This is a genomic window from Mycobacterium sp. IS-1590 (genome assembly GCF_001500025.1).
In the GTDB taxonomy this organism is placed as follows: Bacteria; Actinomycetota; Actinomycetes; order Mycobacteriales; family Mycobacteriaceae; genus Mycobacterium.
Map to the genome: position 1 here is coordinate 56,461 of NZ_LQIW01000005.1, position 57,332 is coordinate 113,792.

Below are 57,332 nucleotides of genomic sequence, written 5' to 3' on the forward strand. Positions count from 1 at the left end.
CTGATTCATCCCGAGGAAACCCGAAACGCGCTGCTGTGGGGGCTTCAGCGTGCGGTCTACAGCCGCCAGGCCGCCCCCGAACCGGTTGCCCGCACGGTCATCACGCCCTGACCTCCAGCCCCGTCTTTCCCCACGAGCGTGCGTGTTTGCACACGACACGCGGCAAATATTCAGCGCTACAAGCACTTTCGCGCGCGACGACGGTGCGTATACTGCGCACTTTCCGCGGCGCGTCGTCTGCAAACACGCACGCTCGGCAAGATTGGCCGGCTCACGCCGCTCGCCAGAATTGGGTTAGCTCACGCCGACGCGCGGTAGGCGTCGACGATCGGTTCGAGTTCGTCGGGCGTCGCGCCGTGCATGATCAGCGCGTCCGCGCCGTAGTCGAACTCCTTGCGGATGCGCGCGACGCACTGCTGGGCCGACCCCGTGGCGGACGGCTCCAACCATTCGTCGGGAATCAACGTCGCGATGTGCTCGATCTGTTCGGCAGACGCCTTGTGATCGATACCGCCGGGAATCGATTGTACGACCTTGTCGTCTCGGAAGCGTTGCAGCACAGCCGGATCCCAGCCGTTGGTGTTGACCAGAAGGTCGCCGTAGCCCTGCAGGTAGGTGGCCAGCCGGGCCACCGTCTTCTTCAATCGCAACTCTTCGGGCAGGTGGTCACCGACCGTGGCGAAGCACGACCACACCCGAACGCTCGACGGATCGCGGCCCGCCTTCTCGGCGGCGTCCTTGACCGTCTTGACCGCGCGCTGCAGTGTCTCCGGGGTGAAGTAGGTGTGCAGGACGACGTCGTCGAACGCCCGCCCGCCCAGTGCCAGCGTCTGCGGACCGAACGCCACGATCGCCAGCCGGATGTCCTCGCGGAAGTCCGGATCGAGGAACAGCACCTGATACTTGCCGATCGGTCCGTCGTGGTTGAAGATCATTTCGCCGTTCCACAGCCGCCGCATGACCTGGGCGAAATCCTCCATCTGCGCGGTCGTGACCGGCGGGATCCCGAACGCCCCGTACATCGCCGCGACACCGCGACCGATGCCCAGCGTGAATCGGCCGCCCGAGAGCCGGTGCATCGTCGTCGCCCACGATCCGGTGATCAGTGGGTGTCGCGTGTTGTGATTCGTTGCCGCGGTGGCGATCTGCATGCGTGACGTCACCGCGCAGGCCGCACCCACCAGCGACGACGCCTCCTTGACGTTCCATCGTTCGGAGATGAACGCGGTACCGAACCCGAGCTCCTCGCCTCGGCGGGCCTCGTCCATCAGCGTGGCCGGGCCCTCACCGCCGGCGCCGGCCAACAGGTAGTAGCCCAGTTCGTCGAGCACTGATTCCGTCACGCCCAGACTCCTTGCTTGTAGCCGCAGTTCCACACCTCGACGATCCTGCCGTCGACCACCCGGAAGACTTCCATACTGCCGATCGTGGTCTGCGTCCCGTCCTTCATCTTGATCGGAGACTGGTAGACGATCGCCACATGCTCACCGTCCTCGCCCGCCACCACCAGGTTCAAATCGAAGCGGATGCTCTCCGACACCGCCCACATGTCGACCACCCGGGCCACCGCCTGCTCATGGGTCAAGACGTGTGCCGGCTCCCCCACCTCATGGCGAATCACCCTCTCGCCCAGCAGTTCCTCGGCCAGTGCGAAGTCCGCCTTGTTCCAGGCCACCAGGTTGTACAGCTCCACCACCTCGCGGGCGGACCGGCTCATGAGAACACCTCCAGGGCATCGATGGCATCGATCGCGGCCACCGCGCGGTCGGTGAGCGTCAGGCACAGTCGGCGGGACCGTTCCGGCAGCGCGTCCCACCCGTTGAGGGTGATGACCGGCAACACCATCAGATAGACCGCGGCGAAGCGATAGTGCCGCCAGGCCTCGTCGAATCCGTAGTCCGCTACTCCGTGGGCGGTGAGGTGGCCGATGTACTCACTCAGCAGCGCCTCGTCGTGGCCTTGCCGGACCGCGGTCGGCAGTCCCTGGGTGACCAGATACGAGACGTCGGCCGCGCCCGCGCCCCGCGCGGTGAACTGGAAATCGACCACCTTCATCCGCTCGCCCGAGAAGAAGAGGTTGTCGGCCCGGATATCGCCGTGCAGCAACATGTCCCGCTCGGCGAGCACGGGCAGCGCGGCGACCGCACGCTCGGCGAAGCGTTCGGCGAACGCGGCCACCGCCGGCGCCACGTTCACGGCGGTCTGCGCGCGGTAGACCTCCCACCCCGGGCCGAAGGCCGGTAGCAGCAAATCCCTCGCGATCGTGGTGTCGATGCTCGGAAACTGCTCCAGCACGGCCGGTCCGCCCGACCACGCATGCAGGCCGGCCAGTTGTCCGATGCAGTGTCGGGCCCGGTCCATGCTCAGTCCGGCGAGGTGATCGGCGTTGTCCCACTCCGAGAGATCCTCGAGCAACAGCACGAAATCGACGCCGTCATCGACCATCCGGGCGCAATATACCCGCGGTGTGTCCATCGGTGCCCGCCCGGCGACCTCACGGTAGAAGGACAACTCCCGTCGGTAGCCGCCCAGCAGCTCCATCGCGCCGCGAGCCTCCGACACCGCGGGAAGCTTGGCGATCAGTGTGGACGGCACCGCGGTGCCGGTCAGATGCAGCCGGTACAGCAGCGACGAGAAACCGCTGTCCATCGCGATCTGCTCGGAGCGGACGCTCTCGACCGTCGCGCCGTCCAGCCCTGCGTCGGCTCGAAGCGCCTCGGTCAACCAGGCGGAGTCGATCCCCTCGATACCACCGGGCACCGCGGCGGCAGTACTCGTCGTCATCGAACCCCACTCCCGCTGACCGCCGCGAGGAATCGCTCCGACGCACGCTGCACACCGCCCGCGAAGAGGTGGCCGACGTGGCTGCCCCGGTGCCAGTACATTTCGCCGCCCCACCGCTCGTGCAGTCGCTGGGCCGGTTCGCGACGCGCCATCTGGTCGTGCCACGCCCCGACGATGAGCCGGCGTTCGGGTGGGGCCGTGGGCTCGACGGCCTGATAATCCACGATCGACATCACGCGCTCCACGGGTTCGGACCGCAACAGTTCGACTGTGTCGCGCACCGACGGCCCCCATCGTCCCAGATGCGCGGCGATCATCGCATTGAGCCCGAAGATCGGGGTGTACACCGCGGCGGCGTCGACGTCTTCGAGGTGCGAGACCAGTCCCGCGACCGGGCTGCCCATCGAAACCCCCGAGACCGCAAGGACGCTCGCCTGCGGCCGCAGCCACCGAAGAAGCGCCCGCACCTCCGACACCACCCGGATCATGCCCGCCAGGTTGTTCAGCGGGTCCATGTCGGGATAGGTGGGCCACCGGTCACGCCGGACGCCGCATCCGGGCTGCACCGGCAACGCGATGTTGTACCCGAGCTTCTCCTGCAGTCGTCGGGCCCGCGAGAACACCAGGTCGATCGGCAGGCCCTGGCCGGCGCCGTGCACCCACACCAGCCACGGCCGCGCGTCGTCACCGCTTCGGCACAGATGAACCACCGCCGTCGCCGGGCCCCCGAACCCCTGCAGCGACGGCGGCAGGTGTGGGTCGTGTTCGAAGGTCAGTTGCTCGTATCGGGATCGGCCGAACCGGCGCCGCCGAATCACGCTCGGCCGCAGCTCATCCGGTTCGACGTGTACGCCCGTCATGCCCAGGCCGGCCAGTTCCTCGGCGGCGGCTGCGCAGGATTCGACCGTGCGCTCCAGCCGCGGTGGAGGTGCGCTCAGCGTCATCCCCGTCAACGCCAGTTCGTCGAGCACGACCTCGCCGAGTTGCCGGGCACCGCTGCGGGACAGCGGCTTCCAGTCCCCCGGTGCGGCCACCGCGGTATGTGCTCGCGGCACCACACCCGCGAAGTCGCGCCCGATACGGTACGCGCGTTCGGCCGGCCTCATGCCAGTTTGAACCCGGTGTAGCCGGAATCGGCGACCTCGTCGCACCGACGTCGGTACTCCGGAATGCCCGCCGTGTAGCCCATGTACATCCGCTTCTTGCCCGGCACGTTGCCGCCGTTGTACCAGGAGTTGCAGCTGGGATGGACGAGGACGGTTGGTGCGACGAGCGATGCCGTGTGCTCGATCCACTCGCGTTGCGCCTGCGGCAGCGCTTCGATGGTGCGATACCCATTGGCCCTCACGTACGCGATGCAGTCGCCGATCCACTCGACGTGCTGTTCGAGCGCGGTCACGAAGTTGCTTGCCGGAGCTGGACTTCCGGGCGCCTGGACGATGAACAGATTCGGAAAGCCGGCCACCGCGATCCCAAGGTAGGCGTACGGCCCCTCGGTCGTCCAGAAATCGCCCAGGGACAGGTGGTCGCGCCCGGTCACCGCGATTCGCGTCATCGCACCGGTCATCGCGTCGAAACCGGTGGCATAGATGATCACGTCGAGTTCGTGGTCGCCCTGTTCGGTGCGGATCCCCGTCGGGGTGACCTCCACGATCGGCCCCTCCCGCAGGTCCACGAGCGTCACGTTGTCTCGGTTGAATGTCTCGTAGTAGCCCTGGTCGATGATCGGGCGCTTGCATCCGAACGGGTGCGACGGGGTCAGCGCCGCGGCGGTTTCGGGGTTCTCGACGATGCGAGCCACCGCCTCGCCGTAGAGTTTGGCCGCCATCTGGTTTGCCTCGATGTCGAAGAACACGTCGCCCCAGCTGAGCGCTCCGATGACGCCGCCCTCCTCGACGGCACGCAGTTGCTCCTCGCGCGACGCCGACTTCAGCGGCGGTTTGGTCATCATCTCGAACATCACCGAGAACGCGCTGAGTCGGGCCGCGCCCACCGCGTGTTCTCGCTGGGCCGCGCGGATCTCGGGGTAGTTCGCCTTCAGCTCGTCGAGTTCGCCGTCGTCGAACGGGCGGACCTCCCACGGCAGCGTGTAGGCCGGCGAGCGCTGGAACACGGTGAGATGGCGGGCCTGTTGGGCGACGACCGGGATCAGTTGTACACCGGTCGAACCCGTCCCGATCACGCCGACCCTCTTGCCGGTCAGATCCACGTCGTGCTTCGGCCACCGACTGGTGAACAGCGAGAGCCCGTCGAAGGCGCCCATACCGGGTATCTCCGGTTCCTTCGGGACCGACAGGATCCCCGTCGCCGCGACGACGAACGGTGCCACGAACACGTCCCCGTCTGCCGTCTGCACCTCCCACCCGGAGGCGGCCTCGTCGAACATCATCGCGGTGACCTCGGAATGGAACCGGATGTCGCGACGGAGATCGAGTCGGTCGGCGACGAAGTTCAGGTACGCCTCGATCTCGGGCTGACGGGGCATCGTCTCGGTCCACACCCACTCCTGCTGGATCTCCTCGGAGAAGCTGTAGGAGTATTCGATGCTCTCGATGTCACAGCGCGCACCGGGGTACCGATTGAACAGCCATGTCCCGCCGACGTTCTCGGCCTTCTCCAGGACGACGGTGCGCAACCCCTGCTCGCGGAGGCGATGCAGCGCGTAAAGCCCGGAGAACCCGGCCCCGACGACGATCGCGTCGAAGCGGGTGGAATCGGATGTCGTCACAGGTAGGCCCTCACGTCCAGAAGTGGAGATACTGTAACTATTACAGTATTGCGCCGAACCGTAGGCCGATTTCGATGAACACCGCTGGATCATCGCACGTCCTGAAACCGCTACTGTAAGTTATTCCATTACTACCTGGACATAGGAGGCGGCGCGGGCATGAAAGTACCGTTCACCTGGAAGGTCACTGGATGGTTCATGATCGGATGGTCTGCCGAATTTCCCACCGGTGAGACCCACGCGCTGCGGTACTTCGGCGACGACCTGGTCGCCTACCGCGACGAGGCCGGCGACCTGCACGTGCTCTCGGCGCACTGCCGCCACCTCGGCGCCCACATCGGGCACGGCGGGAAGGTCGTCGGCGACTGCGTGGAATGTCCGTTCCACGGTTGGCGGTGGGGCCCCGACGGCACCAACCGCTACATCCCCTACCAGCCCGACCGACCCAACAAGGCATTGCGGCTGCGCGTCTACCCGGTCCGTGAGCAGTACGGCTGCGTGTTCGCCTGGCATCACCCCGAGGGTGAGCCGCCGCGATGGGAACTGCCGGACCTGTTTCACAAGTTCCCGCAGTTCCCGACCCACGAGGACGCGTATTACCGTCCGTACCCGGAGTTTTCGAGCCGCGCGGAACGCGAGCCGGTGCACCCGCAGATCGTCGCCGAGAACGGCCCCGACAGCGCACACTTCCACTACGTGCACCACGCGACCGTCACCCCGAAGTGCCTCAACTGGGAGATCGTCGACGAGGAGTGGCGGTTTTTGACCGGTTGGCCGGACGCCTCCAGCGACGACCCGGACAAGATGGCGCTCTACATCCACAGCCACCTGTCCGGCCTCGGATTCGCGATCAGCGCCTTCGAGGGCTCGTCGAACCACCGGTTGATCTTCGCGTGCACTCCGGTCGAGGACGGTTTTTCGGACATGTTCTATTCGATCTGGTGGCCGCGGCTGCCCGGTGACACCTCCGACGTCCCGCCCGAAGAGGTGCGCCGCAAGGTCGAGCGCCAGTTCATGGGGACGGTGTGGGATGACCTGAACATCTGGCGCTACCAGGAATACGTCGAAAACCCCGCGCTCTCCCGCACGGACGCGAAACCGTATATGGCGCTGCGGAAGTGGGCTCAGCAGTTTTACGAAGTGCCGGCGTCGGTATGAAGCCGAGCCTCGCCGAGATCGCGGCGCCCGGCCACACCGCCCTCGTCACCCAGGGAATGTCAGGGTGCGGTCGTCGGGCCCGACACCGGGCTCGAGGCACTGGCCGAAGAAGCCCGACGCGAGGCGGCCCCAACATCGCAAGGCTGCTGCCGGTGGCGCGCAACGCGGGTATCCCGACCGATTACTCGGATGCGATCCTCGACAACACGTTGTCGCTGCTGGCGACGATCACCACCACCGACGAGTTGATCGACACATGGAAGTAGCCGCGCAGTGACCGACACCGAGGACGAGATCCGCGAATTCGCCAGGGTCAAGCCGACTCTGGGTTCTCCCGAGATGGGCCGGTTCATCTCGGCGCTGCGCCGGTTGCAGAACATCACGGTTTCCAGCGATCCGGACGCAGCGCTGTGGAACGACTCGGCCGCGCTGCTCGAGGACATGTGCGAACGCCTGGAAGCACACAAGGCTCCCGCGGGCGTCGCCCCGGCCGGCCGGGCACCCAACCTGCCCGGCAACGGCCACCCGCTGATGCCGCCCTGGCAGGTCGTGACGTCGGGACCGGACGAGGTCACGATGCTCGGGCACTTCAGCCGCTTCCACGTCGGGGGCAATGACGCGGTGCACGGCGGCGTGATCCCGCTGTTCTACGACTGGCATTTCGGCATGGTGGTGTCGGCTGCGGGCCGACCCGACAGCCGGACCGCGTACCTGCATGTCGACTACCGGCGGGTGACCCCGATCGAGGTACCGCTCGAGGCTCGGGCATGGATCGATTCGGTCGACGGGCGCAAACTGTTCGTGAGGGCGGAGATGACGGACGGGGACGGCAACGTACTATCCGAGGCCAACGGTCTGATGATCAAACTGCTTGCCCACCAGCCTTGAAAGGCGCGATGTCTGTGACCACACAGTTCACCGTCCCGGCCGCCGCCGACACCGTCGCCGCCGCGATCGGCGACCGAGAGTTCATCGTCCAAGGCGATCGCCGCTACACCTACGCCCAGGTCGTCGAGCGGGCCAACCGCCTGGCCGCGTTCCTGCACAGTCGCGGGCTGGGCTGCCACGTCGAGCGCTCCGAGCTCGCCGGCCACGAGGTGGGCCAGGACCTCTTGGGGATCTACGCCTACAACGGCCCGGAGTACATCGAGGGCATGCTCGGCTCCTGGCGGGCCCGCGTCGCGCCGTTCAACGTCAACTACCGCTACGTCAAGAACGAATTGCAGTACCTGCTCAACGATTCCGGCGCCAGCGCCCTGCTGTACCACGCGACGTTCGCGCCCCGTATCGCCGAGGTGCTGCCGGATCTGCCGAATCTTCGCGTGCTCATCCAGATCGCCGACGAGTCGGGCAACGATCTGCTCGACGGCGCGGTTGACTACGAATCGATCGTCGGCTCGGGCACCCCGGTGCTGCCGCCCATCGAGCCCTCGCCCGACGACCTCTACGTGCTGTATACGGGCGGGACGACGGGCATGCCGAAGGGTGTGCTGTGGCGGCAGCACGACATCTTCATGACCTCGTTCGGCGGCCGCAACATGGCCACCGGTGAGCTCATCACCTCGCTCGACGACATCGCCAAGCGGGTCGCCGAAGGACCCGGCACCAAGATCCTCACCCTGCCGCCGCTCATGCACGGCGCCGCGCAGTGGGCGGCGATGACGGCTCTGACCACGGGACAGACCATCGTGTTCACGGCGAATCCCGGCAGTCTCGACGCCGACGAGGTGGTGGAGACCATCGAGCGGGAGAAAGTCCTTGTGGTGCAGGTCGTCGGCGACGCGGTGGCACGTCCCCTCGCCGATGCGATCGAGCGCAGTTCGGCCGACGTGTCATCGCTGGCCGTGGTGGCCAACGGCGGAGCGCTGCTCACCCCGACCGCCAAACAACGGCTGATCGACGTCAAACCCGGCCTGATCGTCATGGACGGTGTGGGGTCCTCGGAGACCGGTATCCAGATGAACCACATGTCCGCTCCCGGCGCGGTGTCGACCGGCCAGTTCAATGCGGGCCCGGACACCTTCGTCGCGGCCGAGGACCTCACCGCGATTCTCGAGCCCGGCCATGACGGGATCGGGTGGTTGGCGCAGCGCGGTTATGTGCCGCTGGGCTACAAGGGCGATGCGGACAAAACGGCCAAGACCTTCCCGGTGATCGACGGTGTGCGCTACTCGATTCCGGGCGACCGCGCCCGCCATCAGGCCGACGGATCGATCGAACTGCTCGGACGCGATTCGGTGACCATCAACTCCGGCGGCGAGAAGATCTTCGCCGAAGAGGTCGAGACCGCGTTGCTGTCGCATCCCGCGGTGGCGGACGTCGTGGTGGCGGGCCGGCCCAGCGACCGGTGGGGCCAGGAGGTGGTCGCGGTCGTCGCCCTCACCGAGGGCGCCAACGCCGACGCCCAGGAACTCATCGACCATGCCGCGAATTCGATTGCGCGCTACAAACTTCCGAAGGCCGTGGTGTTCCGGCCGGTGATCGAGCGCAGCCCCGCGGGCAAGGCCGACTACCGGTGGGCCCGGGAGCAGGCGACCAGCGCGAACGCCTGAGCCGGCGCCTGGTCCGGTTGCGCGCCAACCGCAGCCCGAGCGCGGTCGTCGGCCAGGAACGCGCTCCGCTGTCGCTCCAACACCGCTGACATCGCGTCCCGCTCGATGCCCTCGGTGGTGCTCACCTGAATTGCCCTCTCGCTCATCGCACCACCATCTCCGCACATGATTGTCTGGCAGACCCGAATTGTTTACTGTCGTGCTTACAGTCGGCCATTCGAATGGGACGCCGACGCCATCGGCCGCGGAGGGAATGGAAGAGATGACCGAAAAGCGCAAAGTTGCCGTGGTCGGGGCGGGGTCGGGTATCGGGGCCGCTGTCGCGACGCATTTCCACGAGCGCGGTGATCACGTACTCGCAGTCGACGTCCGCGACCACCGAACGCCCGCTTCCGAATACAGCTGCTGCGACCTGCGCGATGCGGCAGCCATTCGCGGCCTGCTCGACTCGATCGGGTCGGGCTGGGACATGCTGGCTCACGTCGCCGGTGTCCCGGGCACCGCGCCGGCCGCCGACGTGCTCAAGGTCAACTACCTCGGCATGCGGCTGGTCATCGAGGGCATGCTGCCCCGAATGCGCCGGGGCGGGTCGATAGTCGCGGTCGCCTCCACCGCCGCGCTCGGATGGGATCAGCGCATCGAGACCCTCGGCGGGCTGCTCGACCTCACCGATGCCGACGCCGTCGAGCGTTGGCAGGCCGAGCAGGATCCCGACTATCCGGTGTACAGCACGTCCAAGCAGGCGGTGATCCTGTACGCGAAGCGGCTCGCGGGCCCGGCGTGGACCAAATACGGGGTGCGGGTCAACACCGTCAGCCCCGGCCCTGTCGAGACGCCGATCCTCACCGACTTCGAGCAGACCATGGGCAAGGATGTCCTGGACATGTGCAAGGCGACCGTCGGGCGGCACGCCTCGGTCGACGACATCGTGCCGGTGATCGGGTTCCTCGGGTCCCCGGAGGCGCGTTGGGTCACCGGCCAGGACATTCAGGTCGACGCCGGCTTCATCAATTCGATGCTCGCCGGCGCACCTGTCCAGCTCTGACGGTCGGCATCTATCGTCGCGTAGCCCTATACTGTAAGCTTTACAGTACCCATGCGGGTTACCTGACCGGATCAGACGATGGAGATCAGCCGTGGATAGCCCCGTACAGGATGTCACGGTCGACGAAGCCTTCGACCTGCTGCGCGACCCCTATCCCCTGTTCGCACAGAAGCGGCGGGAAACCAGCGGCGTGTTTCGCGGCAGCGTCATGGACTGGTCTCAGGCACCGGATGCGATGCCGGAAAACCTCTATGCGGCAGTCTCGTTCGATGCCGTCAACCGTGTGTTCCGCGACGGCAAGGTCTTCAACTCACACATCTACGACAACACCATCGGCCTGTTCATCGGCCCGACGATCCTGGCGATGGAGGGCAAGAAGCATTGGGACCACCGCAATCTGGTGTCCTCGGCGTTCAAGTCGAAGTCGTTGGCGCGCTGGGAACCCGAAGTTGTCCGTCCGGTGGTCACCGCGCTGATCGACGAGTTCATCGATGACGGGCGTGCCGACCTGGTTCGCGATTTCACGTTCGAGTTCCCGACCCGCGTCATCTCCAAGCTGCTGGGCCTGCCCGAGGACGACCTGCCGTGGTTTCGCAAGCGGGCCGTCGAACTGATCAGCTATCACGTCCGATACAAACGCGCATTCGAGGCGTCGGCCGCGTTGAAGGACTACTTCATGGCGCAGATCGACAAGCGACGATCCAAGCCGACCCCCGACATCATCGGCGATCTGGTCGCCGCCGAGATCGACGGCGAAAAACTCAGCGACGAGTCCATCTACTCGTTCCTGCGCCTGTTGCTGCCCGCGGGGCTGGAAACCACCTACCGGTCGTCGGGAAACCTGCTGTACCTGTTGCTCAGCCATCCCGAACAGTTCGCCGCGGTACAAGCCGATCGGGACCTCGTCCCGGCCGCAATCGAAGAAGGCCTGCGATTTGAGACGCCGTTGACCACCGTGCAGCGGTACGCGACCGAGGAGACCGAGCTCGAAGGTGTCTGCCTACCCGAGGGTTCGGTGATCGATGTGTGCATCGGATCGGCCAACCGCGACGAAAGCCGTTGGGAGCGCTCCGAGGAATTCGACATCTTTCGCAAGCGGATCCCGCACATCTCCTTCGCGGCAGGTGAGCACACCTGCATGGGTCTGCACCTGGCACGAATGGAGACGCGCGTGGCAGTGGAATGCCTGCTGGACCGGCTGACCAACATCGAACTCGTCACCGACGACAATCCCCACATCGCGGGCCAACCCTTCCGCTCACCCACCGCGCTGCCCGTGACGTTCGATCCGGTCGGCTGACCCGTGGCCAAAGCCGTGGGCGGCCGCACCCGCCGGCGCCGTGACCGCGGCTCGATCAGCGCCGACGAAATACTCGAGGGTGCACTGGAAGTCGCGAAAGAGGTCTCGATCGACAACCTGAGCATGCCGCAACTGGCGCGACATCTCGGCGTCGGCGTCACCAGCATCTACTGGTACTTCCGCCGTAAAGACGATCTTCTCGACGCGATGACCGACCGTGCGCTGGAGCGGTTCGAGTTCACGGTGCCGACCATCGCCGCGTCCAATTGGCGAGAATCGTTGCGCAACCACGCCGTGACGATGCGGCGCAGATTTCGCGCGGACCCGATCCTGTGCGATCTGGTGTTGATCCGGGGACAGTACGGGAACCGTGCGATGCACGGGGCGCTGCAGAAGCTCGCGCAACCGATCGGAGCGCTTGTCGAGGCGGGACTCAGTGCCGAGCAGGCCGCCGAGACGTACGGTGCCATCTCGGTCCACATCCGGGGTTCGGTGGTTCTCGAGCGCCTGCAGGACCGAACCGAAGGCTTCCCCGCCCAGCGCGCCGACGGCGGCCGCTACATCGGGTTCGCCGATGACATCGACTTCGGCTACATCCTCGACAGCATCCTCGACCACGCAGAGGCGATCATCGCGGCCGCGTAGCGCTGCTCTTCGGCGCGCGGTAGGCCACGGTCTTCGTCTCGAGGTATTGCTCGAAACCCTCCACGCCGCACTGCCTTCCGACACCGCTGCTCTTGAAGCCGCCGAACGGTGCGTCCGCCCCGTAGAACATGCCTCCGTTCACGCCGAACGATCCGGTGCGGATGCGACGCGCGATCGCCATCCCCCGCTCCAGTGAGCGCGACGAAACCGCACCCGCCAACCCGTACGCACTGTCGTTGGCGATCCGCACCGCCTCGTCGTCGTCGTCGAACGGGAGCACCACCAACACCGGACCGAACACCTCCTGCTGGGCGATCGCCGCGTCGTTGTCGACGCCGACGATCACGGTCGGCGCCACATAGTGGCCGTCGGCCAGATGGTCGGGGAGGTTCGCGACGGGCCCTCCGCCCGCGGCGATCTCGGCGCCGTCCGAGCGGGCCCGCTCGATCGCATCGAGGACCCGCTTCTTCTGCGCTGCGCTGATCAACGGACCCACCAGTGTGTCGGGGTTGACCGGATCTCCCACCGGCACAGCCTGATACGCAGCGGTGATCGCGGCGATGGCCTCGTCGTAACGCGACCGGTGCACCAGCATGCGCGTCGTGGCCGCGCATGCCTGGCCCGCATGGACGCAGACCCCGACCGCTGACCCGACGATCGCCGCAGGCGGAGCGTCGTCGAGCACGATCGACACCGACTTGCCGCCCAGTTCCAAAAACATCCGTTTCATCGTGTCGGCGCCCTGTCGCATCAAGAGCTTGCCGACCTGGGTTGAGCCGGTGAACGAGATCATGTCGACGCGGGGGTCGGTGCCGAGCCGTCCGGCGACGTCGTTGCACGGCGTGGGCACCACGTTGACGACGCCGGGCGGAATATCGGTGTGCTCGGCGATGAGACGGCCGAGCCGCGTGGCGTTCCACGGCGTGTTCGGATCCGGCTTGAGCACCACGGTGTTTCCGGTCGCGAGGGCGGGCCCGAGCTTGTTGAGGATCACCTCGATCGGGAAGTTCGACGGGGTTATCGCAGCGACGACGCCGACGGGTTCCTTGACCACCGTACGCACGTTGCGCTCACCGAACAGTCCCCCTCCGTCGAGAGTGCGCTCCCATTCGAAGTCCAACATCAACCGCGCGGGATACCGCAGGCCGTCCGCCAACGGCCAATCCAGTTGTGCGGACTGGGTTGTCGTCACCGGACAACCGACCTCGGCCATCAACTCTTCACGCAGCTCCTCCAGCTCGGCTTCGATCGCGAACTGCAGCTGATCGAGGCAGCGTGCGCGCAGGTGTCGGTTGGTGGCCCAGTCGGTCTCGTCGAAGGCCCGGCGGGCGGCCGCAATCGCGCGCTCCATGTCCTCGGAGTCGGCGGCGGCCGTGCTGCCCAACAGCCGGCCGGTGGCCGGGCTCAGGTTGTCGAATTGCGCACCGGACGCCGAGGACACGAGCTGCCCGTCGACGAGCATCCGCGATTCGGCACGTCGGGCGGCGCGTTCACCGACGTCGATGCTGGTCTTGAGCCGTTCTGCCGAATCTCTCGCGGAGCTCACCCGGCTACCTCGTACAATCACTTTGCGGGACGACTAACTGTAATGCTTACAGTAGCTTAATACAACATCCGGAGACCCACGTTCTAGGGAGCCGATTTGGTCAAGGTCATGGAGGGCGTGCGCGTCCTCGAAGTCGCACAGTTCACGTTCGTCCCCGCAGCGGGGGCGATCCTCGCCGATTGGGGCGCCGACGTCATCAAGGTGGAGCACCCGGTGCGCGGTGACACCCAACGCGGCTTCATCAACATGGGCGGATTCCAACTCGACCCCAACCGCCATCCCCTGATCGAACACCCCAACCGCGGTAAGCGCAGCGTGGGCATCGACGTGTCGACGCCCGAGGGTCAGGAGGTGCTCTACGAGATCGCCAGAACGTCTGATGTTTTCCTCACCAATTACCTTCCCGCACAACGGCAGAAGAACAAGTTCGACGTCGAGCACATCCGCGCCGCGAACCCCGACATCATCTACGCGCGCGGAAGCGCATACGGCGACAAGGGACCCGAGCGCGATACCGGAGGTTTCGACGGCACCGCGTTCTGGACGCGCAGCGGGGTCGGGCACGCCTTGACCCCCGAGGAAATCGGCGGCGCACTGTCGCAGGGCATTCCGGCGTTCGGCGACTCGATCGGCGGAATGAACATCGCAGGCGGGATCTCGGCTGCACTGTTTCACCGGATGCGCACCGGCGAGGCGGTCGAGCTCGACGTTTCGCTGCTGAGCACGGCGTGGTGGGCCGGCGGTGCCAGCATGACACAGGGCATGGAGACCGGCGAGACCATGCGCTCGCTGATGCCGGATGCCGCGGGCCCGAGCGTGAACCCGTTCATGGCCAACTACCTGACCTCCGACGGCGGCACGATCAACTTGTGCATCGTCAGCCCGACCGGATACATCCGCGACGCGTTCGAACATCTGGAACTGCCGGAGCTTGCCGACGACCCCCGTTTCTGCGACGTGATGCCCTTGATCGAGAACGCCGCAGCCGCAGTCGATTTGATTCGAGAGAAGATTCGCAGCAAGCCGTTCGAGTACTGGCGCCAGCGCCTCAAGACGATGAAGGGCCAGTGGGCCCCGTTTCAGAGCTTCCTCGATCTCGCCACCGACGAGCAGGCGCTCGCCAACGACATGGTCGTGGAGGTGGAGGCGGCCGACGGCGGCAAGCCGTTCAAGGTCGTCCGCGGCCCGGTGCAGTTCAACCACGAACCGCTGGAGACCACGCGCGCACCGCAGGCCAGCGAGCACACCGAGCTGGTGCTGATGGACATCGGCATGGATTGGGACCGCATCGAGGCGCTGAAGGAGAAGGGCGCCATCGCGTAGGAGCCCCCTCCTTTCTCTCTCGCGCGAGCGTGCGTGTCTGCACACGACACTCCGCGGATGTTCGGCGCTTCACGCACGGTCGGCACCCGCGAGCGTGCACAAAGCGCTGCTATTGCGCGGCGTGTCGTGTGCAAACACGCACGCTCGCGCAAAAAAGCTACGCCCGCTCGACGCGCACGGGAACGCCGGTCAGCCACGCCATGCCCGACAGCGCCTCCACATCGGCGGGGTCGCTGGATGTCAGCTGGTTGACGTTCGCGCCGCCGGCCCGGTTGGCCAACCGCCAACTCCCGGTTCCCTTGTGCCCCCAGCCGTGTGGCACCGCGACGACACCGGGTACGAGGTCCTTCGTCGTGAGCACCGGCACGGTGATGGCGCCGTACGGTGACGCGATCCGCACCTCGTCGCCGTCGACGATGTGCAACTCGGCCGCGTCGTCGACATGTATCAGCGCATGCTGGCGACGGTCGCCGCGCATCAACAGCGGCGAGTTGTGCATCCACGAGTTCTCCGAGCGCGGCTCACGCAGCCCGATCATCCGCAGCGGATAGCCGTCGGGCAGCACCCGCCGAGACAGCTTGTCGACTTCGTCGGCGATCCCCGGATGGGCCAGCCGAACCCGGCGCGACAGGTAGCCGACGGCCCCGCGCAGCACACCCGTGCGGATGTGCGGTGCGACCACCACGCCATGCGGATGCTGCTCGGCCAGCCGTCGCAGCGACAGCCCGCCGCGCCGCAGCCCGAACCTGTCGCCGCCCTCCGACATCCGCACCAGGGCGTCCATCATCATCCGCGGCAAAGCCTCAATGCCCAACAGCCGCGCCACCTTCCGCACACCGGAGAACACCGTGAAGGCCGGCACGCGACGGGCCAGCCGCCGGGCCAGGTCCTCGACGATGTCCCACTCCCCGCGGGCCTGACCCACCGGCGCCAACACGGCTTCGGTCGCCTGCCGGAACGGCGTGGCCTGAAACCCCTGGAACGTGTACGGGAAGTCATCGCGCTCGTACATCGTCGTGACCGGGAGGATGTAGTCGCACTGCGCGCCCGTCTCGGTGACGTAGAAGTCGAGCGCGACCGACAGCTCCAGCTCACCGAACGCCGCCTCGAGTTCCTCACCGTTGGGCACCGACAGCACGGGATTGCCTGCCGAGACGAACAACGCCCGGATCTGGCGCTCGCCAGGGGTCGTGATCTCCTTGGCCATCAGCGCGGCAGGTTCAGAGCCGATCGCGCTCGGGATTCCGCTGATCCGCGAGCGCTTCCGCCGGTAGGACCGCCGCATCACGGCGCCCATCGCGACGTTCTGCCACTTCTGGCCGACGGTGTGCATGGAGCTGAACACCGAGCCGCCCGGCACGTCGAGGTTGCCGGCCACCAGGTTCACCGCGTCGATCAGGTACGTGGTCAGCGTGCCGTGGGTGCCGACACAGGTGCCGAGCCTGCCGTAGACCGCCGCCCGCGGCGTGGTCACCAGATCGCGGGCCAGTGCGCGGACGTTCTCGGCGTCGATGCCAGTGCGGGCCGCCGTCGATTCCGGAGTGAACGGACGGCACAAGTCCCGAAGCCAGTCCACGCCGTCGGCCTTCCGTTTCACCGCGGCCACGTCGACCAGACCCTCGGCGAACATCACCTGGAGCAGGGACAGCAGGAACAACGAGTCGGTGTCCGGCACGATGCCGAGCCATTCGAACGCCACGGCGGTCTCGCTGCGCCTCGGGTCGACGATCACCACGCGCCCACCGCGCTTGACGATGTCGTGCATGCGGTCCTTGATCCGCGGCGCGGTGAGGAAGCTGCCGTGCGACACAACCGGATTCGCGCCCATCATCACCAGGAGGTCGGTCCGCATGAGGTCCGGAATGGGCACCGAGGTCGGCACACCGTAGAGCAACTGGCTGGCGATGAGCCTGCTGTTGGTGTCCTGAGAGGATGCGGTGAAGTAGTGGCCGTGACGGCCGAGGCCCTTCATGAACAACAACGCCGCGAAGGTGTGCGCGTAGCTGAAGGCGCCGGGATTGCCCATGTACCAGCCGACCGCACCGGAGCCGTGGCGGCGCAGGATCGCCGACAATCGGGCCGCGATGTCGTCCATCGCCTCGTCCCACGTCACCTCGTGGAAGCCGGACGGCCCGCGGCGCAACGGCCGCGTCACCCGATCCGGATCGTTGACGACCTCGGTGAACGCGATGCCCTTCTGGCAGGCGAAACCGGCGGACAGCGGGTGGTCCTTGTCCGGCCGCAACGCTAGGAGGCGACCGTCCTCGACGGTCGCGATCATCCCGCACAACGGCTCGCAGATCCGGCAGAAGGTCGGCTTGTTCTCGATGACCGGCGCCACGCCGATTACGATACTGTAAGAGTTACAGTTACACGTCGGATCGGCGTTGACCAGAGAGGATCAGGCATGCACGACGTGGCGATCATCGGTGTCGGACTGCATCCGTTCGGCCGGTTCGAAGGCAAGTCCGCGATGGAGATGGGCGTCGACGCGATCTTCGCCGCCGTCGCCGACGCCGGAGTCGAGTGGCGCGACATCCAGTTCGCCACCGGGGGCAGCTGGACGGTGGCCAACCCCGACGCGATCGTCGGCATGGTCGGGCTGTCCGGCATCCCGTTCACCAACGTGTTCAACGCCTGCGCCACCGCGGCCAGCGCCGCGAAGGCCTGCGCCGACGGAATCCGGTTGGGCGACTACGACATCGGCATCGCAATCGGTCTGGACAAACATCCGCGGGGCGCGTTCACCGAAGACCCCGCCCTGGTCGGCATGCCGCGCTGGTACGCCGAGAACGGTCAGTACCTCACCACCCAGTTCTTCGGGATGAAGGCCAACCGCTATCTGCACGAGCACGGCATCTCCCAGCAGACGCTGGCCAAGGTGGCGGCCAAAAACTTCCGCAACGGCGCACTGAACCCCAACGCGTTTCGCCGCAAGCCCATCCCCGAAGACCAGATCCTCAACTCCACGATGCTGAACTATCCCCTCACGCAGTACATGTTTTGCGCTCCGGACGAGGGTGCGGCCGCCGTCGTGATGTGTCGCGCCGACATCGCCGAGCGCTACACCACCAAACCGGTGTACCTGCGCGCGGTCGAGGTCCGTACCCGTAAGTACGGCGCCTACGAGGTGAACACCACGTTCGCACCCGTCGAGGAGGACGTCGCACCCACCGTCTACGCCGCGAAAGCCGCGTTCGAAAAGGCCGGCGTGGCACCGCAGGACGTCGACGTCATCCAGCTGCAGGACACCGATGCCGGTGCCGAGATCATCCACATGGCCGAGTGCGGTTTCTGCGCCGACGGAGACCAGGAGAAGCTGCTGGCCGACGGGGCCACCGAGATCACCGGATCGCTGCCGATCAACACCGACGGCGGGCTCATCGCCAACGGCGAGCCGATCGGCGCGTCGGGGTTGCGCCAGATCCACGAGTTGGTCCGCCAACTGCGCGGCGAAGCCGGTGATCGCCAGGTGCCCGGCGAGCCGAAGGTCGGCTTCGCGCAGCTCTACGGCGCACCCGGAACCGCCGCCGCGACGATCCTCACGAGGTGACCATGACCCAATTCACCGGGGCGCCGATCTTCGACGCCGACCAGCACATGTACGAGACGGCCGACGCGCTGACCAAGTACCTGCCCGAGAAATTCTCGCGCGCCGTGCAATTCGCGAAGTTCGGCCGGCACACCCGCATCGTCATCAACAACCGCGTCAACGACTTCATCCCGAACCCGACGTTCGAGCGCGTCGCCGCGCCCGGCGCCCACGAGAAGTTCTTCGCCGGCGAGAACACCGAAGGCCTGACGCTGCGCGAGATGCAGGGCCCGGCGATCGAAGCGCCCGCCGCGACGCGCAACCCCGACGACCGCATCGTCGAACTCGACCGCCAAGGCGTTGTCGAAGCATTGAACTACCCGACCTTGGCCAGCCTCATCGAGCACGCCACCGCCGATGATCCCCAACTCAGCCTCGCGATCATCCACGCCCTCAACCAGTGGATGTGCGAACACTGGACCTTCAACTACCAGAACCGGATCTTCTCCACGCCGATCATCAACCTCTCCGAGGTCGACGGTGCGCAACGCGAACTCGAGTACATCCTCGACAACGGCGCCAAGGTCGCGCTCGTGAAGCCGGGACCGGTTCAAGGACTGCACGGTTGGCGCTCACCGGCGCTGCCCGAGTTCGACCCGTTCTGGCGCGACGTCGAAGCTGCCGGGTTGCCCATCGTGCTGCACGCGAGCTATCCCCCGCTCGACGACTACGTCGGGCAGTGGGAGCCACCGCACACCCAGAACTTCATGGCCCAGAGCGCGTTCCGGTGGATGGTGCTCGGCCACCGCGAGATCGCTGACATGATCACCAGCCTGATCTGCCACGGCACGCTGACGCGCTTCCCGAAGCTGCGCATCGCCAGCGTCGAGAACGGCAGTTCGTGGATCGGACCGCTGTTCAAGGACTTCGACGACCTCTACGGGAAGATGCCACAGAACTTCGGTGAGCATCCGCACGAGGTGTTCCGGCGCAACATCTGGGTGAGCCCGTTCTGGGAGGGTTGTGTATCCGACGTCGTCGAGACGGTCGGCTGGGACCGGGTGCTGTTCGGCTCGGACTACCCGCATCCGGAGGGTCTCGCCGAGCCGAAGGGCTTCTGGAAGTACGCCGAAGGCATGGACGTGCGTCGCACCTACGACTTCATGGGCGACAACGCGCGCCGGTTCATGGGCCTGCCGATCGCCAACCCGGACCCGGACGCCGTCAGACCGCCCGCGCTGTCAAACGCCTGACGAGCGCGACGAGAAGTCGCGCGTACGCAGTGCAAGCGTGGCAGAGTGCGCATAGCCGGACGTTCCCCGGGAGGAGCCAGCATGCCCACGATCACCACCAGCGACGGCGTCGAGATCTTCTTCAAGGACTGGGGGTCGGGTCAGCCGATCGTGTTCAGCCACGGTTGGCCGCTGTCGGCCGACGACTGGGACACGCAGATGTTGTTCTTCGCCCAACACGGGTACCGCGTGATCGCCCACGACCGCCGTGGGCATGGCCGCTCGGCGCAGGTCGCCGACGGACATGACATGGACCACTACGCCGACGATCTCGCCGCTGTCGTCGAGCACCTCGACCTTCACGACGCAGTCCACATCGGCCACTCCACCGGCGGCGGCGAGGTGGCGCATTATCTGGCCCGGCACGGGCAGGCGCGAGCGGCCAAGGCGGTGCTGATCAGTTCCGTGCCGCCGCTGATGGTCAAGACCGACGCCAACCCCGGCGGGCTGCCCAAAGACGTGTTCGACGATCTGCAAGCGCAATTGGCCGCCAACCGCTCGCAGTTCTACCGCTCGCTCGCGGCCGGCCCCTTCTACGGGTTCAACCGGCCGGGAGTGGAGCCGTCGGAGGCGATCATCGAAAACTGGTGGCGCCAAGGCATGATGGGCGGCGCCAAAGCGCACTACGACGGCATCGTCGCCTTCTCGCAGACCGACTTCACCGAGGACCTGAAGAAGATCACCATCCCGGTACTGGTGATGCACGGCGACGCCGACCAGATCGTGCCGTACGAGAACTCCGGTCCGCTGTCGGCGAAGCTACTGCCCAACGGCACCTTGAAGACCTACCCCGGCTATCCGCACGGCGCGTTCGTCACCAACCACGACGTCATCAACCCGGATCTCCTGGAGTTCATCCGGTCCTGACCGCGGTCACTTCATCGCGCGACGCGAGGCTTTCACGATGAGTTTGCGCACCCGCTCGGAGATGTAGACGGCAAAGAGTCCGTTGAAGACGTCCTCGCGCAACCGCGTCAACGTCGAACTCGTGAAGCGCCACTGGCCGTCGAGCTTCTCGTAGGTCTCGTGGTAGTGACCGTAGCCGCGCAGGTTGACACCGGGGCCGAAGCGCACGACATCCTCGAGCGCCCACACCCCGCGCGCGGTGGTCGGCGATGTCAGCTCGATCTCCGGGGCGTGCACCTGATGCACCGTGGCCTGGCCGCGCAAGCTCTTCCGGGTGAACGCGACGAACTCGTCGGCGCCTCGGATCACCTTTCCACCGGCGGGGGACGTGTCACTGAGAAAGTCATCGGCGAACAGGGTGCGCCACGCCGCCCAGTCCTTGGTGTCCAGAAGCCGGCAGTAGCGCGCCTTCAGTTGCTTGATCTCCTCGATCTCGACGAGGTCGGCCTCGGTCATCTCGTGGACATCTTCTGTGCCTGCTCGACGTAGAACCGCGCGGCCCGTTCGAGCGACTCGGCGGTGGGCCGCGGATGCCACCCGAGTTCCCGTGACGCCTTACTGTGGTCGGCAGGCGCCATGATGTGCAGCAGCCGGATCCCGGTGGTGTTCATCGGGATCTCCCGCCGCAACAGCCGGGCCACCACGCCGGCGACCCGTACGGTCGCGTACACCACCGGAAGCGGGACGCCGAAACGCGGCGGCTTCGCCCCGACCGCCCGTGCGGCTGTGGTGAGCATGTCACGCATCGGCATGTAGCTCTCGGAGATGATGTATCGCTCGCCCACGCCGCCGCGTTCGGCAGCGAGCAGGAAGGCCTCGGCGACGTCTTCGATGCCGACGACCTCGGTGGACACGCCCTTGATGTAGGCCGGGATCTTGCCGAACGCGGCGTACTGCACCATCAGCCCCTGGTGCGGTTGCCAGTCGCGGGGCCCGTACGGGTTGGACACGTTCATCACCACGGCGGGCAGGCCGCGGTCGCGGGCGTAGGACAGGACCAGTTCCTCGGCCTGACGGCGCGATTCGATGTACGCGCCGCCCCGGTCCCCCCAGTCGAACGGCATCTCCTCGGTCACGGGACGGCTTCCGTCGCCGAGTGCGATCGTTCCTATGGTGCTGCAGAACACGAACCGGTGCAGGCCCGCCTTCGCCGCGACATCGAGCACCCGGCGCAAACAGTTGACGTTGGTTTCGAACAGCGGTGCGGGGTCGCTCAGATGAAACCGCGTGTCGACGATGCAGTAGTGGACGACGTCGCGGTCGGCCATCGCCGCGCGAAGCGCTTCTTCGTCGTACAGGTCGCCGTAGCAGCGTTCGACGTCGAGGTCGTCGATGGCGACCGTCGAACTCGTCTTACGCAGATACACCCGCACGTCGTCGCCGCGTTCGACGAGTTTGCGTGTGACGTGTGAACCGACGAACCCGCTCGGGCCCATCACCAGCGCGCGGCGCGCGGGCTGTTTCGCTGTCGGGGGTGCGTCTGTCATGTTCTCTACCTCGCGAGCGACCGGAAAATGTCAGATTTTCGCGGCGTTTCGTGTGCAAACACGGACGCTCGCGAAAAAAGGTTAAGAGGCTTTCTTGGCCGGCGGGGCGTATGCGGGCTTGCCGAGGCCGAGCACGTACTGGGCGATCATGTTGCGGAACACCTCCAGCGTGCCGCCGTAGATGCCGACCAGCGGCGCGAAGCGGTACACGTACTCGGCCGCGCCGTCGTCGATCGCCCCGTCGGTGCCCAGGGGCAGCGAGGACGCCGTGCCGAGCAGATCCATCAGATCCGGTGAGATGTCGCGCATGGTCTGTGCCAGCGCCACCCGGCCGAAGATGCTGGTGGCCGAGAACGACGCCTCCATGCGGGCGACGCTGCGGCCCAACCGGTAAGCCACCGACCCGTCGTCGATCAGCCTGCGCCCGTTGGGATCCGGTTCCGTGACCTTGGCGGCGGCCTTGTCGACCGCGGCGGCCATCGTGTTGGCCTGGTGCATCATGATCGAGACATCCTGCAGGCCGTCGGCGGCCGCCTCGACCGCGCCGTGCTCGACGTTGAGCGGTTCGCGCACCACCGTCCAGCCGTCGTTCACCTCGCCGAGACGGTACTTGTCGTCGACGCGGACATCGCTGTAGTAGACGATGTTCGTCCGGTCGCCGTCGACCGTGCGGATGCCCTGGATCTCGATCCCGGGCGAGTCGAGGGGAACCAGAAACATGGTGAGGCTCTTGTGTTTCGGCGCGTCGGGATCGGTGTTGGTGATCAGGAAGACGTACTGGCAGTTGTGCGCGCCGGTGGTGAACATCTTGGAGCCGTTGATAACCCACCCGTCACCGTCGCGTACGGCCCTGGTCTTGCATGTGGCCACGTCGGATCCGCCCTCGGGTTCGGTGTAGCCCAGGCAGAGCCGAACCTCGCCGGTGTACACCCGCGGCATCACCTCGGCCTTGAGTTCGGGTGAGCCGAACTTGTCGACCGAGCGGGCGATCATGGCCGTGGTGCCGAACGTCACCCATGGCACGTGCGCACGTCGCTTCTCCAGCTCCCAGATGCGACGCCGGACCCGGTTGAACCCGCCCTCGGATTCGGGTTTCCATTCGCGGGCTAGGTATCCGGCCTTGCCGAGCGCCAGATGCACACCCTCGTCGAAATTGTCGCCGGTTTCACGGTCGCGCCGGATCACGTCCTCGGTGACGATCTCGGCCAAGAAGGCGCGCGACTCCTCGAGGAACGCCTGGTCCTCTTCGGAGAGTTCGACCCGTGAGAAATCCATTACCTGCCCTCTCCGCTCTCGCGAGCCGCGACGATGCCTGCGATGTGTTTGGCGCTGGCGGCCGGGTCTCCCCCGGCGAGCGCCCACCCGCGGGCACGCAGCAGGTATGCACTGGCGGCGGCCTCCGCCGACACCCCGAGCCCGCCTTGAACCTGCACCGCCATCGTGGCGGCCTTGGACGCCTCTTCGGCCATGAAAACGAAAGCCGACGGCGCCAGCTCGGGCCGCTCGTCGGGTTCGTTGTCGAGGAACCACGCGGCGCGGCGCGCCAGGTTTCGCCCGCCCTGCACCGTGATCGCGATGTTGGCCAGTGGATGCGAGATCGCCTGCAGTGTCGAGATGGGCACCCCGAGGGTGTAGCGGGTCTTGGCGAACTCCGCGGCGATCGTCATCGTCTCCTCGACCAGACCGACGAGCGCCGCGCCGGTCAGCACCCGCCATTCGTCCAGCGCCCGTTGGTACTCCGCGAGCGCCGCGGACCCGCTGGCCAGAACGGTGCGGTTGTCGGCGGCGGCCGGGTCGATCCACGCCATCGGCAGCCTGCCGATGTTGTCGACCTTCGTGGGCCGGGTGGCGAACGTCAGCTTGACGATGTCGTCACCGTCGCGCAGCACGATGTGGTCGGCAACCGACCCGCTCGGCAGCAGGCGCACACCGGATGCGCTGTCCTGCGCAGGATCGAACCCGACGATCTGCGTGCCGCTCACGACGTCGGGTTCGGCCGCGCCGAGTCGGCCGAGCAACCGCGCCGCGCTGACGTGGTCGATCCACGGCACGGGTGCCAGCGAGCGGCCGATCTCCTCGGCCACCAGCGTCAGGTCGACCAGCGTGGCGCCGTCGCCACCCACGTCCTCGGGCAGGGCCATCGTGGTCGCGCCCATCGTGCACAGCCGCTCCCAGAGGCTCTTGTCGAATCCGGATGCCTCTGCGGCGCGGACGGTCTCGATCGAACAATGCGTCTTGAAGAAGTCCTTGTACGCCGCCTGCAGCGCCTGGTGATCGTCCGACAGGCTGTAGTCGAGCCTGCGCAGTTCGTAGCGGTCCATCACTGCTCCTCGTCGGCGCCGAAGAAGAACTCCTGCGCGTTGTTGTACAAGTAGTTGTCCAGCACCTCGGCCGGCAGGTCAAGAGCGAGCGCCTCGGGTACGACGCGGCGCATCTTGAGCACCGGCCAGTCCGACGCGTAGATCACCTTGTTCGGCCCCCGGGTCCGCATGTAGTGAAGCAGGCTGTCGGGCAACCGCTTCGGCGACCACGCCGATGTCATCAGCCGAAGGTTCTGATACTTGATCAGCAGTCGGATCGCGACGTCCCACCACGGGTCGGCGCCGTGGATCATGCACAGCTTGAGTTCGGGGAAGCGAACGCAGACGCGGTCGAGGTGGATCGGGTTCTGCACCTCGCCGGGGATCGGCGGACCCGGAATCCCGGTGTTGATGCACAGCGGCAGCCCGAGTTCGGCGCACTTGGTGTAGAGCGGGTAGTAGACGGCGTCGCTGGGCGGGTACTGCCCGTCGCCCCAGAAGCTCGGTCCCACCGCTGCGTACGCCACCGGCAAGTCGTCGACGACGGACGCCAGTTCCCGCAGCGAGGGCATGGGTCGCAGCAGGTTGACCCCGCCGATCGCCAGCGCGAACCTGTCGGGCCTGGCCTCGACGAACTTGCGCGCCGTCGTCGAGGGTTTGGCGATGCTGTCCATCAGGATCGCCTTCTGGACCCCCTGCTCGTCCATCTCCTCGAGCAGCTCGCCGAGATCGACGGGGGCGAACATCGACTGCGGGCCCTTGAAGTAGTCGTCGCGGACCTTGAGCATCCAGGTCGGCTGCTGTTCGGTCTCCCCGAAGTGGACGTTGACCAGGCAGTCAATGGCCCGGTTGGCGCGCGCGCTCATGCGTTCACCTGTTGTGTCGCAGCGGCTTTGGCCCAGCGGTAGTCGGGCTTGCCGTTTCCGAGCCGACGCACCTGGTCGACGAAGATGAACTCCTTTGGCGCCTTGAACCGGGCCAGGCTCGAAGTGCAGTGCGCGTGCAGCGGGTCGTGGGCGGCTTCGGCACCGTCGCGCAGCGAAACGAGCGCCACGACCTCCTCGCCCCAGCGTTCGCTCGGCCGCCCCACCACCAGGGCGTCGGATATGGCCGGATGCGCGCGCAGCACCTCCTCGACCTCCTCGACGAACACCTTCTCGCCTCCCGTGTTGACGACCAACGAATCGCGTCCGAACAACCGCAGCGTGCCGTCGGCGGCCAGCGATCCCCGGTCACCCGAGATCACCACACGCTGGCCCTCGACGACCGGGAAGGTTCGTCGAGTGGCCGCCTCGTCGTCGAAATATCCGAGCGGGATACGGCCACCGCGGGCGACGAAACCGATCTCGTCTTCACCGGGCTCGAGGAAGCGCCGGTAATCCTCGGACAGCACCAGTGCGCCCTCGCGCAATTCGAAGGTCTCCTTCTGCTCACCGCGCTGGCTGCGGCCGAACCCGACGTTTCCGGTCTCCGACGACCCGTACCCGTTGATGAGGGTGATCTGGGGCAGTAACTCCAGAAGCGCGCGTTGATGTTTCGGATTGGTCGCTGCCCCACCGGTCCCGATCGCGAACAACGACGACAGGTCGTACGAGCCGCGGCGCAACTCCTCGACCAACGGTGCCGCGTAGGCGTCGCCGACCATCGTCATCAAGCCGACCTTCTCACGCTGCGCGGTCCCCAGCACCGCCCGCGCGTCGAAGCGCGTTCGGTCGTAGAGGATGACAGGCAGGCCGTTGAGCAGCGCGGCGAACGCCGTCCACATCCCCGCCGCGTGCATCAGCGGCGAGACCGCGAACCACGGTTGTCCGCCGTGTGCGACCTTGGCATGGATTTCGTCGACCGACTCGTGGTCGGCGCCGTTCATCGAAATGACGTAGGTATCGCTCTGGCGCCACATCACGCCCTTGGGCCGACCGGTGGTCCCTCCGGTGCACACCATCATCACGTCGTCGGGCGAAGCGGTGATGTCGACATCCGCATCACCCTGCGCCAGAACGTCATCGAGGGCTATCGCATCGGCGAGCTGAGGCACGGACGGGTCGTCATCGATCGAGATCATCAGGTCCGCCGTGGCCGGCGGCAGGACGTCGGCGAACTTCGGCCCGAACGACCGGTGGTAGATCACCGCGCGGGGACGCAGGTAGTCGAGGAGTTCGGCGACCTCACGCGGTGTGTAGTTGTAGTTGACGTTGACCGGGACCGTCCGCGCCTTCAGGCATCCGATCACCATGTCCGGGTACAGGTCGTTGTGCATGAGCAACGCGACGCGGTCCTGGCCGCACTCCCAGTTCTGCAGTTCGCCGCGTTCGCGGTGTGCCCCGAGCCCGTGTGCGGCGAGAAAGTTGGCGAGGCGGCGGGTACGGTCGGCCGACTCAGCGAACGTGCTGCGGCGCTCGCCGCACACAGTCATCAGCCGCTCGGGCACCGCTTGGGCGATCGCGTCGAGAACCGCCCCGATCGTCCACTCGCTCATCTGGTGGCGCCGGCCGTGACGTTCGCACCGAGCAGCTCGAGTGCGTTGTCGCGCATCACCTTTCGGGTGTCTTCGTGGCTGAACTCGGGGAACTGCGGGATGTCAGCGGTGAACGAGGTGGGATCTGCCAACCCCTCACCATGCGGCCAGTCGGACCCGAACAGAATCTTGTCCACACCGATCGTGTCGGCCAGCAGCTTCACGTCGTCCTCGTAGTACGGCGCGATCCAGACGTTGTTGCGCAGCTGCTCGACCGGATCCTCCTTGTAGTGGTACGGCGCGTTGTTCGCGGACTTCTTGAGCCGCTTGATCAGGCGGTAGACGAAGTAAGAACCGTTCTCGATGCTGGCCACTCTGAGCTTGGGATGCCGGGTGAACACCTGGTGGACGATCATCGCGGCGATCGTGTCGTGGATAGCGCGGTCGTCCATGATCACCATGTCGAGCGGATCGCGCTTACCGAAGCCCTTGAACACACCGCTGCCGCCCCACAGCGCGGGGATCGCCATGTAGCCGGAGTCGGACAGGTGGAAGACCACCGGGACGCCCGCCTCGGCCAGACGCGCCCACACCGGGTCGTGCACCGGATCGCCGAGCGAGCGCGGCCGTACCTCACCCGGTACCGGCGCCGGCCGCACGCACACCAGCTTCGCGCCCCTGTTCAGGACGAATTCGACCTCCTCGATGGCCTTCTCGGGGTCGGCCAGCGAGATGATCGGCGCGGCGATGATGCGGTGATCGGGCCGGTCGAATCCCCAGTCCTCGTCGAGCCACAGGTTGAAAGCATGGACCGTCGCCATGGTGGCCGGGATGTCGTGCTTGAGTCCCTCCTCGACGCCGCACGCGAAAGTCGGCAGCATGAACACGGTTTCGAGGTTCTGCTTGTCGAGGATCTTCACGCGGGCGTCGCGGTTCTGGTACTCGGGATGATCGGCCAGCCGGTCGACCTTCATCAGCGACGCCGGGTTGACACCTTCGGGTATCTCGCCGCGGAACAGCAGATCCAGGCAGCCGGGTTCGATGATCGGGTCGAACGTCGGGTTGGGGATGAAATGGTTGATCACACCGCCGAACACCGCGTACGTGCGTTTTCCGTCGGTCAGCATCTGCACGCCGCGGCTGCGGAACTCTTTGGGCAGGTGCCGGGTGCACGCGTCGAGCGGTTCGTAATAGTGGTTGTCGACGTCGATGGCCATGTAGTCCAGGGGCTGTGGTGCGCTCATGTCGCATCCTCCTCACGTGTCAGGGGCGGGAAGTTCGGTGGACGCTTCTCGAAGAAACTCGTGATGCCCTCGAGGAAGTCGGGTCGTGTCATCGACTCGTGCATCAGCTTCTCGGCGTGCTCGCTGGCGTCGAAGACATCGCGCATGGTGTCTGCGTACACCTGTTGTTTGATCACCGCCAGGGAACTGGGCGCACAGTTGGCGGCGATGTCCTCGGCGTAGCCGATCGCGCGGGCCAGCAATTCGTCGGTTGCCACCACCTCGTTGACCACGCCCAACCGGGCGGCCTCCTCGGCGAAGAACACCCGGCCCGACAGCAGCAGGTCCATCGCCACGCCCGTACCGACGATGCGCGGCAGCATCCAGGAGATGCCGTATTCGGCGATCAAGCCGCGCCGGGCGAACGACGTGGTGAACTTGGCGCCCTCGGCCGCGAAGCGCACGTCGCACGCCAGCGCCAGCGTCAGCCCGATGCCCGCGCAGGCGCCGTTGACCGCGGCGATGACGGGTTTGCGCATGCCCATCAGGAAGTGCGGATGCCGGGCACCGACGAGCTTGCCGACGTCGGTGTCGGCCGCGGCGTCGACCGTCGTCGCGCTGATCGTCGTCAGGTCGCCCATGTCGGCACCCGCGCAGAAGGCGCGGCCGCTGCCGGTGACGACGATCGCCCGCACCGCAGGGTCGGCTTCGGCGTCATCCATGCGTTCGTAGAACGTGCCGGCAAGTCCGCCGCCCCAACCGTTCATCCGGTCCGGCCTGTTGAGGGTGAGCACCGCTACCCCGGTGTCGAGCACCTCGTAGCGGACCGGCGCGTCATCGGAGTCGGAACGGGCGTCGACGACGTGGTCAGGAGCGCTCACCCAGCAGTCCTCCTCCAGCGGCGCGAGCTTTGTGAATGCTCATACTGTACACCTATCGGTAGCGCCTTCCGCAACCGTTGCCGCCGCCTGCCGAACGTGGTCGGACGGCACGTCGAGACGCTTACGCATCGACCAGTCCGAGCCGCCGATACGCGGCGTCGATCTGGGCTTTCGCCTCGGCCGGCAGTTGTGCCTGGGGCGGACGAGAGTGCGGATACTCCCCGATCGGCAGGCCCAGCACCGAAGCCGCGTATTTGAACGCCCCGCCCCAGTGGGTGAAGTAGTCGGGCCGCCCCGGATAGCAGGTGAACCACGAGCCCATGTCGAGGTCGAACTGGTCGAGCCCGGACTCGCGCGCGTGGTCCATCGCCTCCACGAGTTTGTCGTTGACGATGAGTTCCCAGTACTCGCTGAACACGCGTCGCTCCGGGGTTTCGAACAGATAGCCGGCGGTGCCCAATTGCGCGGGGCAGACGATGCCGTCGCGCAGCCACCCGGCGCGGTATACGGTCTTGTCGCACTCCCACACCGCCAGACCGGGCGCCAACTCGTGCAGCATCCTGCTCGCCATCGGCCGGAAGGCGCCTTCCTTCGTCGCGCAGACCGCCGGAATCTCGTTGTAGATGGCGGCGCTTTCGGCCGGCGTCAGCACGTAGCCCGACGACGGCGAATTGAACATGCCCAATGCGATGTCGGTGCGGTCGGCGATGTAGCGGAAGAAGTTCAGCACACCCTGCCCGCCGTGCGCCTCCATCATCGGGGTCTGGATGTACACGATGTCGGCTCCGGCCTCCTGCGCGTGACGCGTGAGCTCCAGGCAGTCCTTGGCGGCCGTCGCCGCGGTGCACGCCTGCACGACGACATCGGGGTTGGCGGCGCGGCCCTCCTCGATCGCGACCTCCAGCAACCGCTTTCGCTCGTCGAGCGTCAGCGCCCAGAACTCGGCGATACCGCTCGTGCACCACAGCAGCGGATGATTCAACGCACCGACGCAGTGCCGCACCAGCGTCCGGTAGGCGTCCCAATCGATTTCGTCACCGTCGACGCCGCAGAACGGCGTGTAGAGCGAATCACCGATCCCGCGCAAATGATTGCGGGCCCACTCCCGGGCATCCTTCGCCGAAGCCACGACGACCTCCTCAGCCGATTCGATCGGATCTCACGTTAAGGCTCAGGTGAAATCTGAGCCCCCGTCGACATTTACGTTGGCGCCGGTCATATACGAGTTGCGGCGGGAGGCGAGAAATGCGACAACGGGCGCGATTTCGTCGGGCAGCCCCGCGCGCGGGAGATGCGCCGGATGGCCGAAGTGCTCGCCGATGGCGGACATCAACGCGTACGGATCGTTGCCGTCGACGCCCACCGACTCGGCCCATCCGATCAGCGCTTCGGAGGCGATGCTGCCCGGAGAGACCACGTTGACCATGATCTCGTCGGGGGCCAGCAGCAGCGACAGGTTCTTCGAGATGCTCGTCAGCGCCGCTTTGGCGGCGGTGTAGGCGGGCAGGATGAGGCTCTGGCGTTGTGTCGAGTGCGCGGAGAAGTTCACGATGCGCGCCCACTCGGCCGCCCGCAACAGCGGTAAAGCCGAACGCACGCAGTGCACCATGCCCATCACGCCACCGTCGAACGCGATGCGCCACTGCTCGTCGGTCAGGTCCTCGAACGTGCCGACGGCCTCGGGTCCGACGGCGTTGATCAGGATGTTGAGTCGACCGCCCCACCGCTCGGCGACTTCGCCGAAGGCGCGCTGCACCTGAGCGGCATCGGTGGTGTCGGCGGTCAGGGCGAGCGTGTCGGGGCTGCCCATTTCGGCCAGCGCAGTCGCGGCGTCCTCGAGGACATCGGACGTCCGCCCCATGACCGCGATTCTGGCGCCGTCCTCGGCCAGACAGCGCGCCGTTGCCAAACCCATTCCGCGCCCGCCGCCGACCACGACGGCGGTGGCGTCCTTCAGCCCGAGGTCCATGCGGCCTTTCGCTCACCCGATAGCGTAGAAGACCTTACTATAGGACTTACAGTAGAACAGCGGAATCACCGTGGATGCCGGCGACCGAATGGCTGCCGGTATGGTCGACGGCAACGGCGCAGCCGCGACACACCTGCATTGGCGCAGATCAGAGGCGGCTGACGGTACATTCAGGTCCACCAACCCCGCTTTCGCGGGCTGCGCGCGGCTTATTCGATGGAGGTGCCCCAGTGGCAAGGCAGGCGACCGCGGAGAAGCGTCAGCGACGCGAGCGCGGGTCGATCAATCCCGACGACATCATCAAGGGCGCCTTCGAACTCGCCGAACAGGTGGGCATCGACAACCTGTCCATGCCGCTGCTCGGTAAGCATCTCGGCGTCGGCGTCACCAGCATCTACTGGTACTTCCGCAAGAAGGACGATCTCCTCAACGCGATGACCGACCGCGCACTGCGCCAGTACGTGTTCGCCACGCCCTATGTGGAGGCCAAGGACTGGCGCGAGACGTTGCGCAACCATGCGCACACCATGCGCAAGACGTTCATGGGCAACCCGATCCTGTGCGACCTGATCCTCATCCGGTCGGCGCTCAGTCCCCGGGTGGCCAAGCTCGGCGTGCAGGAGGTCGAGAAGGCGATCGCGGGCCTGGTCGAGGCGGGTCTGTCGGCCGAGGATGCGTTCGACACCTACTCCGCGGTCTCGGTGCATGTTCGCGGATCCGTTGTGCTGCACCGCCTTCGGGAGAAGAATCGCGCCGCCGACGAGGGGCCCAGCGACCTCGAGGAGTCCATGAGCATCGACGCCGACAGCACACCGCTACTGGCGCTGGTCACCGAGAAGGGCCACCACATCGGTGCGGCCGACGACAAGAACTTCGAGTTCGGCCTCGAGTGCATCCTGGACCGGGCCGAACGCCTGATCGACGACGCCGGCAAGGCCAAGAAGTCCGCCCGCAAGCGCTGACCACCGGCCGCTGGCGCCTCGTTTGTGGATCTGACGACGTTTCGCGGTGAATATCGTCGCCAGATGCACAATCGAGCGACCGTGCGTCAGACCGCCTAGACCTCGACGACGACGGCGCCGCCCTGGCCGCCGCCGGCACACATCGCCGCGACACCGATGCCGCCGCCGCGCCGCTGCAATTCGTAGACCAGCGTGGTGACCATCCGCGCACCCGATGCCGCGATCGGATGGCCGAGGCTGCAACCGCTTCCGGAGAAGTTCACCAGCTCCTCGTCGATGCCGTACTCGCGGCACGCGGCGATCGGCACCGACGCGAACGCCTCGTTGATCTCCCACAGCGTGACGTCGGACGGCTTGAGGCCGGCGCGGTCGAGCACCTTGCCGATCACCTTCACCGCACCGAGTCCGCAGTCGCGCGGCGGCACACCCGCCGCGGCCCAAGCTTTCACGGTTGCCAGCCGGGTCAGGTTGTTGGCGTCGGCGTAGTCGCTGTCGACGAGCGCCACCGCGGCGGCAGCGTCGTTGGTGCCGCTGCTGTTGCCCGCGGTGATCGAGAAGCCCTCGATCTCGGGGTGCAGCGGCTTGAGGCCGGCCAGCTTCTCGACCGTGGTGTCGCGGCGCGGGTGCTCGTCGACGCTGAACTCGGTGACCGAGCCGTCGAACTGCTGCACCTTCAGCGGAACGATCTCGTCGACGAACTTGCCCGCGTCGATCGCGGCGATCGCGCGCTGGTGCGACCGCGCCGCCCAGGCGTCCATCTCCTCGCGCGTGATGCCGACCGACTGCGCGGTGTTCCACCCGACGGTGATCGACATGTCGCGTGTCGGCGCGTCAGGCGTCTCGACGTGGGTGGGCGGCATCCACTTCTCTTCGAACTTCAGTTCAGGGCTCGGGATACGCCAGTTGACCAGGGGCGTCATCGACAGCGACTGCACACCGCCGGCGATCAGCGCGCGCTCCATGCCGGAACCGATCTGCGCTGCCGCGTTGCCGATCGCGGTGAGGCTGCCCGCGCAGTGCCGGTTCACCGACTGGCCCGGAACATCGGGCAGCCCGCAGGCGTCGGCCGCGTAGCGCGCCAAATCGCCGCCGCCGTAGTGAGATTCGGCGAAGATGAGGTCGTCGATGTCGTTGGGGTCGATACCCGAGCGACGGATCACCTCCGGCAGGACAGCGGTGATCAGCGTCTCCGGCGGGGTGTTGACCAGCGTGCCCTTGAACGAGCGGCCGATCGCGGTCCTGGCGGCACCGACGATGACGGGTGTTCCCATGTTTCTACCTCGGGTTTCGACGTTAGCGGCGTTACAAAACTAGCAGCTAGTGTAGCGGACCCCGCTACTCGGGCTCGGGTACGTGGAAATGCTCGTCACGCAGCCGGAACGCCTCCTTGGTGCCGTGCTGCGCGCGGGTCTTGACGAAGTTGAACTCACCCTCTGCGAACTGCAGGTTCGTCCCGTACGCGTGGAACAGGTAACTCGCCACCTCTTCGCCCTGGTAGGCCTGGCTCTGCTCGACGAGTCGAAACGCCTCCTTGGCGATCACGACTCCGTCGGCGGGCATCTTGGCCGCCTTCTCCGCCCAGTACCGGGCCCGATCGGTCACCTTGTCGGCCGCACACGTCTCGGTGAAGACGCCGAGGTGTTCGATCGAACCGGCCTCGATGATGTCGCCCGTCAGCAGCAACCGGCGCGCCAGCACCGGGCCCAGCCGGTGGAAGAACATGTGCAGGCTGCCCAGCGCCGGGCCCAGGAACCGGGTGGCGGGCATGCCGATCTTGGTATCGCGTGCGATGACGGAGATGTCGGTCATCAGCGCCATTTCGAAGCCGCCGCCGAGGGCATACCCGCTGATCTCCCCCACCGTGACCTTCGGAAAACCCATGAAGTTGTGGTAAAAGCCGAACGACTTGCGGTCCACCGTGAGCCGGCGCCGTTGGCTGGGCCGCCGCTTGGCTTGCGCCGAGTCCTTCGACCCGTACCAGCCGTACGCGTTGTTCATGTCGGCCCCGGTGCTGAAAACACCGTCGGCGCCGCGCAGCAAGACGACGGTGATGTCGTCGTCCTCGGCGACCCGGTCGAGGTAGCGGCCGACGGTCTCGCGCATCGCCGCGTCGTAGGAGTTGCGCTGCGTCGGGTTGTTCAGCGTGATGGTCGCGATCCGCTTGTCGCGGTCGACGTCGAACAGCACGCGGTCATCGGCGGTGGTCATGGGTTTCCTCACTGAACGTCGGAGATGAGCTTGGCCTCAATGGTTTTGTCCGTCCCGGCCGCGAGCGTGTTGCGCCGTGCGACCGCGAGATGGTCGGCGGCCAGGCGTGCCGCTCGGGTCTGATTTCCGTCGCGGATCACGTCGAGCAGGCGTTGGTGATCACGCAGCGCGGCGCGCATCGTTTTGTCGTTCATCGGGTCGGCATCGGTCTCGTCACCCCACACCGACGACTCGTGCGCCGACCAGATCAGCTCCAACGAGCCGATCAACAGGATCATCGGCTCGTTGCCACAGCGGGAGACGATCGTTTCGTGGAACCGGCGCGCATTGGGAACATACCGGGACGGGTCCTCGAATTCATCGACCTGTCTTTGTATCTCGACTTCGAGGTGGGGTACGACCTCGGTCATGCGGTCGGCCCTGGCCGCGCACATGCTCGCGCAGATCGGTTCGAGATGCAGCAGCGCGCCGCTGACGTCTGCGGGAGTCGCCGACCGCGCCTGCAGCACCATGCTGATCATGTGGGCAGTCCGGTCCGCCGAGGGCTGATGCACCACCGCACCGCCGACGTTGCCCCGTCGTACCGAGATCAGGCCTTCCATCTCGAGGATGTGGATGGCCTCGCGCAAGGCCGGCGGGCTGACCCCGAACTCGGCGAGCAGACCATCCTGAGAGGGCAGCACGTCGCCCTCTTTGAGCCGCCCGGACAGGATGTCGTCCCTCAGCCGCGCGGCGATGATCTCCGCCACTCTCGGCTGACGAATCCTGTGCGCGCTCGTCATCTCGTCCGGCGCTTCCCGAACCTGAAGACCGAGAGCCGTTCGGGTGAGGACGCCGATGTGTGAAACTCACCGATGCACAACACCTCGTCGCCGAGCAGCAGCCGCGCCGTCGAGGTCACACGACCGTCGGTCTCGACGCGCTGCACGTCGAAATTCAGCTCGGTGAGGATCGGCGTCGGCCTGCGGAAGGTGACGGTGAGCGAACGGGTCTTGCCGGTTCGGCCCATGGCGCAGCTGTGATGCTGGGTCACGCAGTCGAAGAACACGGCCAAAAACCCGCCGTTGACCAGTCCCGGCGGGCCTTCGAAGACGACTGGAAAGGTCACCCTGCCCGACGCCGAGTCTGCGCCCAGCTCGTCGACGGTGTATTCGGGAAACGCCGGGTTGTAGGCGCCGATGTCGAAGGCGTGGTCGAGGTAAACGCGTTGCGCGTCCGTGGCATCGGGGCCGATGCGGGGCGTCATATCGGCCGGTGCGGCCGCGGCCAGTTCGCGTTCCCAGTCGTCGATCTGGCGCAACATCACGTCGACGCTCGGGTGGTCATGTTCCAGTGACAGCAGCAGGCCACTCAGCCGGCGCAGGGCACCGGCGGCCGCGACGGTCTGCGGCAACGGCTCCTCGCCGTAGCTGAGCGTGTCGTCTGCCATCAATGGCCTCTCGTCGGCGGCGACGTCTTTTCGACCGCTGTCCTTGCTATCTTGTACAAGATAGCATTACTGTACGTCTAACCGTATAGCTCGAGATTGGCGGATTCAACGGTGACCGATGCGGCTGACGACGGCGTGGTCGAGACATCGCACGACGGCGCGGTCCTGCGTATCACGCTGAGCCGGCCGTCCCGGCGTAACGCGTTGAGCCGCAACATGACCGACGCCTTGGTGACGACGTTGACCGCCGCCGCCACCGACGACTCCCTTCGCGCGGTGCACATCACCGGCGACGGATCGGACTTCTGCGCGGGCGTGGACTGGGTGGCGTCCAACGCCGGTGACCGGCGCCCCCGCACCGGCGACATCGTCCGCCGCCAACCCCACACCGCGCATCGGGTGGTCGAACTGGTCCACACGCTTCACCTACCGGTGGTGTGCACGGTTCGCGGCTGGGCCGCTGCCCTCGGCTGCAACCTGGCGCTGGCGGCCGATTTCACCGTGGCCGCGAATGACGCCGTGTTCTGGGAGCCGTTCCTCGGCCGCGGCTTCAGCCCCGACTCGGGCTCCACCTGGCTGCTGCCCCGTCTCGTCGGCCTGGCGCGCGCCAAGCGGATACTGCTGCTGGGCGAGAAGGTCAGCGGTGCCGACGCCGCCGAGTGGGGGCTGATCCACGCCGCGGTCCCGGAGTCCGAATTGTCCACCGTGAGCGCCGAACTCGTCGAACGGCTGGCCGCCGGGCCGACTGTCGCGACCGGGCTGGCCAAACAGTCCATTCACTACGGCCTGCACGCGTCGCTTTCCGACACCATGGACCGCGAGCTCTACAACGTCGAGTTGTCGTGCCGGACCACCGATTTCAAAGAAGGACTGGCGGCGTTCCGTGACAAGCGCCCGCCGGAATTCCAAGGGCGCTGACGGAGAAGGAACCGAGTATGTCCCCCACTTTCGACGACATCACGTACGAGGTCTACGGGCACAAGGCCACGATCACCTTGAATCGGCCGAATGCGCTCAACGCGCTGAGCCCGCACATGATCACCGAACTGCGCGCCGCCTACGACGAGGCCGAGAACGACGACGCCATCTGGACACTGATCGTGACGGGCACGGGCCGCGCGTTCTGCACCGGTGCCGACGTCGGCGAGATCCCCGATGACGGCAGGGTCATCTACGAACGGCCATACCTGTCCACCTACGAACAGTGGGAGGCGCCGCAGGAGGGCACTCCCCCGTTTCGGCGGATGGCCAAGCCGGTCCTCACCGCCGTCAATGGATTGTGTTGCGGTGCGGGGCTGGACTGGATCACCACCGGTGACATCGCGATCGCCTCCGAGAAGGCCACGTTCTTCGATCCGCACGTGAGCATCGGCCTGGTGGCAGGCCGCGAGATGGTCCGGCTGGCGAGGATCCTGCCCCGCAACATCGCGCTACGCATGGCGCTGATGGGCAAGCACGAGCGGATGAGTGCCGAAAGAGCCTACGAGCTGGGCATGATCAGCGAAGTGGTGGAGCACGACCGGCTGATGGAGCGTGCGCACGAGATCGCCGACATCGTGAACTCCAATGCCCCGCTGGCGGTCCGGGGTACCCGGTTGGCCATTCACAAGACGCTTGACCTTCCGCTGCACGAGGCCGAGATCCTCGCCGAGACATTCCGTGAACGGGTGGTGCGCACCGACGACGCGGCCGAGGGCCCCAAGGCGTTCATGGAAAAGCGCGCCCCGAACTGGCAGTGCCGATGAACACGTCGGCGACATTCGAGACCATCACGGTCGATGTGGATGCGGCCGACCACGTCGCGACCATCACGCTGAACCGTCCGGACTCGCTGAACGCCTTCAACCGCACAATGTGCGAGGAGATGTCGAAGGCGTGGCGCCTCGTCAAGGCCGACGACACGGTCAACGCGGTGGTGCTTCGCGCAGCGGGTGACCGCGCGTTCAGCGCGGGCCTGGACGTCAAGTCGTCCTACGGCCAGCCCGATAACGTGTGGAACCACGAAGACCCCGGAGAGCATCTCAGCCCGAAGTGGCAGAAGATGTGGAAGCCGGTCGTGTGCGCGGTGCAGGGCATGTGCACGGCGGGTGCGTTCTACTTCCTCAACGAGGCCGACGTGGTGATCTGTTCGGAGGAGGCCACGTTCTTCGACTCCCACGTGAGCGCCGGCCTGGTGTGCGCCCTGGAGCCGATCGGGCTGATGCGACGAGTCGGGCTTGCCCAGTCGCTGCGGATCGCGTTGATGGGCAATGACGAACGCGTCAGCGCCACGACGGCTCTGCAGATGGGCCTGGTGACCGAGGTGGTGCCGGCCGACCGCCTGTGGACGCGCGCTCATGAGATTGCGGCCGGTATCGCCGCAAAACCGCCGTCAGCGACGCAAGGCACCGTCAAGGCGATCTGGGAGTCGTTGGAGAAACCCTACCGCGCGGCGATGGAGCAGAACCTGATCTACACCCGGCTGGGCAATCCGCTCGGTCAGGCCGAGCTGACCGCCGCGCCGCCGACCACCCGATCCGAGCCCAGGGTCCGCTGATGATCGACCACCCGCTCAGCCGACGCATCCGGGACGTCTTGGCACTCGACGCGGACGCACCGGCCATCGAATTCGAAGGGCAGTGGGTCGCCTGGGGTCAGCTGGCCGCGATGGCCGCCCAGGTCCACGGGGTCGGGGTCAGGGGACGGCAGATCGGAATGCTGTTGCGCAACAAGCCCGCTCACGTCGCGAGTTTCCTCGGAGTCCTGCTCGGAGGCGGCACCGTGGTCGTCGTCAATCCGTCCCGCGGCGACGAGCGCATCAGAGACGACCTCGACGCGCTCGCGCTGCCGGTGGTGATGGGCGAACAGGACGACCTGACGCGACTGGTGAGCACCCCGGGCACCGCCACGGTGGCGATCTCGACGGTCTCCCACCCCATCCGCGTGGCCGCGGCCCCTGCCCCGGTACCCGAGGAGAGCCGCGTCGGCGTCGCGGTGCGGATGTTGACCAGCGGCACGACCGGGCCACCCAAGCGCATCGATCTGACCTACGACATGTTGGCGCACAGCGTGATCGGCGAGGGCTTCGACGAAGCCCCGTCGCCGAAGCAACTGCGTCGCGGGGTGGCGATCGTCAACGCCCCGCTGGTGCACATCGGTGGGGTCTTCCGGGTTCTGCAATGTGTCTGCGAGGGGCGCCCTTTCGCCCTGCTCGACCGCTTCGAACTGAATCGCTGGGCCGAGGCGGTGCGGCGTCACCGTCCGCGCGCGGTGTCCCTCGTGCCCGCGGCGCTGCGCACGGTGCTGCACTCAGACCTGACCCGCGACGATCTGGCCGGAATCCAGGCCGTTACCTCCGGCACCGCACCGCTGTCCCCCGAGGATGCCGATGCGTTCACCGAGAAGTTCGGCATACCGGTTCTCACGTCCTACGCCGCAACCGAATTCGGCGGCGGGGTCGCCGGCTGGACCCTGGCCGATCACCACCAGTACTGGCAGACCAAGCGGGGCAGTGTGGGGCGGGCCAGCCTCGGCGCACAGCTGCGCGTCGTCGACGACGATGGCCAGCCCGTCGGTGTCGATCAGCCCGGCCTGCTCGAGGTCAAACCCGGCCAGTTGGGCCCGGCGGCGGACTGGATGCGCACCACCGACATGGCCCGCATCGATGCCGACGGGTTCGTGTGGATCCTGGGACGCGCCGACCAGGCGATCATCCGCGGCGGCTTCAAGGTCATGCCCGACGATGTGCGCGCAGCACTGGAGAGCCACCCCGCGGTGCACAGCGCCGCCGTGGTCGGTCGACGCGACGAACGACTCGGGGAGACGCCGGTGGCAATGGTGCAGCCGCGTGAACCCGTCGATGCCGCTACCCTCGAGGAGTTCCTGCGAAACCGCCTGGCCCGCTACGAGGTTCCCACCGCGATCGCGATCGTCGAGCAGATGCCGTGCACGCCGTCGGGGAAACCCGACCTGAGCGCGGTGCGGCAGCACTTCCAAGTCGAAGCCACCGTCGACCATGCCTGATCGCACCGTCGGGTCGGTGCTGCGCACACAAGCCCGTGCGCGCGGCGATCATCTCCTGCTGATCTGCGACACCGACCGGTTGAGCTACGTCGATGCCGAGTGCCGGTCCGCACGGCTGGCCCGCGGGCTCATCGCGCTGGGCGCGGGCAAGGGCACCCACGTCGGCGTGCTGTACCCCAACGGGTCGGAGTTCGTCGTCGCGATGCTGGCCGCCGCGCGGATCGGCGCCGTCGTCGTCCCGGTCTCGACAATGGCGACCTCGCCGGAGATGCGCGAGCAACTCGGCCACGCCGACGTCGAGATTCTGCTGGCCACAGGGTCATACCGCTCCCACGACTACCGGCAGCGGCTCGCCGAGGTCGAGGGCCTCCCGCTGCTGCGTCGTGTCCTCATCAACGCCGAACCGACCGAGATGGCCACTGCCGACCTGCTCGCAGCGCTCGAGGACGACGTCGAACCCTGCGACGAGCTGGCGATCGTCTACACGTCGGGCTCGACCAGTGCGCCCAAAGGTGTCGTCCACACGCATGCCGGGTTGCTCGACCACCAGGTGGTGCTCAACGAGATCCGCGGGCTGACCGCCGAGGTGAAGCTGTTCAGCAACTCGCCGTTCTTCTGGATCGGCGGATTCGCCTACTCGGTCTTGGCCACGCTGCTCGCGGGCGCGACGCTGCTGTGCTCCAACGCAGTCGACGCCGCCGAAACCCTCGGCCTGTTGGAGACCGAGAAGCCCACGATGACCAACGGATTCGTCGCCGGCATCGCCCACCTGGCGCGCCACCCGAGCCTGCCGAACCGCGACCTGTCCTCGATCCGGCGAGGCAACCTCTACCCGATCATGGCGCCCGAGGTGCGGCCCGCCGATCCCGAGCTGCGCCACACCATGCTCGGCATGACCGAGTCCGGCAGTGTCATCCTGGCCTGCGCCGACGAATCCGACCAGCCCGAGCATCGGCGCGGCTCCTTCGGCAAGCCGGTTTCCGGGTTCGACGTCAAGGTCGTCGATCCCGACACCGGCGATCCGGTCGGCGTCGGAACCGTCGGCGAACTCTGCGCGCGTGGGCCGTTCATGATGCAGCGGTATTACAAACGCAGCCGTGAAGAATGTTTCGACGCCGACGGGTGGTTCCACACCGGTGACCTCGTCCGCACCGACGCGGACGGCTTCTATTATTTCGTCGGCCGCCGCGGCTCCATGATCAAGACCGCTGGCGCCAATGTCGCACCCGTAGAAGTGGAGCGGGCGATCGCGAAGGTGACCGGCGGGGTCGTCGCGCACGTGCTCGGCCTCCCCGACGCCGAACGCGGCCAGTTCGTCGCGGCGGTCGTCGCACTGGAGAACGGCGCGTCGTTCGACGAGGCCGGATGTCGTGAACGACTCAAGACCGAGTTGTCGGCGTACAAGATCCCGCGGCGCTTCGCCGCCGTGCCGGCCGCCCACATCCCGGTGTCGTCGAGCGGAAAGGTCGACTTGTCCCGGTTGGCAGAGGTTTTCGATGTCTGACACGATCGACGCTCTGGTGCGATCGCGAGCCGCCGAATACGGTGACAAGCCGGCGGTGATCGACCCGTCGGCCAGGGTCACCTACGCCGAGCTCGACGCCTCCACGCAAGAACTGGCCGCCGCCTTCGTGACCGCGGGCGTGGGCAAGGGCAGCCGGGTCGCGTTGATCATGCCCAACAGCGTCGAATGGGTGCGGATCGCGATATCACTGACCCGCGTCGGCGCCGTGTTGGTGCCGTTGAGCACGCTGCTGCAACCCCCCGAACTGGCCGCCCAACTCCGCGTCGCGGCCGTGCAGTTCGTGGTGGCCGTCGAAGAATTCCGCGGCCACCGCTATCTCGACGACATCCGTGCCGAACGCGGCGATCTTCCCGCCCTGCGCCAGGTTTGGCGCGCGGACCGGCTCCCCGCGGGCGGTGCGGCACCCGTCGACGAGATCGCGGCCGCGGTCACGCCGAGCGACACGTTGGCGATCATGTTCACCTCCGGCAGCAGTGGCCCGCCCAAAGGAGTGATCCACTCGCACGGCAACGCTCTGGACGCGGTGCGATCCGGTCTGGCGGCGCGTTGCATCGTCGCCGACACCCGGTTGTATCTGCCGATGCCGTTCTTCTGGGTGGGCGGGTTGGCCGGCGGTCTGCTGTCCGCGTTGCTGACCGGCGCGACGCTGGTGACAGAACAGATTCCGCGACCGGAGGCGACCTTGCGGCTGCTCGAGCGTGAACGCATCACCCTGTTCCGCGGCTGGCCCGACCAGGCGCAGGCGCTGGCACGCGCGAACACCACCGTGGGAGCTGACCTTTCGGAGCTGCGGCCCGGCAGCATGGAGGCGTTGCTGCTACCCCAACTGCGCGGCGCGCCGGGCTCGCGGGCCAACTTGTTCGGCATGACCGAGTCGTTCGGGCCGTACTGCGGCTATCCCGCCGACACCGACATGCCGCGCTCGGCCTGGGGCAGCTGTGGAAAACCGTTCGACGGCATGGAAGTTCGCATCGTCGACACCGACACCGGTGAGCCCGTGCCGACCGGCACCGTCGGGATGATCCAGATCCGCGGGCCACACGTGATGCGCGGGATCTGTCGCCGCAGCCGCGAAGACGTGTTCACCCCCGACGGTTTCTACCCCACCGGCGACCTCGGGCATCTCGACGACGACGGTTTCATGTTCACGCACGGCCGCCGCGATGACATGTTCAAGGTCAGCGGCGCGACGGTCTATCCCAGTGAGGTGGAGCGGGCGTTGAAGACCATCGACGGCGTGCACAACGCGATCGTGACCGACGTGGCGGGTGCCGTCGGCGCCGTCGTGGTGACGGCACGTCCCGTCGACGAGTTGCGCGCCGAGGCCCGAAACCGGTTGAGCGCCTTCAAAGTGCCGACGGTGTGGCTTGTCACCGGCAACGACGACGACATCCCCCGCAAGGCGTCGGGCAAGGTCGACGTCCGCGCGCTACGCGAGGTCCTACGCGGGCAGGTCAGGTGACGACGCCTCGCTCGGTGAGGTGGTCGATCAATGGCTTCGCGCCCGCGGCGAGGTGCTCGGACATCTCGGCGCGGGCACGCGCCTCGTCGTGCTGTTCCAGCGCGGCCAGCAGCCTGCGGTGGTGATCGTTCGACTTCTCCGGCCAGCCCGCGATGACCGGGAACACCGACTCGGGCGCGTAGCGGGTGATCTGTGACATCAGCTGAGCCAGCTTGGGTGAGTCTGCGGCGACGTTGATCGCGCGGTGGAACTCGTGGTTGAGCCGTACCGCCCGCTCGTCGTCGGCGGCGGCGTACGCGGCTTCCAGATCGGACTGGATCTGCTTCAAGTCGCGCAGCTGCTCGTCGGTGATGTTGGCCGCGGCCCGCGCCGCGAGCTCACCGCCGATATGGGCCTGCACGTTCGACACGTCGGTGAGATCGCGCCCGGTCACCGGCAACACGACGAATCCCCGCCGCGGCTGCTGAGCCAGTAGTCCTTCGGCCTTCAACTCGAACAGCGCCTCGCGGACAGGGGTGACGCTGATGCCCAGCTCGGCGGCCAGCTGATCCAACCGCACGTACTCACCGGCGGCGTAGGTGCCGTCGAAGATGCGTTTACGCACGAAACGTGCGACGTCCTCGGCGAGTTGAGGCCGGAAGGCGAATTCGGGCGCTGTCACCGTCACACCTGATAGTCGGCGAGCAACCGCTTGCTGATGATGTTCTTCTGGATCTCGCTCGTGCCCTCACCGATCAACAGGAACGGGGCGTCGCGCATCAATCGCTCGATCTCGTATTCCTTCGAGTACCCGTAGCCGCCGTGGATCCGGAAACTCTGCTGGGTGACCTCCGAGCAGAATTCGCTCGCGAGGTACTTCGCCATGCCGGCCGCGACGTCGTTGCGTTCCCCGGAATCCTTCAGCCGGGCGGCGTTGACCATCATCAGATGGGCCGCCTCGACTTTGGTTGCCATCTCGGCCAATTGGAAGGCGATGGCCTGGTGCTCGGAGATCGGCTTGCCGAACGTCTGCCGCTGCTGGGCGTACCGGACCGCCAGTTCGAAGGCGCGGATGCCCACACCACACGCCCGCGCCGAGACGTTGACCCGGCCGACCTCGATCCCGTCCATCATCTGGAAGAACCCCTGCCCCGGCGCCTCGCCGAGGATGTCGTCGGGTTTGGCCAGGTAGCCGTCGAAGATCAACTCGGTGGTGTCGATGCCCTTGTAGCCGAGCTTGTCGAGCTTGCCGGGAATCGTGAGCCCGGGCGCGACTTCGCCGTAGCCGACCGGCTTTTCGACGAGGAACGCGGTCAGGTTGCGATGGGGTTTATCGGCCCCCTCGTCGGTGCGGACCAGCACCGCGACCAGCGTGGAGGTGCCGCCATTGGTCAACCACATCTTCTGACCGTCGATCCGATAGGTGCCGTCGTCGTTGCGGGTGGCCCGTGTCCGGATGGCGGCGACATCGGATCCGAGTTCGGGTTCGGACATCGAGAACGCGCCGCGTGTCTCCCCCGTCGCCATCCGCGGCAGGTAGTGCTGCTTCTGCGCATCGGTGCCGTGCTGGCGCAGCATGTAGGCGACGATGAAGTGGGTGTTGAGCACACCGGAGATGCTCATCCAGCCACGCGCCAACTCCTCGACACACAGCGCATACGTCAGCAGCGATTCGCCGAGGCCGCCGTACTCCTCGGGAATCATCAGCCCGAACAGCCCCATCTCCTTCATCGCATCGACGATGGCCTGCGGGTAGGTGTCGGTCCTCTCGAACTCCGGCGCGTTCGGAATGATCTCCTTCTCGACGAATTGCCGTACGGTGGAGAGGATTTCGGTCTGCACGTCGGTAAGCCCGACGGTCTGCGCGAGTTTGGTCATGCGCCCACCCGCTCGAACACCGCGGCCAGCCCCTGGCCTCCGCCGATGCACATGGTTTCCAGTCCATAGCGGGCGCCACGCCTGGTCAGCTCGCGCGCCAGCGTCGCCAACATCCGCCCGCCCGTCGCACCCACGGGGTGTCCGAGCGAGATCCCCGAGCCGTGCACGTTCGTGCGTTCCCGGTCGGCGTCGCCGAAGTTCCACTCCCGCATCACGGCAAGGGCCTGTGCGGCAAACGCCTCGTTCAGCTCGATCAGGTCGATGTCGGCCAACGACAGTCCCGCCTTGGCCAGCGCAACCTCGGTGGCAGGCACCGGCCCGATACCCATGACGTTGGGCGCCACGCCCGCCGAACCCCATGACACCAGCCGCACCAGCGGCGTCAGCCCCAGCTCTTCGGCCTTTTCGCGCGTGGTCACCACGCACATCGATGCGGCGTCGTTCTGGCCACTGGCATTTCCCGCCGTGACCGTCGCCTCCGGATCCTGCTTACCGAGAACGGGTCGCAGCTTCGCCAGTGTTTCCAGCGAGGTGTCGGGCCTCGGATGCTCGTCGGTGTCGATCGCTTCCTCGCCCTGCCGGGTGCGCACGGTGACGGGGATGATCTCCTCGGCCAGGATGCCGTCCTTCTGGGCGGCGACCGCACGCCGGTGCGACGTCACGGCAAGCTCGTCCTGCTCTTCCCGGGAGATGCCGTACTGCCTGCGCAGGTTCTCCGCGGTCTCGAGCATTCCGCCGGGCACCGGGTAGTGCCTGCCGCCGGCGGTGGTGCGTCCGCGGGCCAACGAGTCGTGCAGCATGACACCGCCGGGCGCAGGGCCCCAACGGATGTCGGTCGAGTAGAACGTCACGTTGCTCATGCTCTCCGCGCCGCCCGCGACCACGACGTCGCTGTCACCGGCGGCGACCTGCAGACAGGCCTGGACGACGGCTTGCAGACCCGAACCGCACCGCCGGTCGACCTGCATACCCGGCACGGTCACCGGCAGCCCGGCGTCCAACCCCACGACGCGTCCGATGGCGGGCGCCTCGCTGCTCGGGTAGCAGTGACCCAGGATCACGTCCTCGACCGCCTCGGGCTGGACTCCGGTGCGTTCCAGCAGCCCCTTGAGCGCGGTGACGCCGAGGTCGACGGCCGTGAGCGACTTGAACATTCCGCCGTAGCGGCCGATCGGCGTGCGCACCGGTTCGCATATGACGGGCTCGCGGATGCTCACAGGTGCCGTCCCCCGGTGATCTCGAGAACGGTTCCGGTCATGTACGAGGACAGGTCGCTGGCCAGGAACAGGGCGACCTTGGCCACCTCCTCCGGCTCGCCGGCACGGCCCATCGGCACCTCGGCCAGCTTCTGGTCCCACGCCTTCTGTGGCATGGCCTCCGTCATCGCCGAGCGGATCAGTCCGGGCTGAATGGCGTTGACCCGCACCCCCAGATGGGCGAGTTCCTTGGCCGCGGCCTTGGTCATACCGACAATGCCTGCCTTGGCCGCCGAGTAGTTGGTCTGCCCGATCATGCCGACCTTGCCCGAGATCGACGACATGTTGACGATGGCGCCGCGCTTGTTCTCGCGCATGATCGGCGCCGCCGCCTTCAGCCCGTTCCAGGTGCCCTTCAAATGCACGGCGATCACCTGGTCGAACTGCTCTTCGGTCATCTTGCGAAGCGTCGCGTCACGGGTGATGCCGGCGTTGTTGACCATGATGTCCAGGCCACCGAACCGCTCCACCGCGGCGCCGACCAGGGCCTCGACGTCGGCGGCGTTGGTGACGTCACAGCGCACTGCCAGCGCGACGTCCTCGCCGCCCAGCTTCTCGGCCGCCGCTTCGGTCGCGGTGAGATCCACATCGCCCAACACCACTCGCGCACCTTCGGCGATGAACCGCTCGGCGATCGCGTATCCGAGACCTTGCGCACCTCCGGTCACGACCGCCGTTTGTCCGGCCAACAGCGACACCTGATCACCCCTTCACTGGTCATGGCCCGTCCGGGGCCGCGTCAATCGAACATCATATTTCATATATGATCGCGCCCAGTTCGGCGGTGTGCGCCGAAGCTCTTTACCGCGCAAGGTTTCGCCGAGACGTCGAGCGGTGACCAACGTTCGCAGAAGAGAAGAGGGATGAGGAGCACAGGATGACGACGTCCGAAGTCAGCGACGAGGACTTCCAGGAGATCCTGGCGCAGACCCGTCACTTCGTCCGCACCGCGGTGATCCCCCGCGAGCAGGAGATCCTGGCCTCCGACCGCGTTCCCGACGACCTGCGCGAGCAGGCCAAGAAGATGGGCCTCTTCGGCTACGCGATCCCCCAGGAGTGGGGTGGGCTGGGGCTGGACCTCTCGCAGGACGTCGAGCTGGCGATGGAGCTGGGTTACACCTCGCTGGCGCTGCGCTCGATGTTCGGCACCAACAACGGCATCGCCGGACAGGTCCTGGTCGGGTTCGGCACCGACGAGCAGAAGGCGCGCTGGCTCGAGCCGATGGCCACCGGCGACGTCGTGGCGTCGTTCGCGCTCACCGAGCCGGGGGCCGGCTCGAACCCGTCGGGCCTGCGCACCAAGGCCGTTCGGCAAGGTTCGGGGATCGACGCGGATTGGGTGATCACGGGCCAGAAGCGGTTCATCACCAACGCCCCGACCGCAGACCTCTTCGTCGTGTTCGCCCGCAGCCGCCCCGCCGACGCGGATGGCGCGGGCATCGCCGTGTTCCTGGTGCCCGCCGACACCGCCGGTGTCCAGATCGGCGCCAAGGACGCGAAGATGGGCCAAGAGGGCGCGTGGACCGCGGACGTCAGCTTCGACGACGTGCGCGTGCCCGCCGAAGCGCTCGTCGGCGGCAGCGAGGACATCGGCTATCGCGCCGCAATGATCTCGCTGGCGCGTGGACGCGTGCACATTGCCGCCCTGGCGGTCGGGGCCGCCCAACGCGCGCTCGACGAGTCGGTCGCCTACGCCGCCACCGCGACCCAGGGCGATACACCGATCGGCAGCTTCCAGTTGGTGCAGGCGATGCTTGCCGATCAGCAGACCGGCGTGATGGCCGGCCGCGCCATGGTCCGCGACGCCGCGCGCCAGTGGGTCACCGGCGAGGACCGCAGGGTGGCGCCGTCGGCGGCCAAACTGTTCTGCACCGAAATGGCCGGCGATGTCGCCGATCTCGCGGTCCAGATCCACGGCGGCAGCGGATACATGCGTGAGGTCCCCGTGGAACGCATCTACCGCGATGTGCGGCTGCTACGGCTCTACGAGGGCACCAGCGAGATCCAGCGGCTCATCATCGGGTCCAACCTCGTCAAGACCGCGCAGAAGGAGCACTGATGGGCACGCTCACCGGCCGGGTCGCATTCATCACCGGGGCCGCGCGAGGACAGGGTCGCGCACACGCCGTCCGGATGGCCGCCGAGGGCGCCGACATCATCGCCGTCGACATCGCCGGAAAGCTCCCGGACTGCGTTCCTTACGACCATGGGACCCCTGAGGACCTCGCCGAGACGGCCCGACTGGTCGAGGCCACTGGCCGGCGAATCATCACCTCGCAGACCGACACTCGCGACGCCGAGTCCCTCAACGAGGTTGTCGCCGAGGGTGTCGCGGCGTTCGGCCGGCTCGACGTGATCGTCGCGAACGCCGGTATCTCACCACCGCAGGTGTGGGACGAGATCACGCCGGATGATTTCCGCGACGTGATGGACATCAACGTGGCGGGCACCTTCAACACCGTGCGGGCCGGCGCGCAGCACATCATCGACGGTGGCCGGGGCGGGTCCATCATACTGATCAGCTCGGCTGCGGGAATCAAGTTGCAGCCGTTCATGATTCACTACACCGCCAGCAAGCACGCCGTCACCGGCATGGCCCGTGCGCTCGCCGCCGAACTCGGCAAGCATTCGATCCGCGTCAACAGCGTTCACCCCGGTCCGGTGAATACCGCGATGGGTTCGGGCGACATGATCACCGCGATCGCCAAGGTGATGGAGACCAACCCTTCGCTGCAGCACATGATGACGCCGTTCCTGCCGACCTGGGTGTTGCAGCCCGAGGACGTCGCCGAAGTGGTGTGCTGGCTGGCCGGCGACGACTCGAGACACCTGACGGCGACGGCCATTCCGGTGGATCAGGGCTCCACCCAGTACTGACGCAACCCGGTACCGCCGAGAAGTCTCAGCGGATGAAGCGGACGATCGACTCCGCAACCGCGGCAGGCTTTTCCGAATCCTCGATCTCGATCGTCGTGGTCATCGTCGACTGCACGGCACCGTCGAGCTGGACGATTTTCGTCAGTTCGGCCCTGGCGCGGATCTTGGCGCCGACCTTGACCGGGGTGATGAAGCGAACCTTGTTGTATCCGTAGTTGATCGCCATCGCGACGTTGCCGACCGTGTAGAGCTGGTGGGAGAAGTGCGGGAGCAGCGACAAGGTCAGCAAGCCGTGGGCGATCGTCTGGCCGAACGGCCCGTTGGCCGCCTTCTCCGGGTCGACGTGGATCCACTGGTGGTCCTCGGTCGCGTCGGCGAACAGGTTGACGCGGTCCTGGGTGACTTCGAGCCATTCGGTGGGTCCGAGTTGGCTGCCCTCGGCCGCGATGAACTCGTCGAGGTCGCTGAACTTCTTCACTACTTCTCCTTCGTACCGGCGACAGGATCGTCGCTAGAAGACGACGGTCTGGTTGCCGAATCGGATGATGCGGTCCTCACAGTGCCACAGCACGGCTCGGGACAAAACTACGCGTTCGACGTCGGAGCCCAGGCGGACCAGGTCCTCCACGCTGTGCCGATGGTCGACCCGCACCACGTCCTGCTCGATGATCGGGCCCTCGTCGAGGTCCTCGGTCACGTAATGCGCCGTCGCGCCGACGAGCTTGACGCCTCGCTCCTTGGCCCGCCGGTAGGGCGCGGCGCCGATGAACGCCGGCAGGAACGAATGGTGGATGTTGATGAGTGGACACCCGACGTCGGCGATGAATCGCGGCGTGAGGATCTGCATGTAGCGCGCCAGGACCACCAGGTCGACGTTGCCGCACAGCAAGTCGAGCTGACGACGTTCGGCGTCCTCGCGGATTTCCCTACTGGCGGGTACGTAGAGGAACGGAACCGAGAAGGGCCGCACCTGATCTGCGAGATCGGGATGGTTCGCGATCACCATGATCACGGACATGTCGAGCTCGCCGCGCCGGTTGCGCCACAGCAGATCGAGCAGGCAGTGGTCTTCTTTGGACGCCATGATCGCCACCCGCTTGGGCTTCGCGGCTTCGGTGAGCCGAAAGTCCATACCGAATGGTACGGCGACCTGCTCGGCGAATTCGCGTTCGAGGTCATCGCGGGCGGCGGTCAGGCCGGGCAGATGAAAAATGGTGCGCTGCATGAATGTGCCGCCCGACTGTTCGGTTGCGTGCTGGTCCAGCGACACGATGTTCGCGCCCGCGGCGGCGAGAAATGCGCTGACAGCCGCCACCAATCCGGGCCGGTCCACACAGCGAAGCAGCAACCTGCCCACATCCTTAACGGGTAGGTTCCCTGCGCCCCGACTCGGATATCCTCCGGTCACCTCTCACAGCGTGGCACTCGGCTGCCGCAAGCGCAGGTGAACCACCGTTTGCGCACCGAATCCGCGGGCGTGCCCAAGCCATTCCACACCGGGCCCTCGACAATTAGCTGTACGCGATCCACCGCACCATGCCGGACATCTTTTCCGCACCGACAACATGCTTTTTCACAACAAGATCAGTGCGCTTGCTGGTAATAAAACAGCACTCGGCGAGATACTCAGATGGATGTGGAAAATCCACACGTAATCAGCAGCGACCTGAACAAGGGAACTGCCCGATGATCGGATGATTATGACCATTGCACAAATCCGGCCCGCCAGCGAAGTTGCCGCCAGTTTGCGAAAGACTCCCAGTTTCTGGGATTCCGACACCGACTGCACAATCACCTTTGCGCACCCCGCGGTCGAGCCCGAGCTCTGGCGCGATTTCGTGCACGGAGCCACACGCAGTTACACCAAGCACGGTGTCGCAAAAGCACTCGACATGGATGCGTTGCACACAGGCTCGGACACCATCCTGTTCGCCGCTTGTGTCGACCGGTCGGGGAAGGTGGTCGGCGGCCTACGCGCGAAGGGGCCGTACCAGTCGGCCGACGAGGCCCATGCACTGCTGGAGTGGAAAGGCCAACCGGGCTTCGACGCGGTGCGGAAGATGATCAGCGACCGGCTACCATTCGGCGTCGTGGAGATGAAAACCGCATGGGTGACTGACGATCCCGATCGCAACCGTCAGCTCACCTACGCCATCTCCCGAACACCGCTGCACGCGATGGGGCTTCTCGACATTCAGTTCATCGTCGCCACCGCGGCCTCCTATGTGCTCAAGCGGTGGCTCTCGTCCGGCGGCATCCTGGCGACGAAAATTCCTCCGACGCCGTATCCCGACGAGCGTTACGAGACCCGACTGGCGTGGTGGGATCGTGCCACGTTCGCCAAACATGCCGACCCCAAACAGCTTTCGCTGTATTTCGCCGAACAGCAGATGCTGGCTCCCGTTCACAAGGCGGCCGGGATATCGGCCGCCACCGGGACGGAGCGGTGATCGGCGGGGACAACGACTCGAGTTCCTGCAATGCAGTAGTTCTGCGCGCCGACGATCCCGTCCTCGCCGAACTGCGGTCAGACCCGGGCATCGAGTTCGTCGACAGCGCAGCACAACAACGGCGGGTGCTGCGCGAAATCCGGCCGCCACCGCCGGACGAGGTTCTCGCTGAACCGACTCGCTGGGCCTTCTATCCGTGGCGGCGCGCGGCGGCCAGCATCCTGGGCCCCAGAGGATTTCGACGCGTACGGTTGGACCGCAACCGAAACCTGATCACGCCTGCCGAACAGAAGAAGCTCGGCGGTCTGGAGGTCGGCGTCGTCGGTTTGAGTGTGGGTCATACGATCGCCTACGCGCTGGCGGCCCAGGGGCTCTGCGGTGGCTTGCGGCTGAGCGACTTCGACGACCTGGATCTGACGAACCTGAACCGGGTGCCCGCCTCGGTGCTCGACCTCGGGGTGAACAAAGCGATCGCCTGCGCCAGAAGGATCGCCGAACTCGATCCGTACCTACCCGTGCGGGTCGACGTCTCCGGCGTGAACGAGCGAACCGTGCACGAATTCCTCGACGGCCTCGACCTCGTGATCGAGGAATGCGACTCCCTGGAAGCCAAACTGCTGGTCCGCGAGGCCGCACGGGAGCGCGGGATCCCGGTGCTCATGTCGACCAGCGATCGCGCGCTGCTCGATGTCGAGCGGTTCGACCTCGAGCCGGCGCGGCCGATCCTGCACGGCCTTGTCGGAGACCTGGACGCGGCCGGCCTCGCGAATCTCAGCAGCAGCGACAAGCTGCCGTACTCGCTCCGCCTGGCCGAGGCGAGCCAGGTTTCGGGCAGGATGGCGGCCTCGCTCATCGAGGTGGGGCAGACCTTGTCGACGTGGCCGCAGTTGACCTCCGAAGTGGCGCTGAACACGAGCCTGGTCGCCGAGGCGGTCCGGCGGATCGGCCTGGGCGAGCATCTCCCGTCCGGACGGGCGCGGATGGACATCGCCGAGGTGTTCGACCGCCTCCAGACCCCGGTCGTGCCCGCCGCCGAGCACCCGGTCGACGACCCGTCCGCCGAGGACCCACCGAACAACGCAACGGCCGCGATCGCCGCCGCCGCGCAGCGCGCGCCCTCGGGCGGCAATGCTCAGCCGTGGCGGATCGAGGTGACGGCCGAATCGGCGAGGGTCTCGTTGGACACGCGCTTCACGACGACGATGGACGTCGGTTTCCGGGCCAGCGCCGTCGCCGTCGGCGCCGCGGCCTTCAACGCGCGCGTGGCTGCCGCCTCGCATCACATGACCGCGCAGGTGGAGTACGGACGCGGCGACGAGGCCTCCCCGTTGATCGCGACGGTGCATCTCGAGCCGGGCGACGATCCCGAGCTCGCATCGCTGTACGAACCGATGCTGGCCCGGGAGACGAATCGGCATCTCGGCAACGCGGCGCCAATACCCACCGACACGATCGCCACCTTGGTCGCCGCCGCGGAGGCCGAAGGTGCCCGGCTGAGCGTCCTGACTGAGCAGGACGACCTCGAATCGGCCGCAACGATCCTGGCTGCCGCCGACCGCATCCGGTACCTCACTCCGCGCCTGCACGCCGAGATGTTCGCCGAACTGCGATGGTCCGACGCCCCCTCCCTCGATGACGGCATCGACGTACGGACACTCGAACTCTCTCCGTCGGACTTGGTGATGCTCGACATCCTGCGGCGACCGGAGGTGATGAGCCATGTCAAGGAGTGGGACGGTGGGCGGGCCCTCGGCGACGACACTGGGCGCCGCGTACGCGAATGCGCCGGTCTCGCCGTCATCTCCGTGACCGGGCGCCGGCTCACCGACTACGCGCGCGCCGGGGCGGCCGTCGAGTCGGTGTGGATCCGGGCCCAGCAGCGTGGGCTTGCCGTACAACCGGTTTCACCACCGTTTCTGTACGTGCTCGACGAGCAGGACCGCCGCCGGGTCTCGCCCGCTTTCGCCGACGACCTCGGCAGGCTGCAATATGATTTCCGGCAACTCGCGGGAACCGGTACGGCGCAATCGCAGGCGTTGATCCTCAGGTTGGCTTACGCGGCCCGCCCTTCGGTCCGAAGCCGGCGCCGCAGTCATTACCGTCGCGACAGCGCCGACGGCGTCAGGGAGGGTTAGTGCCCAGCAGCCTCGAGAACCTCGTCACCTCGGTCGCCACGCACCTGATGGGTGTGAACGCCGCGACCTCGGTGCCGGTGAGCCAGCGTGTGCTGGCCGATCTCGTCGAGTACTTCGGTGTCGACGTCAGCTTCCTGCGCCACAACGATCACCGGATCCGGGCGTCGGTGTTAGTCGCGGAGTGGCCGGTGCGCCCGGGAATTCCGGATCCCGACCCGCTCGGGGTGGTGTACTTCGCCGATGCCGATCCGGTGTTCGCCCGGTGTGAGCACCAAAAGGAACCGATAGTGTTCCGCCCCGAGCCGTCGACCGAGGAGTACCAGCAGACCATCGCCGAGGGCCGACAGGTTCCTTCGACATCGATGGCCTGCGTGCCGATGCTCTCCGGCGAGATCACATCCGGGGTGCTCGGATTCGTCAAGTTCGGTGACAGGGACTGGACGCCGGAGGAACTCAACGCGCTCAAGGCGATTGCGTCGTTGTTCGCTCAGGTTCAGGCGCGAGTCGACGCCGAGGATCGCCTGCGCTACCTGGCCGAGCACGACGACCTGACGGGACTGTGCAACCGGCGCGCGCTGCTGGCGCACCTGGACGCCCGTCTTCAGCAGGGACAACCCGGGCCGGTCTCGGTGCTGTTCTTCGATCTGGACCGGCTCAAGGCCATCAACGACTACCTGGGCCACACCGCCGGAGACTGGTTCATTCGCGTGCTGGCCGAGCGGCTGCGTCAAAGCGCCGGCGACAGCACGTTCCTCGCCCGGCTCGGTGGCGACGAGTTCGTGGCCGTGCCTGCCGGGCCGACGGACGTCGACACCGCCAGGGAACTGGCCTTCCGGATGCAAACGGCGTTGAACGAGCGGGTGGCGGTCGACGGCGAGAGGCTCACCCGGACCGTCAGCATCGGCGTGGCGCTGGGCGAGCCGGGCCGCGACGACACCTCAGACCTGCTGCGGCGCGCCGATCAAGCGGTGTTGACCGCCAAGGCCTCCGGCGGCAACGAGGTCGCGGTGTTCACCGATCAGATGTCGATGGAGTCCGATTTCCGCAACGACATCGAGCTTCACCTGCACAACGTCATCGAAACGGGTGCCCTTCTGCTGCACTATCAGCCCGAGGTCAACATGCGCACCGGCGAGATCCTCGCCGCCGAGGCCTTGGTCCGTTGGGAACATCCGACGCGTGGCCTGCTCGCGCCCGGCTCGTTCATCGGCGTGGCCGAATCCATCAATCTCGCGGGCGAATTGGGACGCTGGGTGATGAGGACCGCATGCCGCGAGTTCGCGCGGTGGCGCGCCCACGGTGTCGGCCGCGACGCCGTGCTGAGGATCAACGTCTCGCCGGTCCAACTGGTGAGCGACGGATTTGTGGAGTCGGTCGCTGCGACCATCGGCGAGTTCGGCCTCGACGGCGGATCGGTGTGCCTGGAGATCACCGAGAGCGTCGTGGTGCAGGACATCGAAACCACCCGCAAGACGCTGGCCGGCCTCAAACAGGTCGGGGTGCAGGTCGCCATCGACGACTTCGGCACCGGCTACAGCGTGCTGTCGCATTTGAAGTCACTGCCCGTCGACACCTTGAAGATCGACAGGGGCTTCGTCCGGGACTTGGGGGAGAATCCCGGCGATCTTGCGATCGTGCGCGCCATCATCGCGCTGGCCGAGGCATTCGGCCTACAGCTCGTCGCCGAGGGCGTGGAGACCGAGGAGGCCGCCCGCATCCTGCTCGAGCATGGATGCCACCGCGCGCAGGGATTCCTGTTGTCGCGTCCGCTGCCGGGTGCCGAGATGGAGTCGCTACTCGCCCAGGGACGGATACCCGTGGACTTTGCCGCATCGCCACGATCCTGAGTGGCGGTACGTCTCACGAAGATTGGATTGCAGACGGCGACCGCGCGCATGGCAGGCCGCCCCGGACACTGCGGGCGGTTCGGAGGTGAGCACCTCGAGGCGGCCGAACCTGCTGGCACGCTGTCCAACGAGGCAGACGCGCACGAGGTCACCCGACACCGATCGCCGATCGACCTTGGGAAGTTGCACGGCTCCACTGGTGACCGTGACACCGTGGCGCGCCCGCACTGCCGCCGGACCGGCGGGAGTCGCGAACACCGCGCCCACCGCGACGCCCTCCTCGAACACCAGGCGTTGTAGCGCATGGTCGGAGTGCACCTCGATGCCGCGGTCGGCCACACCCTTGGTGAGCAGATCGAGCACGGAGCCGGCGAGATCTTCGGAATCGGCGGAGAGGGCGCCGATCTCGAGGACCTCGAGGATCTGGCCATCCGACGCCTGAACGCTCGTCGCGCTCCAGTCCGGCAACCGGGTCGACAGGTAACCGAACGGCGTCGCCAGACATTGGGCGGCCCATTCGCGTAAGCGCGCACCGACGAACGGTGCCACCGTGCGGCCCGTGTCGGCGGACAGGTGCGAGAGCACCGCGCGGATCGGCACGCCGAGGTCCTGGGAGCGGCCGTGCGGCGGGCCCAGATCCGACGTCATCTCTGCGAAGAAGTCCCGGGTACATGCATCGGCCGCGTTTGTGTCGAGCCAGTTGCACTCCGCCACCCCCCAGTCGGCGATGAACACATCACCACCGAGATCGTCGAGCACGATGGCGTGTGCGAGCCCGGCCGCGCCGGCACCGGCGCACACCACATCGACTTCGTCGTCCCACTGCACCGTTAACTTCTCCAGAGTCGCTACAACTTACGGTCCGGCTGCACGCGGATGTGAGATCCGCACATACCTCGAGATTCAGCCGTTTTCAGCAAGCTGCCATTGCCTGTAATCGGCCTTGAGGGGTTTGCCGACACAGGCAATGGCAACGCAATAGCAAACGATGTGCGCGACACTGACCAGGTCCGGACCCGGCGACCGCCGGAGGCCTGTGACGCGGTGCGACCACCGGGGCGCGATACACGTCGCCGCGAACCGAAAGTCATCACGGGGGGTACTTTACATACTTTTTGGATGTTATGGGGGTCTAACTATGACTTAGAGTTTGACGTGTCGGACACAACAATTCGACGTGCGGGATTCTGGAAAAGTCAGACGAAAAGATTGCAAGAAGAATCGAAAATGCCAGAAGAACAGGTGGCCATCGGCGTTGTCGCACTCAGCTAACTGGACGAAATTCGTCGAACCCGGGATGTGGATGGAAGAATCGCTGGGTCGGTTAACTTCAGGCAAACGAGGCTCCCACTGAACGGCGCTCCCCCACCGGCCGAGCACGTCGATCGACGGTCGGACTCCACGCGGCTCCAGATCCTCCATGCGGCGTCTCGTCTGTTCGCCCGCAGCTCCTATAGCCGGGTCAACCTCGACGACATCCTCGCCGACGCGGCGGTCACCAAGGGCGCGATGTACTTCCACTTCCGCTCCAAACACGCACTGGCGTCGGCGATCGTCGAGCTCCGCATGGAGGAGGCCCGGGCGTCGGTCGATGAGGTACTGGCACGTCGCCTGTCCGGTTTGGAGACGCTGATCGACCTGTCGTTTCGGATCGCTATCGACGACATCGGCAGCGAGGTGGCCAGGGCGGGATTGAACCTCCTGGAGTCCATCGGTCGCACCGACGGGATGCAGTCGGGATTCCTGGGCAGGTGGGTCGAGGGGTACGCGCGGGTCATCGGCAGGGCGGTCGAAGAAGGCGACGTTCGTGACCAGGACGACGCCGAGGCGATCGGCCGTCTCCTGGTGTCGGTGTACATGGGCTTGCGGCAGACCAGCGACCTCGATGATCCCGAACGATTCATGCGGGACCTACAGTCCGCCTGGATGCTGCTTCTGCCCGGGCTGACCACCCCGGACCGCATCTCGTATCTCGCCGAGTTCGTCAAGCGACGCACCGCCGTCGCCGTGAAGAGGGCAACACCGCTCGGATGATCTATGATCCCCCGACCAGGCCATCTCCACCCGGTTGAGGCCGTCGGAGCATCCGGAGGTACCGGCGATGGCGCGCCAAGCCCGATCTGAGGCGACCCGACGACGGATCATCGATTCGGCCGCGGGACTGTTCAATGAGATTGGTTACGCCACAACGAGTCT

At 66.6% G+C, this 57,332-nt stretch carries 54 protein-coding genes and 1 pseudogene (2 of these 55 only partly in view); 26 read left to right on the forward strand and 29 right to left on the reverse strand.

Going from position 1 to position 57,332, the window contains the following annotated elements; genetic code table 11:
* Positions 1-111 carry the 3' end of an acyl-CoA carboxylase subunit beta gene (locus AU197_RS05990; protein WP_064401613.1) on the forward strand. Its footprint begins 1,386 nt before the window's first position, so only the last 111 of its 1,497 coding nucleotides appear in the window; its start codon lies off the left edge, out of view; its stop codon occupies positions 109-111.
* 188 nt (positions 112-299) lie between these two features.
* Here the strand turns inward: AU197_RS05990 and AU197_RS05995 are convergent, their stop codons facing one another.
* From AU197_RS05995 to AU197_RS06015, 5 genes are read right to left on the reverse strand one after another with little or no spacing between them, the layout of a single operon-like run.
* Entirely contained in the window at positions 300-1,343 is a 1,044-nt protein-coding gene (locus AU197_RS05995; protein WP_064401614.1) for a TIGR03857 family LLM class F420-dependent oxidoreductase, read from the reverse strand.
* Complete coding sequence (locus AU197_RS06000; protein WP_064401615.1) at positions 1,340-1,717, reverse strand: nuclear transport factor 2 family protein; 378 nt, start codon at positions 1,715-1,717, stop codon at positions 1,340-1,342. The genes AU197_RS05995 and AU197_RS06000 overlap by 4 nt, the downstream gene beginning before the upstream one ends.
* Complete coding sequence (locus AU197_RS06005; RefSeq protein WP_064401616.1) at positions 1,714-2,784, reverse strand: phosphotransferase; 1,071 nt, start codon at positions 2,782-2,784, stop codon at positions 1,714-1,716. Before AU197_RS06005 ends, AU197_RS06000 begins: the two co-directional genes overlap by 4 nt.
* A complete protein-coding gene (locus tag AU197_RS06010) occupies positions 2,781-3,890 on the reverse strand; it encodes a hypothetical protein (RefSeq protein ID WP_064401617.1) in 1,110 nt (369 codons plus the stop codon). The genes AU197_RS06005 and AU197_RS06010 overlap by 4 nt, the downstream gene beginning before the upstream one ends.
* Entirely contained in the window at positions 3,887-5,512 is a 1,626-nt protein-coding gene (locus AU197_RS06015; protein WP_064401618.1) for a flavin-containing monooxygenase, read from the reverse strand. Before AU197_RS06015 ends, AU197_RS06010 begins: the two co-directional genes overlap by 4 nt.
* Before the next feature lie 159 nt (positions 5,513-5,671).
* Between AU197_RS06015 and AU197_RS06020 the strand changes: the two genes are divergently transcribed.
* From AU197_RS06020 to AU197_RS06030, 4 genes and pseudogenes are all read left to right on the forward strand, one after another.
* A complete protein-coding gene (locus tag AU197_RS06020) occupies positions 5,672-6,670 on the forward strand; it encodes an aromatic ring-hydroxylating oxygenase subunit alpha (protein ID WP_064401619.1) in 999 nt (332 codons plus the stop codon).
* A pseudogene (locus AU197_RS25920) lies at positions 6,667-6,843 on the forward strand (cysteine hydrolase); the annotation flags it as partial. The gene AU197_RS06020 and the pseudogene AU197_RS25920, both read left to right, overlap by 4 nt.
* A gap of 100 nt (positions 6,844-6,943) precedes the next feature.
* Positions 6,944-7,558, forward strand: a complete 615-nt coding sequence (locus tag AU197_RS06025; protein ID WP_064401620.1) for a PaaI family thioesterase — start codon at positions 6,944-6,946, stop codon at positions 7,556-7,558.
* Positions 7,559-7,566: 8 nt separating this feature from the next.
* Positions 7,567-9,222 carry an acyl-CoA synthetase gene (locus AU197_RS06030; protein WP_064401621.1) on the forward strand — a complete coding sequence of 552 codons (1,656 nt, stop codon included), beginning with the start codon at positions 7,567-7,569 and terminating at the stop codon, positions 9,220-9,222.
* On the opposite strand, the gene AU197_RS06035 is transcribed toward AU197_RS06030, so the two are convergent.
* Positions 9,180-9,368: a hypothetical protein gene (locus AU197_RS06035; protein ID WP_064401622.1), complete on the reverse strand. Its 189-nt coding sequence runs from the start codon at positions 9,366-9,368 to the stop codon at positions 9,180-9,182. The genes AU197_RS06030 and AU197_RS06035 overlap by 43 nt on opposite strands.
* A 116-nt stretch (positions 9,369-9,484) precedes the next feature.
* On the opposite strand from AU197_RS06035, the gene AU197_RS06040 reads away from it, so the two are divergent.
* The 3 genes from AU197_RS06040 (at position 9,485) to AU197_RS06050 (ending at position 12,212) form a co-directional block, all read left to right on the forward strand.
* Positions 9,485-10,267: an SDR family oxidoreductase gene (locus AU197_RS06040; RefSeq protein WP_064401689.1), complete on the forward strand. Its 783-nt coding sequence runs from the start codon at positions 9,485-9,487 to the stop codon at positions 10,265-10,267.
* A gap of 91 nt (positions 10,268-10,358) precedes the next feature.
* Positions 10,359-11,567 carry a cytochrome P450 gene (locus AU197_RS06045; protein ID WP_064401623.1) on the forward strand — a complete coding sequence of 403 codons (1,209 nt, stop codon included), beginning with the start codon at positions 10,359-10,361 and terminating at the stop codon, positions 11,565-11,567.
* A gap of 3 nt (positions 11,568-11,570) precedes the next feature.
* On the forward strand, positions 11,571-12,212 hold the full coding sequence (locus tag AU197_RS06050) for a TetR family transcriptional regulator (protein ID WP_064401624.1): 642 nt from the start codon (positions 11,571-11,573) through the stop codon (positions 12,210-12,212).
* Here the strand turns inward: AU197_RS06050 and AU197_RS06055 are convergent.
* Positions 12,196-13,674, reverse strand: a complete 1,479-nt coding sequence (locus AU197_RS06055; RefSeq protein ID WP_502687860.1) for an aldehyde dehydrogenase family protein — start codon at positions 13,672-13,674, stop codon at positions 12,196-12,198. The genes AU197_RS06050 and AU197_RS06055 overlap by 17 nt on opposite strands.
* Before the next feature lie 192 nt (positions 13,675-13,866).
* On the opposite strand from AU197_RS06055, the gene AU197_RS06060 reads away from it, so the two are divergent.
* Positions 13,867-15,081 carry a CaiB/BaiF CoA transferase family protein gene (locus AU197_RS06060; protein ID WP_064401626.1) on the forward strand — a complete coding sequence of 405 codons (1,215 nt, stop codon included), beginning with the start codon at positions 13,867-13,869 and terminating at the stop codon, positions 15,079-15,081.
* Between the two features lie 157 nt (positions 15,082-15,238).
* Here AU197_RS06060 and AU197_RS06065 read toward each other — a convergent pair whose 3' ends face one another.
* Positions 15,239-17,362, reverse strand: a complete 2,124-nt coding sequence (locus AU197_RS06065; RefSeq protein ID WP_064401690.1) for a molybdopterin-containing oxidoreductase family protein — start codon at positions 17,360-17,362, stop codon at positions 15,239-15,241.
* A gap of 126 nt (positions 17,363-17,488) precedes the next feature.
* Here AU197_RS06065 and AU197_RS06070 point away from each other — a divergent pair, with 126 nt between their 5' ends.
* From AU197_RS06070 to AU197_RS06080, 3 genes are all read left to right on the forward strand, one after another.
* Entirely contained in the window at positions 17,489-18,634 is a 1,146-nt protein-coding gene (locus tag AU197_RS06070; RefSeq protein WP_064401627.1) for a thiolase family protein, read from the forward strand.
* 2 nt (positions 18,635-18,636) lie between these two features.
* Positions 18,637-19,866: an amidohydrolase family protein gene (locus AU197_RS06075; protein WP_064401628.1), complete on the forward strand. Its 1,230-nt coding sequence runs from the start codon at positions 18,637-18,639 to the stop codon at positions 19,864-19,866.
* 81 nt (positions 19,867-19,947) lie between these two features.
* Positions 19,948-20,772: an alpha/beta fold hydrolase gene (locus AU197_RS06080; RefSeq protein ID WP_064401629.1), complete on the forward strand. Its 825-nt coding sequence runs from the start codon at positions 19,948-19,950 to the stop codon at positions 20,770-20,772.
* Between the two features lie 6 nt (positions 20,773-20,778).
* Here AU197_RS06080 and AU197_RS06085 read toward each other — a convergent pair whose 3' ends face one another.
* From AU197_RS06085 to AU197_RS06130, 10 genes are all read right to left on the reverse strand, one after another.
* Positions 20,779-21,267 carry a nuclear transport factor 2 family protein gene (locus AU197_RS06085; protein WP_064401630.1) on the reverse strand — a complete coding sequence of 163 codons (489 nt, stop codon included), beginning with the start codon at positions 21,265-21,267 and terminating at the stop codon, positions 20,779-20,781.
* The gene (locus AU197_RS06090) at positions 21,264-22,298 is read right to left on the reverse strand and encodes an NAD-dependent epimerase/dehydratase family protein (RefSeq protein ID WP_064401631.1); all 1,035 of its coding nucleotides are present in this window, start codon (positions 22,296-22,298) and stop codon (positions 21,264-21,266) included. The genes AU197_RS06085 and AU197_RS06090 overlap by 4 nt, the downstream gene beginning before the upstream one ends.
* 81 nt (positions 22,299-22,379) lie before the next feature.
* Positions 22,380-23,573, reverse strand: coding sequence for an acyl-CoA dehydrogenase family protein (locus AU197_RS06095; protein WP_064401632.1), 1,194 nt, complete (start codon positions 23,571-23,573; stop codon positions 22,380-22,382).
* Entirely contained in the window at positions 23,573-24,619 is a 1,047-nt protein-coding gene (locus tag AU197_RS06100; RefSeq protein ID WP_064401633.1) for an acyl-CoA dehydrogenase family protein, read from the reverse strand. Before AU197_RS06100 ends, AU197_RS06095 begins: the two co-directional genes overlap by 1 nt.
* The gene (locus AU197_RS06105; RefSeq protein WP_064401634.1) at positions 24,619-25,464 is read right to left on the reverse strand and encodes an amidohydrolase family protein; all 846 of its coding nucleotides are present in this window, start codon (positions 25,462-25,464) and stop codon (positions 24,619-24,621) included. The genes AU197_RS06100 and AU197_RS06105 overlap by 1 nt, the downstream gene beginning before the upstream one ends.
* On the reverse strand, positions 25,461-27,074 hold the full coding sequence (locus tag AU197_RS06110; protein ID WP_064401635.1) for an acyl-CoA synthetase: 1,614 nt from the start codon (positions 27,072-27,074) through the stop codon (positions 25,461-25,463). Before AU197_RS06110 ends, AU197_RS06105 begins: the two co-directional genes overlap by 4 nt.
* A complete protein-coding gene (locus AU197_RS06115) occupies positions 27,071-28,297 on the reverse strand; it encodes an amidohydrolase family protein (RefSeq protein ID WP_064401636.1) in 1,227 nt (408 codons plus the stop codon). The genes AU197_RS06110 and AU197_RS06115 overlap by 4 nt, the downstream gene beginning before the upstream one ends.
* On the reverse strand, positions 28,294-29,157 hold the full coding sequence (locus AU197_RS06120) for an enoyl-CoA hydratase (protein ID WP_064401637.1): 864 nt from the start codon (positions 29,155-29,157) through the stop codon (positions 28,294-28,296). The genes AU197_RS06115 and AU197_RS06120 overlap by 4 nt, the downstream gene beginning before the upstream one ends.
* Before the next feature lie 121 nt (positions 29,158-29,278).
* Positions 29,279-30,286, reverse strand: coding sequence for a dihydrodipicolinate synthase family protein (locus AU197_RS06125; protein WP_064401638.1), 1,008 nt, complete (start codon positions 30,284-30,286; stop codon positions 29,279-29,281).
* 42 nt (positions 30,287-30,328) lie between these two features.
* Entirely contained in the window at positions 30,329-31,126 is a 798-nt protein-coding gene (locus AU197_RS06130) for an SDR family NAD(P)-dependent oxidoreductase (RefSeq protein WP_064401639.1), read from the reverse strand.
* A 230-nt stretch (positions 31,127-31,356) separates the two neighbouring features.
* On the opposite strand from AU197_RS06130, the gene AU197_RS06135 reads away from it, so the two are divergent.
* Entirely contained in the window at positions 31,357-32,088 is a 732-nt protein-coding gene (locus AU197_RS06135) for a TetR/AcrR family transcriptional regulator (protein ID WP_064401640.1), read from the forward strand.
* 95 nt (positions 32,089-32,183) lie between these two features.
* Here AU197_RS06135 and AU197_RS06140 read toward each other — a convergent pair whose 3' ends face one another.
* The 4 genes from AU197_RS06140 to AU197_RS06155 all read right to left on the reverse strand — a co-directional run bounded on the left by AU197_RS06140 (position 32,184) and on the right by AU197_RS06155 (position 35,725).
* A complete protein-coding gene (locus tag AU197_RS06140) occupies positions 32,184-33,359 on the reverse strand; it encodes a thiolase family protein (protein ID WP_064401641.1) in 1,176 nt (391 codons plus the stop codon).
* 64 nt (positions 33,360-33,423) lie between these two features.
* On the reverse strand, positions 33,424-34,296 hold the full coding sequence (locus AU197_RS06145; protein ID WP_064401642.1) for an enoyl-CoA hydratase/isomerase family protein: 873 nt from the start codon (positions 34,294-34,296) through the stop codon (positions 33,424-33,426).
* An 8-nt stretch (positions 34,297-34,304) separates the two neighbouring features.
* Positions 34,305-35,078: a FadR/GntR family transcriptional regulator gene (locus AU197_RS06150; protein ID WP_064401643.1), complete on the reverse strand. Its 774-nt coding sequence runs from the start codon at positions 35,076-35,078 to the stop codon at positions 34,305-34,307.
* Entirely contained in the window at positions 35,075-35,725 is a 651-nt protein-coding gene (locus AU197_RS06155; RefSeq protein ID WP_064401644.1) for a hotdog family protein, read from the reverse strand. The genes AU197_RS06150 and AU197_RS06155 overlap by 4 nt, the downstream gene beginning before the upstream one ends.
* A 111-nt stretch (positions 35,726-35,836) precedes the next feature.
* On the opposite strand from AU197_RS06155, the gene AU197_RS06160 reads away from it, so the two are divergent.
* The 6 genes from AU197_RS06160 to AU197_RS06185 are packed head-to-tail and all read left to right on the forward strand — an operon-like array spanning position 35,837 to position 42,714.
* Complete coding sequence (locus tag AU197_RS06160) at positions 35,837-36,643, forward strand: enoyl-CoA hydratase/isomerase family protein (RefSeq protein ID WP_064401645.1); 807 nt, start codon at positions 35,837-35,839, stop codon at positions 36,641-36,643.
* A 17-nt stretch (positions 36,644-36,660) separates the two neighbouring features.
* Positions 36,661-37,470 carry an enoyl-CoA hydratase/isomerase family protein gene (locus tag AU197_RS06165; RefSeq protein WP_064401646.1) on the forward strand — a complete coding sequence of 270 codons (810 nt, stop codon included), beginning with the start codon at positions 36,661-36,663 and terminating at the stop codon, positions 37,468-37,470.
* The gene (locus AU197_RS06170; protein WP_064401691.1) at positions 37,467-38,261 is read left to right on the forward strand and encodes an enoyl-CoA hydratase/isomerase family protein; all 795 of its coding nucleotides are present in this window, start codon (positions 37,467-37,469) and stop codon (positions 38,259-38,261) included. The genes AU197_RS06165 and AU197_RS06170 overlap by 4 nt, the downstream gene beginning before the upstream one ends.
* Positions 38,261-39,727, forward strand: coding sequence for a class I adenylate-forming enzyme family protein (locus AU197_RS06175; protein WP_064401647.1), 1,467 nt, complete (start codon positions 38,261-38,263; stop codon positions 39,725-39,727). The genes AU197_RS06170 and AU197_RS06175 overlap by 1 nt, the downstream gene beginning before the upstream one ends.
* On the forward strand, positions 39,720-41,231 hold the full coding sequence (locus AU197_RS06180) for a class I adenylate-forming enzyme family protein (protein WP_064401648.1): 1,512 nt from the start codon (positions 39,720-39,722) through the stop codon (positions 41,229-41,231). The genes AU197_RS06175 and AU197_RS06180 overlap by 8 nt, the downstream gene beginning before the upstream one ends.
* Positions 41,224-42,714 carry a class I adenylate-forming enzyme family protein gene (locus AU197_RS06185; RefSeq protein ID WP_064401649.1) on the forward strand — a complete coding sequence of 497 codons (1,491 nt, stop codon included), beginning with the start codon at positions 41,224-41,226 and terminating at the stop codon, positions 42,712-42,714. Before AU197_RS06180 ends, AU197_RS06185 begins: the two co-directional genes overlap by 8 nt.
* On the opposite strand, the gene AU197_RS06190 is transcribed toward AU197_RS06185, so the two are convergent.
* Genes AU197_RS06190 through fabG form a run of 4 tightly spaced genes read right to left on the reverse strand, consistent with a single transcriptional unit; the run spans position 42,707 to position 46,525 of the window.
* Complete coding sequence (locus AU197_RS06190; protein WP_064401650.1) at positions 42,707-43,375, reverse strand: GntR family transcriptional regulator; 669 nt, start codon at positions 43,373-43,375, stop codon at positions 42,707-42,709. The genes AU197_RS06185 and AU197_RS06190 overlap by 8 nt on opposite strands.
* Positions 43,376-43,377: 2 nt before the next feature.
* Positions 43,378-44,571: an acyl-CoA dehydrogenase family protein gene (locus AU197_RS06195; protein ID WP_064401651.1), complete on the reverse strand. Its 1,194-nt coding sequence runs from the start codon at positions 44,569-44,571 to the stop codon at positions 43,378-43,380.
* Positions 44,568-45,782 (reverse strand): acetyl-CoA C-acetyltransferase, encoded by a 1,215-nt coding sequence (locus tag AU197_RS06200; protein WP_064401692.1) that lies wholly within the window; start codon positions 45,780-45,782, stop codon positions 44,568-44,570. Before AU197_RS06200 ends, AU197_RS06195 begins: the two co-directional genes overlap by 4 nt.
* A 2-nt stretch (positions 45,783-45,784) precedes the next feature.
* Positions 45,785-46,525 (reverse strand): 3-oxoacyl-ACP reductase FabG, encoded by a 741-nt coding sequence (gene fabG, locus AU197_RS06205; protein WP_064401652.1) that lies wholly within the window; start codon positions 46,523-46,525, stop codon positions 45,785-45,787.
* A gap of 179 nt (positions 46,526-46,704) precedes the next feature.
* Here fabG and AU197_RS06210 point away from each other — a divergent pair, with 179 nt between their 5' ends.
* The gene (locus AU197_RS06210) at positions 46,705-47,886 is read left to right on the forward strand and encodes an acyl-CoA dehydrogenase family protein (RefSeq protein ID WP_064401653.1); all 1,182 of its coding nucleotides are present in this window, start codon (positions 46,705-46,707) and stop codon (positions 47,884-47,886) included.
* Positions 47,883-48,704 (forward strand): mycofactocin-coupled SDR family oxidoreductase, encoded by an 822-nt coding sequence (locus AU197_RS06215; protein WP_064401654.1) that lies wholly within the window; start codon positions 47,883-47,885, stop codon positions 48,702-48,704. The genes AU197_RS06210 and AU197_RS06215 overlap by 4 nt, the downstream gene beginning before the upstream one ends.
* 25 nt (positions 48,705-48,729) lie before the next feature.
* Here the strand turns inward: AU197_RS06215 and AU197_RS06220 are convergent, their stop codons facing one another.
* Positions 48,730-49,182 carry a MaoC family dehydratase gene (locus tag AU197_RS06220; RefSeq protein WP_064401655.1) on the reverse strand — a complete coding sequence of 151 codons (453 nt, stop codon included), beginning with the start codon at positions 49,180-49,182 and terminating at the stop codon, positions 48,730-48,732.
* A 33-nt stretch (positions 49,183-49,215) separates the two neighbouring features.
* Positions 49,216-50,112 (reverse strand): formyltetrahydrofolate deformylase, encoded by an 897-nt coding sequence (gene purU, locus AU197_RS06225; RefSeq protein ID WP_082696533.1) that lies wholly within the window; start codon positions 50,110-50,112, stop codon positions 49,216-49,218.
* A 292-nt stretch (positions 50,113-50,404) separates the two neighbouring features.
* Between purU and AU197_RS06230 the strand changes: the two genes are divergently transcribed.
* Genes AU197_RS06230 through AU197_RS06240 form a run of 3 tightly spaced genes read left to right on the forward strand, consistent with a single transcriptional unit; the run spans position 50,405 to position 55,136 of the window.
* A complete protein-coding gene (locus AU197_RS06230; protein ID WP_064401657.1) occupies positions 50,405-51,154 on the forward strand; it encodes a hypothetical protein in 750 nt (249 codons plus the stop codon).
* Complete coding sequence (locus AU197_RS06235) at positions 51,151-53,289, forward strand: Rv1355c family protein (protein ID WP_064401658.1); 2,139 nt, start codon at positions 51,151-51,153, stop codon at positions 53,287-53,289. Before AU197_RS06230 ends, AU197_RS06235 begins: the two co-directional genes overlap by 4 nt.
* A 47-nt stretch (positions 53,290-53,336) precedes the next feature.
* Positions 53,337-55,136, forward strand: a complete 1,800-nt coding sequence (locus AU197_RS06240) for a putative bifunctional diguanylate cyclase/phosphodiesterase (protein ID WP_064401693.1) — start codon at positions 53,337-53,339, stop codon at positions 55,134-55,136.
* On the opposite strand, the gene AU197_RS06245 is transcribed toward AU197_RS06240, so the two are convergent.
* Positions 55,083-55,964, reverse strand: coding sequence for an FAD-binding protein (locus tag AU197_RS06245; protein WP_064401659.1), 882 nt, complete (start codon positions 55,962-55,964; stop codon positions 55,083-55,085). The genes AU197_RS06240 and AU197_RS06245 overlap by 54 nt on opposite strands.
* Before the next feature lie 522 nt (positions 55,965-56,486).
* Between AU197_RS06245 and AU197_RS06250 the strand changes: the two genes are divergently transcribed.
* Both AU197_RS06250 and AU197_RS06255 read left to right on the forward strand, forming a co-directional pair.
* Positions 56,487-57,170, forward strand: a complete 684-nt coding sequence (locus tag AU197_RS06250; RefSeq protein ID WP_064401694.1) for a TetR family transcriptional regulator — start codon at positions 56,487-56,489, stop codon at positions 57,168-57,170.
* Between the two features lie 67 nt (positions 57,171-57,237).
* On the forward strand, positions 57,238-57,332 hold the 5' end (the start) of the coding sequence (locus AU197_RS06255) for a ScbR family autoregulator-binding transcription factor (RefSeq protein ID WP_064401660.1). The gene runs 565 nt beyond the window's last position; the window shows 95 of its 660 coding nt (coding positions 1-95); the start codon lies at positions 57,238-57,240; its stop codon lies off the right edge, out of view.

Excerpts from the sequence above, each read along its gene's own strand:
- AU197_RS06000 (WP_064401615.1), bottom strand. The coding sequence starts at position 1,717 with ATGAGCCGGTCCGCCCGCGAGGTGGTGGAGCTGTACAACCTGGTGGCC.
- AU197_RS06005 (WP_064401616.1), bottom strand. The coding sequence starts at position 2,784 with ATGACGACGAGTACTGCCGCCGCGGTGCCCGGTGGTATCGAGGGGATC.
- AU197_RS06010 (WP_064401617.1), bottom strand. The coding sequence starts at position 3,890 with ATGAGGCCGGCCGAACGCGCGTACCGTATCGGGCGCGACTTCGCGGGT.
- AU197_RS06020 (WP_064401619.1), top strand. The coding sequence starts at position 5,672 with ATGAAAGTACCGTTCACCTGGAAGGTCACTGGATGGTTCATGATCGGA.
- AU197_RS06030 (WP_064401621.1), top strand. The coding sequence starts at position 7,567 with ATGTCTGTGACCACACAGTTCACCGTCCCGGCCGCCGCCGACACCGTC.
- AU197_RS06035 (WP_064401622.1), bottom strand. The coding sequence starts at position 9,368 with ATGAGCGAGAGGGCAATTCAGGTGAGCACCACCGAGGGCATCGAGCGG.
- AU197_RS06040 (WP_064401689.1), top strand. The coding sequence starts at position 9,485 with ATGACCGAAAAGCGCAAAGTTGCCGTGGTCGGGGCGGGGTCGGGTATC.
- AU197_RS06055 (WP_502687860.1), bottom strand. The coding sequence starts at position 13,674 with ATGCTCGTCGACGGGCAGCTCGTGTCCTCGGCGTCCGGTGCGCAATTC.
- AU197_RS06060 (WP_064401626.1), top strand. The coding sequence starts at position 13,867 with ATGGAGGGCGTGCGCGTCCTCGAAGTCGCACAGTTCACGTTCGTCCCC.
- AU197_RS06065 (WP_064401690.1), bottom strand. The coding sequence starts at position 17,362 with ATGATCGCGACCGTCGAGGACGGTCGCCTCCTAGCGTTGCGGCCGGAC.
- AU197_RS06070 (WP_064401627.1), top strand. The coding sequence starts at position 17,489 with ATGCACGACGTGGCGATCATCGGTGTCGGACTGCATCCGTTCGGCCGG.
- AU197_RS06075 (WP_064401628.1), top strand. The coding sequence starts at position 18,637 with ATGACCCAATTCACCGGGGCGCCGATCTTCGACGCCGACCAGCACATG.
- AU197_RS06080 (WP_064401629.1), top strand. The coding sequence starts at position 19,948 with ATGCCCACGATCACCACCAGCGACGGCGTCGAGATCTTCTTCAAGGAC.
- AU197_RS06085 (WP_064401630.1), bottom strand. The coding sequence starts at position 21,267 with ATGACCGAGGCCGACCTCGTCGAGATCGAGGAGATCAAGCAACTGAAG.
- AU197_RS06090 (WP_064401631.1), bottom strand. The coding sequence starts at position 22,298 with ATGACAGACGCACCCCCGACAGCGAAACAGCCCGCGCGCCGCGCGCTG.
- AU197_RS06095 (WP_064401632.1), bottom strand. The coding sequence starts at position 23,573 with ATGGATTTCTCACGGGTCGAACTCTCCGAAGAGGACCAGGCGTTCCTC.
- AU197_RS06100 (WP_064401633.1), bottom strand. The coding sequence starts at position 24,619 with ATGGACCGCTACGAACTGCGCAGGCTCGACTACAGCCTGTCGGACGAT.
- AU197_RS06105 (WP_064401634.1), bottom strand. The coding sequence starts at position 25,464 with ATGAGCGCGCGCGCCAACCGGGCCATTGACTGCCTGGTCAACGTCCAC.
- AU197_RS06110 (WP_064401635.1), bottom strand. The coding sequence starts at position 27,074 with ATGAGCGAGTGGACGATCGGGGCGGTTCTCGACGCGATCGCCCAAGCG.
- AU197_RS06115 (WP_064401636.1), bottom strand. The coding sequence starts at position 28,297 with ATGAGCGCACCACAGCCCCTGGACTACATGGCCATCGACGTCGACAAC.
- AU197_RS06130 (WP_064401639.1), bottom strand. The coding sequence starts at position 31,126 with ATGGACCTCGGGCTGAAGGACGCCACCGCCGTCGTGGTCGGCGGCGGG.
- AU197_RS06140 (WP_064401641.1), bottom strand. The coding sequence starts at position 33,359 with ATGGGAACACCCGTCATCGTCGGTGCCGCCAGGACCGCGATCGGCCGC.
- AU197_RS06145 (WP_064401642.1), bottom strand. The coding sequence starts at position 34,296 with ATGACCACCGCCGATGACCGCGTGCTGTTCGACGTCGACCGCGACAAG.
- AU197_RS06150 (WP_064401643.1), bottom strand. The coding sequence starts at position 35,078 with ATGACGAGCGCGCACAGGATTCGTCAGCCGAGAGTGGCGGAGATCATC.
- AU197_RS06155 (WP_064401644.1), bottom strand. The coding sequence starts at position 35,725 with ATGGCAGACGACACGCTCAGCTACGGCGAGGAGCCGTTGCCGCAGACC.
- AU197_RS06165 (WP_064401646.1), top strand. The coding sequence starts at position 36,661 with ATGTCCCCCACTTTCGACGACATCACGTACGAGGTCTACGGGCACAAG.
- AU197_RS06170 (WP_064401691.1), top strand. The coding sequence starts at position 37,467 with ATGAACACGTCGGCGACATTCGAGACCATCACGGTCGATGTGGATGCG.
- AU197_RS06175 (WP_064401647.1), top strand. The coding sequence starts at position 38,261 with ATGATCGACCACCCGCTCAGCCGACGCATCCGGGACGTCTTGGCACTC.
- AU197_RS06180 (WP_064401648.1), top strand. The coding sequence starts at position 39,720 with ATGCCTGATCGCACCGTCGGGTCGGTGCTGCGCACACAAGCCCGTGCG.
- AU197_RS06185 (WP_064401649.1), top strand. The coding sequence starts at position 41,224 with ATGTCTGACACGATCGACGCTCTGGTGCGATCGCGAGCCGCCGAATAC.
- AU197_RS06195 (WP_064401651.1), bottom strand. The coding sequence starts at position 44,571 with ATGACCAAACTCGCGCAGACCGTCGGGCTTACCGACGTGCAGACCGAA.
- AU197_RS06210 (WP_064401653.1), top strand. The coding sequence starts at position 46,705 with ATGACGACGTCCGAAGTCAGCGACGAGGACTTCCAGGAGATCCTGGCG.
- AU197_RS06230 (WP_064401657.1), top strand. The coding sequence starts at position 50,405 with ATGACCATTGCACAAATCCGGCCCGCCAGCGAAGTTGCCGCCAGTTTG.
- AU197_RS06240 (WP_064401693.1), top strand. The coding sequence starts at position 53,337 with ATGGGTGTGAACGCCGCGACCTCGGTGCCGGTGAGCCAGCGTGTGCTG.